The sequence below is a fragment of the Methylobacterium sp. WL8 genome (assembly GCF_008040045.1).
GTDB lineage: Bacteria > Pseudomonadota > Alphaproteobacteria > Rhizobiales > Beijerinckiaceae > Methylobacterium > Methylobacterium cerastii.
Map to the genome: position 1 here is coordinate 1 of NZ_VRVF01000005.1, position 56,526 is coordinate 56,526.

A 56,526-nucleotide genomic window follows, 5' to 3' on the forward strand; every position below is an offset into this window, starting at 1 on the left:
TCCCGCCGCCGGCGGCGCCGCGCGTCCGGCCCCCGCCGCACGGCCGCCGCTGACGGCGCGCCCGACTCCGGCCGAGCCGCGCAAGACCATCACCGCGGACGTGCGCAAGCCGCAGAACCTGAACTTCATGGCCAAGCCCGCTCCGGCGCCGGAGCCGGAGAAGAGCGCGAGCCCGACTACGGCGGCCCGCCCCGCCGGCTCCGCCGCGCGTCCGGCCGGCCGTCCGGCGGCGAACGAGGACGAGAGCGAGACCAAGCGCGTCATCCGCCGTCCCGGCATGCCACTGAAGATCATCACGCCGCCCAAGACCCCGAAGCAGCCCGGCGGCGACCGCAGCCGCGGCCGTCTCACCATCGCGACCGCGACGTCCGGTGAGGACGAGCGCACCCGTTCGATTGCTTCCTTCCGCCGTCGCCAGCAGCGCATGAGCGGCAGCCGGCACGTCGAGCAGAAGGAGAAGCTGTCGCGTGAGGTGACGATCCCGGAGACGATCACGATCCAGGAGCTCGCCAACCGCATGTCCGAGCGTGCGGTGGACGTGATCCGCCTGCTGATGAAGCAGGGCGAGATCCACAAGATCACCGACGTGATCGATTCGGACGCGGCGCAGCTCATCGCCGAGGAGATGGGCCACACCGTGCGCCGCGTCGCCGAGTCGGACGTGGAAGAGGGCCTGACCTCCGACGAGCCGGATCTCGACGAGGATCTCGATCCCCGTCCCCCGGTCGTCACGATCATGGGTCACGTCGATCACGGCAAGACCTCGCTCCTCGACGCGATCCGCAAGGAGCACGTGGTCGACGGCGAGGCCGGCGGCATCACCCAGCACATCGGCGCCTACCAGGTCGCGTCGCCGTCCGGCGACATGGTCACCTTCATCGACACCCCCGGCCACGCGGCCTTCACCTCGATGCGCGCCCGCGGCGCCAAGGTGACGGACATCGTCGTGCTGGTGGTGGCGGCCGACGACGGCGTGATGCCCCAGACCATCGAGGCGATCCAGCACGCCAAGGCGGCGGGCGTTCCGCTCATCCTGGCGATCAACAAGATCGACAAGCCCGAGGCGAACCCGCAGCGGGTCCGCACCGAGCTGCTGCAGCACGACATCCAGGTCGAGTCGATGGGCGGCGAGACCCTGGAGTTCGAGGTCTCGGCCAAGACCGGCGACGGCCTGCCCGACCTGCTCGAGGGCCTGCAGCTGCAGGCCGAGATCATGAACCTGCGCGCCAACGAGAAGCGCGACGGCGAGGGCACGGTCATCGAGGCCAAGCTCGATCGCGGCCGCGGGCCCGTGGCCACCGTGCTGGTGCAGCGCGGCACCCTGTTCACCGGCGACATCGTCGTCGCCGGCGCCGAGTGGGGCCGCGTTCGCGCCCTCATCGACGACCAGGGCGAGAACATCCAGTATGCCGGGCCGTCGGTCCCGGTGGAGGTCCTCGGCTTCAACGGCACGCCCGATGCCGGCGACCGCGTGATCGTGGTGCCGAGCGAGGCCCGCGCCCGCGAGGTCACCGAGTACCGCGCCCGGACCAAGCGCGAGCGCCAGAACGCCCGCACGGGCGGCGCCAACCGCTCGCTCGTCGACATGATGCGCGACCTGAAGGAAGGCGCCGGCCGCAAGGAGCTGCCGGTCATCATCAAGGGCGACGTGCAGGGCTCGGTCGAGGCGATCTCCGGCGCGCTGGAGAAGCTCGGCAACGACGAGGTCTCGGCGCGCATCCTGCTCGCCGGCGTCGGCGGCATCACCGAGTCGGACGTGACGCTGGCGACCGCCTCCAAGGCGGTCGTGATCGGCTTCAACATCCGCGCCCACAAGGAGGCGCGGGAGCTCGCCGAGCGCAACGACGTCGAGATCCGCTACTACAACATCATCTACGACCTTGTGGACGACATCAAAGCGACCCTGTCGGGCATGCTGCCTCCGACGCTCCGCGAGGAGCGCCTGGGCGAAGCCTTCATCCAGGAGATCTTCGAGGTCTCGAAGGTCGGCAAGGTCGCCGGTTGCCGCGTCTCCGACGGCGTCGTCCAGCGCGGCGCCCATGTCCGCCTGATCCGCGACAGCGTGGTGATTCACGAGGGCAAGCTCTCGACGCTGAAGCGCTTCAAGGACGACGCGAAGGAAGTCACGTCGGGCCAGGATTGCGGCATGGCGTTCGAGAACTTCGAGAACATGCGCGCTGGCGACACCATCGAGTGCTACCGGGTCGAAGAGATCCGCCGCACGCTCTAATCGCGTTCGACAGCGCATCGACACGGCGGCCGCGGCTCCTGCCGCGGCCGTCTTTTTTCGTATTCCCGTCCCGCCCCGTCCGCCCGCCGGACGGCCTTGCGCGAGACCGAAGAGACCATGGCCCAGAAACCCAACCCGACCGGCCCGACCCTGCGGCAGCAGCGCATCGCCGAACTCGTGCGCCACGCGCTCGCCGAAGTGCTCCAGCGCGGCGACATCCAGGATCCGGTGCTCGGCAGCCACGTGGTGACCGTGCCCGAGGTTCGGATGTCGCCCGATCTGAAGCTCGCCACAGCCTACGTCATGCCGCTCGGCGGCATGGACGAGGCGCCGGTGATCGCCGCGCTCGATCGCAACCGCAAGGCGCTCCGCCAGGAGGTCGCCCGGCGGGTGAACCTCAAATTCGCCCCGGAGTTGCGCTTTCAACGCGACGACACGTTCGATGAGGCCGCCCGGATCGACGCGCTGCTGCGCAACGAGCGCGTCCAGCGCGACCTCGACAAGGGTTCGCCGGACGAGGACGACGCGGACGGCGACGACCGACGCACCTGACGCGGCCCCGGAGGTCAGGCGCACCCGCCTGGACCCCGTTTCGCCGACCCACGTAAAAAGCATGACGCCGACCGAGGTTTCCATGAACGACGTCCCGACCTCAGAGCATCCGGCATCGACCCCCGAAATCCCGTCATCGGGCGAGCGCCGCGGTGACGAAGGCCGTCGCCCGCCCCGTGGTGGTCCGCGCTCCGACCGGCCGAAGAAGCGCGACGTGTCGGGCTGGGTCATCCTCGACAAGGGCGTCGGCATGACCTCGACGCACGCGGTCGCAGTGGTGAAGCGCGCCTTCAACGCCAAGAAGGCGGGGCATGCCGGCACCCTCGATCCGCTGGCCTCCGGCATCCTGCCGATCGCGCTGGGCGAGGCCACCAAGACCGTTCCCTTCGTGATGGACGGCCGCAAGGCCTACCGCTTCACCGTGAGTTGGGGCATCGAGACCGACACGGACGACGCCGAGGGGCGCCCGGTGGCGACGAGCGACGACCGCCCGAGCCGCGAGGCGGTCGAGGCCGCGCTGCCGAGCTTCGTCGGCGCGATCGAGCAGGTGCCGCCGCGCTATTCGGCGATCAAGATTCAGGGCGAACGCGCCTACGACCTCGCTCGCGACGGCGAGGTGGTCGAGCTGGTGGCCCGCCCGGTGCAGATCGACCGCCTCGCGGTCGTCGAGCACGATGGCGACCGCACGGTGATCGAGGCTGAATGCGGCAAGGGCACCTATGTGCGGGCGCTGGCGCGCGATCTCGGCCGCATGCTCGGCTGCCGCGGCCACGTCTCGGCCCTGCGCCGAACCCGGGTCGGGCCGTTCACGGAGGCCGATTCCTGCAACGTCGCCGGCCTCGACGCGGCCGGCCCCGAGGGCAGCCTCGCGCACCTGATGCCGGTGGAGACCGCGCTCGATGCGATCACCTCCGTCTCGGTCTCGCGCGACATGGCGATGCGCCTGATGCGCGGCCAGTCGGTGATCCTGCGCGGCCGCGACGCGCCGGTCGAGGGCAAGATCTTCGCGACCTGCGGAGGCATCCTGGTCGCGGTGGGCGACGTCGAGCGCGGCGAGCTCGTGCCCCACCGGGTGTTCCACCTCGGCGGCACCGCGGCGGGTCGGGCCTCCTGACGTAGAAGGGATGATCGCGACGCCCTTCCTACTCCGTAGGGGGGAGCGGAAGAAGCGCGCGCTACTCCTCGCGGTCGGTCCGCGTCGCTTCGGCCGCGCGGTCCCGCCGCATGCCGCGCCGGAGCGACACGAGCTGCCAGATCGCCAGCCCGAGGGCGAGGGCGAAGACGAGCCCGATGTCGAAGACCGCGAAGAGCGGGTCGGTCATGCCGTCTCGCGGCCCGTCCCCTCACGCTCGCGCAGCGCCTCGATCATCTCGAGCACCCGCACCGCCTGGCCCGGGATGTCCCACCAGGGGCGGCCCAGCGGCATGCGCGCCGGCACGGCTTCGATGAGGTAGGCGGTCTCGGGCAGGCTCGGCGCGTCGCGGTCGGCGCCGCCGCCCAGCGGCAGCGCGGCGCGGGTGAGCAGCTTCAGCTTGCGCCCCGCCCCGACGCGGGCGCGGCGGGTGACGCTGTCGAACCCGTTCCGGGCGATCTCCGCGCCGATCTCGGCGTAGATCAGGCGCGCGGCCCGGATCGCCGGGCGGCAGGCGAGCGGCAGGCCGCCGACGCCGGCCTCCGAGCGGGCGTAGAGCACGTCCGCGGCAGCCAGCAACCGGGCGACCACGTCGCGCAGGGCATCCGTCGCCGTCGGCTCGGCCAGGAACGCGTCCGGATCGATGCCGGCCTCTTCGAGCCAGTCGAGGGGCAGGTAGAGGCGGCCCATGCGCGCATCCTCGCCGACGTCGCGGGCGATGTTGGTGAGCTGCATCGCGACGCCGAGGTCGCAGGCCCGCGCCAAAACGTCGGCGTCGCGCACGCCCATGATCAGCGTCATCGTCGCGCCCACAGAAGCCGCGACCCGGGCGGCGTAGGCGCAGAGTTCGCCCAAGGTCGCGTAGCGGCGGCCTTCGCAATCCCAGGCGAACCCTTCGATCAGCGCCGCCGGCAGCGCCTGCGGGATCGCGTGGTCGGCGACGACGTCGGCCAGCGCCCGGTCGGCGGCGTGGTCGGCGGGGTGGCCGGCATGGATGCGCGCGAGCCGCGCGTCGAGGCGGAGCACCGCCCCGGGCGCGGCGCCGGATTCCGCCTCGTCGACGAGGTCGTCCGACATCCGGCAGAAGGCGTAGAGCCCGTAGGCCGCGCGCCGGACGCTCGGCGGCAGCAGATGCGAGGCGGCGTAGAAGCTGCGCGACCCCGTGCGGATCGCGGCGCGGCAGGCGGCGTGGTCGGCCTCCGACGCGTGCGACGAGGCCGGGCGCAGGGCGGCCAGGAACTCGGCCGGAAGCGACTCAGGCGAAGACGCGCGCATCGGGAACCACCGTATCGAGGACGCGGGCCGTGGACAGGACGCCGGGCAGGCCGGCGCCGGGATGGGTGCCCGCGCCGACCAGGAACAGGTTGCGCACGTCTTCCGACGCGTTGTGCGGCCGGAACCACGCCGACTGCGTCAGCACCGGCTCGAGTCCGAAACCGGAGCCGCGGAAGCTGAGGAAGTCGTCGCAGAAATCCTGCGGCGTCGTCACCTTCGAGGTGACGATCTCGGACGACAGGCCCGGCAGCACCGTCGCCTCGAGGGAGGCCTCGATGCGCCGTCGGTAGGGTTCGGCGAGCGCGGCCCAATCCTGGCCGCCGGCGAGGTTCGGCACCGGCGAGAGCACGTAGAACGCGTCGCATCCCGGCGGCGCCAGCATCGGGTCGGTCTCGGTCGGCCTGTGGAGATAGAGCGAGAAGTCGTCGGCGAGGCGCTTCTTGCGGAAGATGTCGTCGATCAACGCGCGGTAGCGCGGCCCCATCAGGATGGTGTGGTGGGCGACGTCCGGGTATTTCCGCTTCGTGCCGAAGTACCAGACGAACAGGCCCATGGAGGAATGGGCGCGCTCGACCTTGCGGTCGGTCCAGCGTCGGCGGGCGGAAGCCGGGAGCAGATTGCGGTAGGTGTGGGCGGAATCGGCGTTGGACACGACGATGTCGGCGGGAATGGTCTCGCCGTCGGCGAGGCGCACGCCGGTCGCGGCGCCGCCGGCGACGGTGATTTCGGCGACCTCCGCGTTGCAGCGGAGCGAACCACCCTGCCCCGCGATCAGGCCGATGAGGCCGTCGACGAGGCGACCGGTGCCGCCCATGGCGAAGTGCACGCCCCAGCGTCGCTCGAGGTGGGCGATCAGGCAGTAGATCGCGCTCGCCCGGAACGGGCTGCCGCCGATCAGTAGCGGGTGGAAGCTGAAGATGGTGCGCAGGCGCTCGTCGCGAATGTACTTGGCCACCACGTCGTAGACGCTTCGGTGGCCACCGAGCCGCACCAGGTCGGGGGCGATCCGCAGCATGTCGCGGATCTTTCCGAAGGGCACGTGGCCGAGTTCCTCGAAGCCGACGCGGAAGATCGCCTCGCTCTGCGTCATGAAGCGCTCGTAGCCGGCGACGTCGGCGGGCGAGAACTTCGCGACCTCCGCCCGCATGGCGGGAAGGTCGCCGGAATAGTCGAATGTGGCGCCGTCGTCGAAGCGGATGCGGTAATAGGGCCGCATCGGTACCAAGGTGACGTCGTCCTCCATGCGCCGCCCGCACAGCGCCCAGAGCTCCTCGAACAGGAACGGCGCGGTGACGATGGTCGGGCCGGCGTCGAAGGTGAAGCCGTCCTGCCGGTGGACCCGCGCCCGCCCGCCCGGCTTGTCGAGGCGTTCGAGCACCGTCACGCGATAACCGCGGGCGCCGAGCCGGATCGCGGCGGCGAGCCCGCCGAAGCCGCTGCCGACGATGACGGCGTGGGGCCGGCGGTCGGTGCGTGTCAACGTGTCTGACGCATCGAGTGTCAACATGATTTGACACTAGGGGCGAAAGCCGGCCTCAGGCAAGAGCCATTCTGAGGGGCGAGACTTCAGTTCGGTCGCGACTCGGCGAGCAGGCCGATTGCCTCGACCTCTGCGACGATCGCCGCGGCGACGTGCTCGGGCGCCTCCTCGTGGGCGAGGTGGCCGAGGCCGCGCATCAGCTCGACGCGGGCGTCGGGCAGGCGGTCGCGGACGGCGAAGGCGGTGTCGGGGGCGATCGCCTTGTCGTCGGAGCCGACGACGAGGAGCGTGCGCACCGCGAGCCGCGGCAGTTCGCGATCGAGGGCGTCGAGGTTCCAGTTTGCCATCATGCCGAGCGCCCCGGCCACGTGGGCGGGCTTCTGGAACAGGCGGCGGTAGAGGTCGAGGCCGGCCGGATCGAGGCGCGAACCGGTGCCCTGGATCAGCCGCTGCACCGCGGCGCGGTCCGCCGTCCAGGCGAAGATCTTGGGCGTCATCCGGTTGAGGAACAACATCCGCGCCATGCTCGGGAACAGGATCGACGCGAGGCCCGGGAACGGCTTGAGGGCGCCGTTCAGCGCCACCAGCAGCCGAGGCGCGAGCCGCCCATCGAGGCACGTCCGCGCCAGGATCGCAGCGCCCGCCGAATGGCCGACCGCCACCGCCGGATGCACGCCGAGCTGCGTCGTGAGGTCGGCGAGCGCCGACGCCATGCCGGGAAGCGACAGGCGGCCGGCGGGCAACGGATCGGTGAAGCCGTGGCCGGGCAGGTCCGGCGCGATCACGCGGAAGCGACCGGCCAGCGCCGGCATCAGCCCGCGCCAGGAATGCGTCGCCGCACCCGTCCCGTGGACGAGGAGCAGCACGGGGGCGTCGGCCGGTCCCATCTCCTGCACGTGCCAGCGCAAACCGCAGGCCTCGACGAAGCGGCTCGCGTCACGATGCGGCCAGTCGCGCCCCTCGCGCTCCCAATCCGGGCGGTCCTCGGACATGTGTGTCATCGTTCCCCGAGCTTGCCGACCCGCGCCGTCACGCCGCCTCGCCCGCGGCACGTACCGCGGCACTGAGCTTGCGGGCGTCGGCCTGCGGCAATGGGAGATAGCGGGCGCCCATCGCCTCGGCCAGCGCGCGTGCCGAATCCTGGGGTCGCGGTGCGGTGTCGATGAGGATCGCAGCGTATCCTGCCGCGCGGAAACGCAGGGCTGCCGCGCGCGCGTCCTCGGAGGCGCGCGGCCGGCCCGGAGTCCCAGTGCGGTCGACGTTGGCGCGCCCATCGGTGAGCAGCACGACGACCGGGGTGCCGCCGCCGCGGCGGACGGCCAGCGCCACGTCGGCCGCCGCGTCGAGCCCTGCAGCCAGCGGCGTGCCTCCGCCGCCGGGCAGCCCGGCGAGCCCGCGCTTGGCCCGCACCAGCGACCGCGTCGGCGGCAGCACGAGCTCCGCCGCGCGCCCGCGGAAGGCGACGAGGGCGACCCGGTCGCGCCGGACGTAGGCCTCGGCCAGCAGCAGTTCCACCGCCCCCTTCGCCTCGGCGAGCCGCTCGAGCGCCGCCGAGCCTGAGGCGTCGACCGCGAAGATCGTGGTGCTCTCGGTCCGCTGGCGGTAGCGCGTGATCCGGATGTCCTCCGGCCGCACGATGATCGCCCTCGCCTCGCCCGCTCCGGTCTCCGACCGCCGGAGGGCCTGCCAGGGGGCGGCGGCCCGCAGGGTCGCCAGCAGGCTGAGGCGCCCGCGACGCGGATCGCCGGCGCGCGCGCCGATCGGCCGGCCCTGCCGCGCAGCCGCGGCGGCGGCTCCCGCCTTTCCCACTTTGCCGCCGCGCGCCGGCGCCTGGCCGGCGGCGAGAGCCGCGAGCAGGCCGGGTGGGATCGCCGCGAGCGCCGCTGCGAGCACGACGTCGTCGAGGCTCGGCGGTTCGGCCTGCTGCCGCTCCGAGGCCGCCTCGTCCGCGGACGCGTCGGGCGGCCGCTCGTCCTCGGGGGATGCCTGTGGTGGCGGTGGCTCGGCGTCGTCGCCGGGCTGCTCGGGAGCGGGCATCCGCGTCGCCCGCGGCCCAAGCACGAAGCGCGCCGCCTCGGCGAGATCGGGTTCCGCCAACATGCTCCGTCCGTCGCAGGCGGCGATCAGCCGGGCGATCCGCACGGCGAGCAACGGCCCGCGTAGCGACGCCACGCCGAGAGCCTCGGCGGCGGCGCAGAGCGTGGCCACGGCTTCGGAGGCGTCGTCCGGTTCCATCGCTCGGTCGGGCGTGCGTCGAGCCGGGTCGGACGCGGTCGCGCCGTCGATGTCCCGCAGCGCGAGGTCCCGGAGATCCACGTCGAAGGCGAGGCGTTCGGTGAGCGCGACGGGCGGTGCCTCGTCGTCGAGTCCCTCGTCGAGCAGCACCAGCCCGAACCGTGCCGCCCGCGTCTCGAAGAACCCGTCGCGGGCGACCGCGACCGTGCCCGTGTCGAGGGCGGCCGCAAGGCGCGCCGCCGTGCCGGGCGACAGCCGTTCGGCCATCGGCACGACGACGAGGCCGCCATCGGCCTCGGCGAGCAGTCCCGCCTGCGCCACCGGCCGCCCGGCCGACAGGGTCGCGGCGAGGTCGAGGCCGCCGAGCAGGCGGTCGTCGCCGATCCCGGGCGGGCAGCGGCGAACGGGAGTGCCGGTTGCAAGCCGGTCGGTCAGGTGCCGGAGCCAGGCGTCGCGCACCGGGCCGGCCCCGGCGCGCAGGCGGATGCCGACGCAGGCCTGCGGGTCGGCGGCGAGCAGCGCCGCGACCCGGATCGCGTCGGCCCAGCGCCCCGCGCCGGGCTCAGGGGTCACGCCAGGACCTCGGCGACGGCACGCGCCACGCGGGCGGTGGAGCCGGCCTCGTCGAGCGGGTTGCGGCGCAGGCGATGGCGGAGCGCCGCCGGCGCGATCCGGCGGACGTGATCGATGGTCACGTCGTGCGTGCCGTCGAGCGCGGCGAGCGCGCGGGCGGTGCGCATCAGAGTCAGCTCGCCGCGCAACCCGTCGGTGCCGAGCGCGAGGCAGAGTCGCGCGCAGGCCTCCAGCACCGCGTCGGGGATCGTCACGGCCGGAAGCCGCTCGCGCGCGAGGGTGATCTGCTTGGCCTGCGCCCGCTCCGCCTTGCTGTACGTGGCGCAGAACGCGGCCGGGTCGCGCTCGTAGGCGTCGCGGCGGCGGACCACGTCGATGCGGGTCGCGATGTCCGTCGGCGTCGCCACCTCGACGGCGAGGCCGAACCGGTCGAGGAGTTGGGGCCGCAGCTCCCCCTCCTCAGGGTTGCCGGAGCCGACGAGCACGAAGCGCGCCGGGTGGCGGATCGACAGGCCCTCGCGTTCGACGGTGTTGACCCCGCTCGCGGCCACGTCGAGCAGCAGGTCGACGAGGTGGTCCTCCAGCAGGTTGACCTCGTCGATGTAGAGGAAGCCGCGGTTGGCCCGCGCCAGCAACCCTGGCTCGAACGCCTTCTCGCCGAGCGCCAGCGCCCGCTGCAGGTCGAGCGCGCCGACGACGCGGTCCTCCGTCGCCCCGAGCGGCAAATCGACCACCGGCACCGGCACGAGGGCGCTCTTCCGCTCAAGCTTTCCCGCGCAATGCGGGCACGCCTCGGCGGGCGCTGCCGGGTCGCAGGCATAGGGACAGCCGACGACGGCCCGCATCCGCGGCAGCAGCCCGGCCAGCGCCCGGATCGCGGTGGACTTTCCGGTCCCGCGGTCGCCGAACACCAGCACGCCCCCCACCGACGGGTCGACGGCCGCGATCAGCAGCGCCTGACGCATCTCGTCCTGGGCGACGATCGCGGTGAAGGGGAAGGTGGTCACGCGTTCGGGACTCGACGATTCGAGGGTGTGGTCACGCCGATTCATCACCCGGGAGGGCGGAGGCCGGCGGTGCGATCGAGAATGGCACCCAAGCCTTCGAAACGCACGGGGCGTTCCCATTTGACGCTGCGGGCCGCCGCATCCCCACACCGCTTAAGTCAGTCGCGGGTCCCCTCCCCATGGGAGAGGGGCCGCCCGGAGCTTTCAACGCGCCATCCGGTGCCCGAGCGCGTCCCCTACTCCGCCGCCACCCGCTCCAGCCCGATCCGGCCCCAGATCACGGCCAGCGCTTCGACCAAGTGGTCGATGTCGGCGTCCGTGTGCAGCGGAGACGGGGTGATGCGCAGGCGCTCGGTGCCGCGGGCGACGGTCGGGTAGTTGATCGGCTGCACGTAGATTCCGAACTCGTCCAGCAGGGTGTCGGAGATCGCCTTGCACAGCACCGGGTCGCAGACCATCACCGGGACGATGTGGCTGTCGTTCGGCAGGTAGGGGATGCCGGCCGCGTCCAGGCGCTCGCGCACCCGCTGCACCCGCTCCTGGTGGCGGGCGCGCTCGACGCCGCTCTGCTTGAGGTGGCGGATGCTGGCGGCCGCGCCCGCCGCCACCGCCGGCGGCAGCGAAGTGGTGAAGATGAAGCCCGAGGCGAAGCTGCGGACGAAGTCGCACAGCTTCTCGCTCGCGGTGATGTAGCCGCCATGGACCGCAAAGGCCTTGCCCAGCGTCCCCTCGATTACGTCGAGGCGGTGGGCCAGCCCCATGCGCTCCGACATGCCGCCGCCGCGCGCGCCGTAGAGGCCGACGGCGTGGACCTCGTCGAGGTAGGTGAGCGCACCGTGCGCCTCGGCCACGTCGCAGATCTCGTCGATCGGGGCGATGTCGCCGTCCATCGAGTAGACCGATTCGAAGGCCACGAGCTTGGGCTTGCCCGGCTCGATCATCCGCAGCTTGCGGTCGAGGTCCTCCGGGTCGTTGTGGCGGAAGATCTGGCGCTCGGCGCGGCTCGCGCGGATGCCCTCGATCATCGAGGCGTGGTTCTCGGAATCGGAAAGGATCACGCAACCGGGCAGCTTCGCACCGAGCGTGCCAAGCGCCGCCCAGTTCGAGACGTAGCCGGAGGTGAACAGCAGGGCCGCCTCCTTGCCGTGGAGGTCGGCGAGCTCGCGCTCCAGCAGCACGTGGTAATGGTTGGTACCGGAGATGTTACGGGTGCCTCCGGCGCCCGCGCCGCAGCGGTCGAGCGCTTCGTGCATGGCCGCGAGCACGTCCGGGTGCTGGCCCATGCCGAGGTAGTCGTTCGAGCACCAGACCGTGACGGGCTTCTCGCCCTCCGGGCTGTGGTGGGTCGCGTGCGGGAAGCGCCCGTTCTGACGTTCGAGATCGGTGAAGACGCGGTAGCGGCCTTCCCGGTGCAGGTTCTGAAGCTCGGCGCCGAAGAACGCTTCATAATCCATCGCTCGTCTCCCCGTCCTCGTTACGATCGCGCGGGTTCTCCCGCGTCAGGCCGCGTCACGCCGGCCCGGCTCGGCCGGCACCGGTGTCGTCACGGTCGCGGCGGAGGCCGCGACCTTCGGCGGTAGGCTCCAGTTCCACAGGGCGGCCGCGGGCAGCGGCAGCATCAGGAACCAGTGCTCGAGGGTCGCCAGACCCATCAGCGTGGTGAGGATGGTGAAGCCGACCATCGCGTGCGGCGTGGTCGGCTCGGCGAGCGCCACCTGCCCGAGGAGCACGACGACCACGGTGGCGACGCTGACCGACACCGGGAACAGCAGGTTCATCGGCCGCTTCGTCAGGTAGCAGCCAAGATAGGACAGGTGATCGGGCAGGAACTCGGTGTTGAGGTTGCGCACCCCGAGGAACAGGTTCAGCCGGGCGCTGAGGTTCATTCCCCACAGGACGCAGTAGGTCCACAGGGCGAATTTCTGCGGCGCGTTCCAGGTGAGCGCGAGGATCGCCAGCGCGCCGAGCACGATGGCGAGCTCGTGCCACAGGCTCGTGGCCAACGCCGCCCGGAACTTCTCGAATCCGCGGGCGCCCGGCCGGCACGCCTCGGGGCGCGGGCCGGTGACGAAGCCCATGTAGTAGCTCATCTCCTGCCAGCCCCAGACCAGCAGCGCGCCGGTGAAGGCGGTGTAGGCCCCCCGCTCCGTCGCGTCGCCGGCGCTCGCGCCGATCGCGTAGAGCGCCGCCAGCAGCACCGCGGTGCCGCCGGCCATGCTCCACGGAAAGGTGCGGCGCGGCAGGTGGTCGAGCAGGATGATCACCCCGGTGGAGAACCACCAGATCGCCACCGCATAGAGGGCCGGAACCGCGTAGGGCGACATCGCCGACCCGCTACCACACCGGCTCGAGGCGGATGTCGGCGGGCATCGCGTTGTCCAGCGTCGGCAGCAGGTAGAGCCGCCCGAAGGTGACCGCCGCCCGCGCGACCTGAACGCCGCGCTTGAGCGTGCCGGCGACGCCGCCCTGCGCCCGCGCCTCGGCGATCTTCACCGAGCAGTCGAGCAGAGTGTCGAGCCGCTGCTTGAACTTGGGGTTGTCGAGGTCGAGCGTCAGCGGGAAGGTCTGCTTCGAGATTTCCGAGGTGATGCGGAAGACGGTGAAGTCGTAATCCGACGGGTCGACCCCGAGCGCGGCGTGGAAGGCGGGGCGGCAATGGTCGCGGACGTACATCGTCGCGAACACGGCCAGCAGGAAGAACTTGATCCAGTAGCGGTTCAGCCCCTGCGTCAGCTTCGGGTTGGCGCGCATCAGGAGCGCGAAGGCCTCGCCGTGGCGGAACTCGTCGTTGCACCACTTCTCGAACCACTTGAAGATCGGGTGGATGCGCCGCTCGGGATGCTTCTCCAGCTCCCGGAAGATGGTGATGTAGCGCGCGTAGCCGATCTTCTCCGACAGGTAGGTCGCATAGAAGATGAACTTCGGGCGGAAGAACGTGTACTTCTTCGACTTCGTCAGGAAGCCGAGGTCGACGCCGATGCCGAAGTCCTTCAGCGTGTCGTTGATGAAGCCGGCGTGGCGCGCCTCGTCGCGGCTCATGAAGCCGAACAGCTCCTTGATGTCCTTGTTCTTGGCGCGCTTGCGCATCTCGGCGTAGAGCACGCAGCCCGAGAACTCGGCCGTGATCGAGGAGACCAGGAAGTCGAGAAACTCCTTCCGGAGCTCGGGCTCCATCTGCGACAGGTCGCAGTCGAAGTCGGCGTTGCGGGTGAAGTGCCGCTTGTTCGGGTCGGAGCGCAGCTCCTCGATCAGCACGTCCCACTCGGCCCGGACCGGCTCGACGTTCGTGCGGTCGAGTTCCGCGAAGTCGGTGGTGTAGAAGCGCGGGCTGAGGAAGGTCGTCTCCTGCGCGGACTTGGTCGATTCGTTGACCGGACGGTTGGGCAGCGGATGCCTGACGGGAGCGTTCAAAGCTTCCTCCTCTCGCTGAAGCTGACTTCGTAGAGTTCGGTCAGTTCGAGATGGCCGGCGAGCTTGGTCCAGAGCCGCTCGATCCGTCCGGCCCGCGTCACCGTCGCGGTGCGGCGGACGACGAGGCGCTCGCCGTAGGGCACCGAGGTCGGCGCATCGTGGACTTGGACCTCGTCGCCAGGCTCGATCTCGAAGTCGGCGTCGAGGCTGACGTGGGCGTGCAGGCTCTCGGGCGTCTGCTCGATCTCGACGGTGCAGGGCACCTCGACCGTGCGGCGGCCGTTCAAAAATCCGATCATCGCGGGACGCTCACGTCGGGAAGGGCGTTGCCGGGCAGCAGCTTGGCGAAGGCGAGGGCATTGGTCGGGCCGAAGGCGCCCATGTTGACGCTGCGGCCCGTGACCTCGTCGATCAGGGCGAGGGATCCGTCGTCGTAACGGGTCAGGCGGAACGGCTCGGCCGAGGTCAGGCCGGCGCGCAGGCGCGACTGACCGAAGCTGCGCAGGGTCGCGCGGACGAAGTTGTCCTGGCCGGGCTCGACGGTCTCGATCAGCTGCGCGTTCGCGGCATCCTCGATCCGGATCGATCCGTCCGCGCGGTCCAGCACGCGGAGGGAGACGGAGGCGACCGGCTTGCCGCCGGGATTGCCGCTGAGGCCGATGCCTTCGGTGCGCCCGACCATCACCGCCAGCATGGTGAAGCCGAGCAGCGCACCGGCCCCGATCAGTGCGAGCGCCGGGACCGGCCCGCTCTCCGCAACCACAGCCATCGGCTTCCCTCACCGTCATCCGGACCGATCCTCGCGTCGGCACCGTGTGGTGCCTGGCCACGGGGCCGTCTCGTTGGCGTCAGGTTAACCGGTGTCAAGCGCGCTTGACAATCCTGGTTTTGGATTTTTCGAACTCGTTTTTTGTTCGGATGATCAAGTCGTTGTTCGGGAACGACCTTTTCTGGAAAAACCAACGCCCGCCCTGGCATGTCGGCCGGGACGGGCGTTGAGGGTCTTGCGTCTTCGAAGGCCTGGGAGGCTCGCGTGGTTCAGCGCGCGCCGACGGCGACGAGGCGGGGCTGGCGCGAAGCGGCCTGCGGGCGGGCGACGAGGATCGGCAGCGCCGATTCCTCCTCCGGCGCGCGGGCGGCGACGATCGCCCGGCCCAGGATGGCGGCCACCGCGGCCGCATCGGGCACCGAGCGCAGCATCGGCTGCGGCTCGGTCACGCGCCAGGGGCGCGCATGCGGCCACAGGTGCAGGTAGGCGACGCGGGTGCCCGCGCTCAGCCGGAGCGGCAGGTCGCCGGTGCCGTCGGCGAAGCTGTGCAGCGCGGCGTCCTCCACCTGCGCCAGCGGCAGGTTGAAGGTGACGGGGATCGCGATGCCGATCCGCATCACCACGCGGCGGTTGGTGATGGTGTAGGTGGTGGTCCAGGAGGCGAGCCAGCCGAGCCCGCCGACGACGACGAGCGCCGCGGCGCAGGCGGCGAAGGTCGGCCACGAGGCCTTGAGGCCGGCCAGCACCTCCCCGTCGAGGGCGGCCGGCAGGATGGTCCAGGCGGCGAGCACCGCGAACCACAGCACCACGAACCCGCCGTGCATCGGGCGCGCCGCCATGCCGAAGGCCGTCGGCCGGCCCTGCCAGAGGATGTGCTCGCCCGGCGGCAGCGCCTCGGGCAGGCCTTCCGGGATGCGGTCGTCGACGACCGTGTCGTCTTGGCTGGTGTCGTGGATCCGGCGGTCGCTCATATCAGGGTCTCCGCGCGCTGGGGTGTGGCGTACAGGGTGCCGGCGCCGAAGTAGGCGATGATCTTCTCCTCCTCGAGGAGCGTCACCGCGTCGGGGTCGGCGTGGGGGGGTATGTCGGCGAACTGGCGGGCCAGCAGCGCCTCGGTCTTCACGGTGCGCGAGAACCGGCCGGTGCGGCAGAAGGTGACCGGCATCAGCACCCGGCGCGCCCCGGCGCCGAGCTCGACCTCGTAGTAGCGGGCGAAGCTCTCGCCGCGGTCGATCCAGATGTCCGACACCGTTCCGGCGACTTGGCTGTCGGCGCCGAAGACGCTCATGCCGATCGGGTTCGGGCCGTCCTCGTGGACCATGAAGTGGGTCGCGACCCGCAACGGCACGATCCGCTTCTGGCCGTCGAAGGTGTGGTCGAACGCGTCGTCGCGGCTCACCCAGGAGCCGGGGCCGACATGGGCGAACATCGGGTCGGCGCCGGTCGGCTCCAGCGGGGCGCCCGGCCAGGGCTCGCGCTTGCGGCCCTCGAAGTTGCGGTCGGGCACCATGTCGGCCTGCGGGGCCTGCTTGATCTTGCCGTCGGCGAGGTGGAACAGCTTCGGCGACGGGATCAGGATCGGGTCGGGGCTCTTGAGCCGGCCCGTCACCTCGGCCTCGAGCGGATAGCCCTCGCGCCGGTCCTCGCGGCGGAGCCAGAAGACTAGGCCGAAGAAGAACAGGAAGAAGGCGTAGAGGACGATCTGCGCGACGTCGACGTAGCCGGTCAGTGCGCCCGTGGGCAGTGCTCCAGGTGACATGGCGATCTCCCGACGGTCAGGTTGACGAGGTGGACAGCGCGGACAGGGATCGGACCCTGGACGCCGGTTGCAGACTGCGGTCGCGGACGAGCGGACCGATCGCGACGAGCGTCGCGAACAGCAGCGCGATCTCGATGTGGTAGACGATCAGGTAGCCGATCGAGGGGTCGCTCATCGCCTCGCCGAGCGCCCCCGATGCCGCCAGGCTCGAGCCGGCGTCGCGCACGATTCCGCTCGCGGCGATGGCGAGGCCCGCGGCCGACGCCTGGACCGCGCCCCAGGCGCCGAGCGCCAGCCCGGTATCCTCCGGCCCGGCCTTCGCCATCGAGGCGGTGAGCGTGCCGTGGGCGAACAGGCCGCCGCCGCAGCCGATCAGGCTGACGCCGGCCGCGAAGACCTGCGTGGAGCCGAGCGGCGCGGCGAACACGACGCAGGAGAAGGCGAGGATGCCGATCACGGCACCCGCCGCCGCGACGCGGAACGGGTCTCCGCCGCGATTGAGCCAGCGCGCCGCCACCAGCAGCCCGAGGCCGCCTCCGGCCGCCAGCAGAGCGGTCAAGGCCGTGGTGGCGGCGACCGAGAGGTGCAGGATCTGGCCGCCATAGGGCTCCAGCAGGATGTCCTGCATCGAGAAGGCCGCGGTGCCGAGCCCGGTCGCGACGAGGCGTCGGCGCGCCAGCCCCTGCCCCGCATAGGCGGCCCAGGATTCCGAGAAGTTCGGCTGCGCCGCGTCGCGGGCCCGGTTGGGATCGCGCGCCTCCTGCTTCCACAGGGCGAGGCCGTTGAGCACGATGGTGACGAGCGCCGTGCCCTGGATGACCTGGATCAGCCGCACCTTCGAGAAGTCGGCGAGCAGGAGGCCGAACGCGACCGCGCTGACCATCATGCCCACGAGCAGCATCACGCAGAGCAGCGCGACGACCTTGGGCCGCGCATGGGCCGGGGCGAGGTCGGTGGCGAGCGCCAGGCCCACCGTCTGCGTGGTGTGGAGCCCGGCGCCGACCAGCACGAAGGCGAGCGCGGCGGCGATCTGCCCGGCCCACATCGGGCCGGTGGTGTCGCCCGACAGCAGCAGCAACGCGAACGGCATGATCGCGAGGCCGCCGAACTGCAGCAGCGTGCCGAACCAGATGTAGGGCACCCGGCGCCAGCCGAGCACGGAGCGGTGGGTGTCCGAGCGGAAGCCGATCAACGCCCGCAAGGGCGCGAAGATGAGCGGCAGGGACAGCATCAGCGCGACGACCCAGGCCGGCACTTCCAGCTCGACGATCATGACGCGGTTGAGCGTGCCGATCAGCAGCACCGCGGCCATGCCGACGGTGACCTGGAACAGCGACAGCCGCATCAGCCGGCCGAGCGGCAGCTCCTTCGTCGCCGCGTCGGCGAAAGGGAGGATCGACGGGCCGAGCGCCGCGAGGTGCTGGATCAGGCGGGGGCCGAGCTTCATGCGCGGCTCCGCGACAGCTCGATCGCGTTCGAAAGATAGAAGCCGCTGTTGACGCGATGCGTCCGCGCCAGCGCGAATTCGGCCAGCGCCGGCTCGCGGCCGATGCGCCGATCGAGCGCGCCCAGCGTGATCGGCACGATCGCCGGGGCCCGGTCGCCCTTAGGAAAAAGCTTGCCGGCCGCGTGCATCACGGTGAGGAGCGCGGTGCGGGGCGCCACCGTGAACACGACCGAGCCGTCGGTGCGTTCCCCGAGCACGGCCAGCGCCCGCGCGATGTCGGCGGCGGAGTAGTGGATCAGCGAATCCATCGCGACGACGTGGTCGAAGCGGCCGAGGCTCGGATCGAGCATGTCGCCGACTCGGAAGTCGATCGACCCGCCACCCGCGATCGTCCCCGTCCGCTCGGCGGCGAGGCCGACCAGCGTCGCCGACACGTCGATGGCCACGACCTCGGCGCCGCGGCGCGCGGCCTCCAGGCTGAGCGCGCCGGTGCCGCAGCCGGCATCGAGGATGCGCCGGCCGCTGAGGTCGTCCGGCAGCCAGGACAACAGCGTGCCGCGCATGGCGTCGCGGCCGGCCCTCACCGTCGCGCGGATCTTCGAGACCGGCGCGTCGGAGGTGAGCCGCGCCCAGGCCTCGACCGCGGTGCGGTCGAAGTAGGTGGTGAGCTGGCCGCGGCGTTCGGCGTAGGTGGTGCTGGTCATGGCGCGCGCCCCTAGTCGAACCCGAGGAACTCGAAGAGGTCGCGGTCCTTCATCGGGATCGCGGAGAGCGGCTTGCCGCCGGCATAGAGGTAGGCGGCCAGCCGCATGTACTCGGTGGTCACGGCCTCGAGTTCCGGCGTCGGGTCCATCTCGAACAGGGTCCGCTTCTTGAGCCGGGACCGGCGGACGACGTCGAGGTCGGGGAAGTGGGCGATGCGCTCCAGGCCGACGGCGGCGTTGAAGCGGTCGATCTCGTCGGTCTTGGCCGAGCGGTTGGCGATGACGCCGCCGAGCCGCACGGGGTAGTTCTTCGCCTTGGCGTGGATCGCCGCGACGATGCGGTTCATGGCGAAGATCGAGTCGAAGTCGTTGGCGGTGACGACCAGCGCCTGCTCGGCGTGCTGGAGCGGCGAGGCGAAGCCGCCGCAGACCACGTCGCCGAGCACGTCGAAGATCACCACGTCGGTGTCCTCCAGGAGGTGATGCTCCTTGAGGAGCTTCACCGTCTGGCCGACGACGTAGCCGCCGCAGCCGGTGCCGGCCGGCGGGCCGCCGGCCTCGACGCACATCACGCCGTTGTAGCCTTCGGCCACGAAGTCCTCGACGCGCAGCTCCTCGGAGTGGAACTGCACCGCCTCCAGGGCATCGATCACGGTAGGTGCGAGGCGCTTGGTCAGCGTGAAGGTCGAGTCGTGCTTCGGATCGCAGCCGATCTGCAGCACCCGCTTGCCGAGCTTCGAGAAGGCGACCGACAGGTTCGACGAGGTCGTCGACTTGCCGATGCCGCCCTTGCCGTAGACCGCGAAGACCTTCGCGGTCGTGCCGATGGCGACGTCCAGCGAGACCTGGACGCTGCCTTCCGGCTCGCGGCGGGCGGCGATGGGATTCCTGATGGCGATGTTCATGCCGCAACCTCCGCGGTGATGCCTTCGAGACGGTCCTCGAGTTCCTCCTCGGCGCGGGCGAGCGCGTCGCGCGTCTCCGCGTCGGGAGTCCAGAAGCCGCGTTGATGCGCCTCGATCAGCCGGTGTGCGACTTTGGCCGAGGCGGTCGGGTTGAGGGCGGCCATGCGCTCGCGCATGGCGGGGTCGAGGACGTAGGTCTCGGTGATGCGCTGGTATATCCACGGGGCGACGCCGTCGCTCGTCGCCGACCAGCCCATGGTGTTGGTGAGGTGCGCCTCGATCTGGCGCACGCCCTCGTAGCCGTGCCCGAGCATGCCCTCGGTCCATTTCGGGTTGAGCATGCGGGTGCGGGTCTCGAGCGAGACCTGCTCGGAGAGCGAGCGCACGGTGCCCTCGCCGCGGGTCTGGTCGCTGATGAAGATCGGCACCGCGGCGCCGCGGGCCTCCGCCACCGCCCGGCCCATGCCGCCGAGCCCGTCGAAGTAATGGTCGACGCTCGTGACCCCGACCTCGACCGAATCGAGGTTCTGGTAGGCGAGGTCGACCTTGGCCAGGACGCTGCGCATCAGCGCGCGCTGGGGCGCCGGCTGGCCGGTGCGGCCGTAGGCGAAGCTTTTGCGGCGCGAGAAGGTCTCGGCGATCTCGTCCTCGTCCTCCCAGCGGCCGGATTCGACCAGCCCGTTGACGTTGGCGCCGTAGGTGCCCTCGGCGTTCGAGAACACCCGGAGCGCCGCGGTCTCGATGTCGATGCCGTGCTCGGCCTGGTGCGCCAGGGCGTGCTTGCGCACGAAGTTGCTCTCCACCGGCTCGTCGGCGGTGGCGGCGAGGTAAGAGGCCTCGGCCAGGAGCTTCGTCTGCAAGGGCAGCAGGTCGCGGAAGATGCCGGACAGGGTCACGACCACGTCGATGCGCGGGCGGCCGAGGGTCTCCAGCGGGATCAGGGTGGCGCCGCAGAGCCGGCCGTAGCCGTCGAAGCGGGGCGTCGCGCCGACGAGGGCCAGAGCCTGGGCGATCGGGCCGCCTTCGCTCTTCAGGTTGTCGGTCCCCCACAGCACCAGGGCGACGCTCTCGGGCAGGGCTGCGCCCTCGTCGCGGTGGCGGGCGAGGATCCGGGCAACCTGCCGCGCGCCGTCCGCGACCGCGAAGGCGGACGGCAGGCGGTAGGGATCGAAGCCGTGGAGGTTGCGCCCGGTCGGCAGCACGGCCGGGTTGCGCAAGAGGTCGCCGCCGGCCACAGGCGCGATGAAGCGCCCATCGAGCGCCTTGAGCAGGCCCGCGACCTCGTGGTCCTTCGCCAGCAGCGCGTCGGTCTCGGACAGCGAGCGGAAGGCGGCGCGATGGGTCTCGTCGAGGGGCAGGCCCGCGGCGGCCAGGGCCGCGTCGACCCCCTCGCCGGCCACCAGGGCGACGATCCCGGCCCGCTCCGGCACGAGGCCGGCGGAGGCTTCGGCCAAAGCCAGCAGCAGGTCGACCCGCTCCTTTGCCGGGGTGCCCTTCCCGACCACGTGCATGCCGTGCGGGATCAACGTGTGCTCGAGCTCGTAGACCGCTTGGCCGAGCGCCTGGATGCGGGCGGCGAGGTCGTCCCAGGCCGGCTCGGCCTGGGTGAGGTCGAGGGCGGCGGCCTGGGCCTGGACGAGCTGGCCGAGGTCGCGCAGCTCGGCTTCCGCCTCCGGCTCCAGGGCGCGCCAGCGCTCGATCGACGCCTTGAGGTCGATCAGCCCGCGGTAGAGGCCGGCCTGGGCGAGGCTCGGGGTCAGGTAGCTGACCAGGGTCGCCGCCGAGCGCCGCTTGGCGATCATCCCCTCGGAGGGGTTGTTGGCGGCGTAGAGGTAGACGTTCGGCAGCGGCCCGATCAGCCGCTCCGGCCAACAGGCTTCCGACAGGCCGGTCTGCTTGCCGGGCATGAACTCGAGTGCGCCGTGGGTGCCGAAATGCAGCACCGCGTCGGCGCGGAAGTCGTCGCGGAGGTAGCGGTAGAAGGCCGAGAAGGCGTGGGTCGGCGCGAAGCCCCGCTCGAACAGCAGGCGCATCGGGTCGCCCTCGTAGCCGAAGCCCGGCTGCACGCCGACGAAGACGTTGCCGAACTGCGCCCCGAGGACGAACAGCACCGAGCCGTTGCTGTTCTGGCGGCCCGGGGCGGGACCCCATTGCGCCTCGATCTCGGACAGGTGGCGCTCGCGGCGGACGTGCTCCTCGGCGGGGATGCGGTGGTGGACGTTGGCCGGCGTGCCGTAGCGGGCGGAGTTTCCGGCGAGCACCGCGTTGCGCAGGTCGTCGACGCTGGCTGGGACTTCCACCTCGTAGCCGTCGGCCTTCATCGCGGTCAGGGTGTTGTGCAGGGATTGGTAGACCGAGAGGAACGCCGCCGTGCCGATCGAGCCGGCGTTCGGCGGGAAGCCGAACAGCACGATCGCCACCTTGCGCTCGGCCCGCGCGGTCCGCCGCAGGGTCACCAGGCGCTCGATGCGGGCGGCGAGCATGTCGGCGCGCTCGGGGTGGACGCGCATGTCGCGGGCGTTCTCGCCCATCGACGCGCCGGAGCGGCCGCCGAACACCATCGGCGCGGTGGCGCCGTCGAGCTCGGGGATCGCGACCATCATCGTCGCCTCGACCGGCGAGAGGCCGCGGTCGGAGCCTTCCCACTGCTCCAGGGTCTGGAACTCCAGCGCGTGGGCGGCGAGGTAGGGCACGTCGAGGTCGGCGAGCGCCGTCTCGGCCGCCGCCGCGTCGTTGTAGGCGGGGCCGCCGACCAGCGAGAAGCCGGTGAGCGAGACCAGCGCGTCGATGGCCGGGCGACCGTCGCGGCGGAAGAAGGCGTCCACCGCCGGGCGGTTGTCGAGGCCCGAGGCGAAGGCCGGCACCACCGCGAGGCCGCGGCCTTCGAGCGCCGCGATCACGCCGTCGTAGTGGGCGGTGTTCCCGGCGAGCACGTAGGAGCGCATCACCAGGAGGCCGACGCGGCCCTTGGCGGGCCCTTTGGGAACCGGCAGCGCGGCGAGCGATTCGCCGATGCGGCCCTTCATGCGCGGGTGGTAGAGGCCGGTCTCGGGGTAGCTCAGGGGGCTCGGCGCGGCGGCGATTTCGCGCCAAGCGAGGCGCGGGCCGGCGGCGTAACGCCCGACCAGGAAGCGTACCAGGTTGGCGATGTTCTCGTCCGAGCCCGAGAGCCAGTATTGCAGGGTAAGGAAGTAGGCGCGCACGTCCTGCGCCGAGCCGGGGATGAAGCGCAGGATCTTCGGCAGCTTGCGGATCATCGCCATCTGGCGGGCGCCGTTGCCCTGGGCGCCGGGCTTGCCGCGCAGCTTCTTCAGGAAGTCGAGGGCGCCGCGCTTGGTGCCGTCCATGTCGAAGCGGTTGAGGCGGGTGGTCTTCACCACCTCGCCGGCCGAGAGGCAGCCGATCATCGCATCGCAATGCGGGCGCCGGGCCAGCAAAGCTGGCAGCACGGCGCGGACGTGCTCGTCCATGAACAGCATCGTCGAGAGCACGATGTCGGCCCGGCCGATGTCGGCCTTGCAGTCGGCGAGGCTCGCGGGCGAGGTGTCCCACTCGGCGGCGGCGTGGAAGTCGAGGGTGAGCCCCGGCATCTCGCTGCGCAGGCGCAGGCGGGCGCGCTCAAGGGCGCTCGCCATGTGGTTGTCCATCGTCACGATGACGATGCGGAGTTCGGGCCGTTCAGCGGCCGAAATGCGCTTTTGCATCGTACAAGGTCTCGACGGTGATGAGCGGCAGCGCCCGCTCCCTGGCGAAGGTTTCCGTGTTGGTTCGGGCTTTTCCTCGGACGAAGAACGGGATCTTCTTCAGCTCCTTCTCGGCCTCCGTGGCCCAGGTCGGAGTCGTCGGAGCGGACGGCGGAGCGAGCGTCGCCGCGGTGACGGGGGCGGTGGCGATGGCGGGCGGCGCGGATGCCTTGGCGGGCGCCTTGCCGCCGAGATGCGAGGGCGCGCGGTCGTTGAATTCGGGGTCCTCGCGGAACATCCCGAGCAGGTGCTCCTCCAGGCCCATCATCAGCGGGTGGACCCAGGTGTCGAACAGGACGTTCGCGCCCTCGAAGCCCATCTGCGGCGAGTAGCGCGCCGGGAAGTCCTGGACGTGGATCGGCGCCGAAATCACCGCGCAGGGCAGCCCGAGCCGCTTGGCGATGTGGCGTTCCATCTGGGTGCCGAGCACCAGCTCGGGGCCGGCCGCCTGGATCGCCGCCTCGACGTCGAGGTAGTCGTCGCAGATCAGCGCCTCGATCCCGTGGAGCGCCGCCTCGGCGCGGACCTCGCGGGCGAACTCCCGGCCGTAGGTGCCGAGGCCCACGACCTGGAAGCCGAGCTCGGCCTTGGCGACGCGGGCGGCGGCGATCGCATGGGTCGCGTCGCCGAAGATGAAGACCCGCTTGCCGGTGAGGTAGGTCGAATCGACCGAGCGCGAATACCAGGGCGCCCGCGACGGCGCCCCGGCGAGCACCGGGCCGGGATCGACGCCGGCCAAGGCCGCGACCTCCTCGACGAACCGGATCGTCGCGCCGACGCCGATCGGCACCGTCTCGACCATCGGCTGGCCGAAGGTCTTCTGCAGGTGAAGCGCAGCGGCCTTGGCGATTTCCGGGTAGAGCACGACGTTGAAGTCGGCGTCCTTCAGGCGTCCGAGGTCGGCGGGGCTCGCGCCCATCGGCGCCACCACGTTGACGGCGACGCCGAGCCGTCCGAGCAGGCCGGTGATCTCGGTGAGGTCGTCGCGGTGGCGGAAGCCCAGCGCCGTCGGCCCGAGGATGTTGCAGGACGGGCGCCGGCCCTCCGGCTTCGGCTCCGTGGACGGCGAGCCGGACAGCCCGCGCACCAGCCGGTAGAAGGTCTCGGAGGCGCCCCAGTTCTCTTTCTTCTGGTAGGCCGGCAGCTCCAGCGCGATCACCGGGATCGGCAGGTTCAGCGCCTTGGCGAGGCCGCCCGGATCGTCCTGGATCAGCTCCGCCGTGCACGAGGCGCCGACGATCATCGCCTGCGGCTTGAAGCGCTCGTAGGCGGCGGACGCCGCGTTCTTAAAGATCTCGGCGGTGTCGGAGCCGAGGTCGCGGGCCTGGAAGGTGGTGTAGGTGACCGGCGGGCGGGCGTCGCGCCGCTCGATCATCGTGAACAGCAGGTCGGCATAGGTGTCGCCCTGCGGCGCGTGCAGGACGTAGTGCAGCCCCTCCATCGCGGTGGCGACCCGCATGGCGCCGATATGCGGTGGTCCTTCGTAGGTCCAGAGGGTGAGCTGCATCGCCTCAGACCTCCAGCCGGGTGCGGCGCACGAGCGGGCGCGCGAACAGCTCGGCGAGGTCGCCGGCCTGGTCGTACCCCTGGATCGGCGTGAACAGCAGCTCGATCGACCACTTGGTGGCGAGCCCTTCCGCCTCCAGCGGGTTGGCGAGGCCGAGGCCGCAGACCGTCAGGTCGGGCTTCGCGACGCGGGCCCGGTCCATCTGCTCGTCGAGGCTCTGGCCCTCGACGATCTGCGTGCCGTCCGGCAGCAGGGCGAGGTCTTCGGCCAGATGCCCGCGGTGCAGGTAGGGCGTGCCGACCTCGCACAGGCCCATCCCCATCTCGCGCGATAGGAACCGCGCGAGCGGCACCTCGAGCTGCGAATCGGGAAAGAAGAACACGCGCTTGCCCGCAAGCTTCTCGCGGTGGTGCTCCAGGGCGCGCCCGGCGCGGGCCCGGCCCGGCGCGGTCGCCGCCTCGAAGCGGGCCTCCGGCACGTCGAACGCGTCGGCGGCAGCCTTGAGCCAACGCGTCGTGCCCTCGACCCCGAGCGGGAACGGCGCCGGCAGGCGCGTCGCGCCGCGGGCCTCGAGCGCCTTGGCCGTGTCGGTGAGGAAGGGTTGGGCGAGCAGGTAGCGGGTGTTCGGCCCGACGCCCGGCAGCTGGCCCGCGCGCCGCGCCGGCAGGAACGCGACCGGTCCGATCCCGAGCTCGGAGAAGATGCGGAGGAACTGGTCCTCGACCACGTCGGCGAGGGCGCCCGCCACCAGCAGCGCCGGGGCGGCGTCGGCTTCCGCCCGCGGCATCTCGGGGACGAGGGCCGCCAGGCACGCATCCTCGCCCTGCGTGAACGTGGTCTCGATGCCGCTGCCGGAATAGCTCAGCACCCGCACGTCAGGCGAGAAGGTGGTGGAGAGGCGCTGCGCCGCGCGGCCGAGGTCGAGCTTGATCACCTCGGAGGGGCACGAGCCCACGAGGAACAGCAGCCGGATGTCGGGCCGGCGCTCGATCAGGCGGCGCACCACCCGGTCGAGCTCCTCGTTCATGTCGGCGATGCCGGCGAGGTCGCGCTCGTCGATGATCGCGGTGGCGAAGCGCGGCTCGGCGAAGATCATCACGCCGGCGGCCGACTGGATCAGGTGGGCGCAGGTGCGCGAGCCGACCACGAGGAAGAACGCGTCCTGAATCTTGCGATGCAGCCAGACGATACCGGTCAGCCCGCAGAACACTGCGCGCTGGCCGCGCTCTTGCCGGATCGTGACGTCGCCGCAGCCGGCCTCGACGGGCGCCGTCGCGGCCCTCGGCGGGAGGAAGGGCGCGTTCATCGCGCCACCATCGCGGTGCCGCCGACGGGGCGCGGATACGGCCGGGCCTGGAGCCGCGCGGCCCGGAGCTTGAGCAGGAATTGCGTCGCGTTGACCGCGTAGGAGGCGTAGGCCGCGAGCGCCAGCCACATCAGCCCGGTGGTGCCCATGAGGCCCAGCGTGAGGGCGGCGAGGTAGGCGGTGTGCAGGGCCAGCACCAGCATGCTGACCACGTCCTCCCAGTAGAAGGCCGGGGCGAACAGGTAGCGGCCGAACACGGCCTTCTCCCAGATCGAGCCGGTGACCATGATCGCGTAGAGCAGCCCCGTCTTGGCCAGCACCGAGAGGTTGGCGGCGACCGCGCCCTCGCCGGTGGCCAGCGTCCGCAGGACGAGCCCGAGGCTGATGAGGAACACGAGGAATTGAAGCGGGGCGAGAAGGCCCTGGACCAGGGTCCAGCGGCTGGCGTCGCGCCGGGCGCGCTCGGCCGGCGTGTAGAGTGGTGGTCGTGTCGTCCGGTCCGTCGGACCCATCGCCTCACCCCATCCCTGCTGCGGCCGGCCGCCTCTCGAAGGAGCGGCTTGGGGTGAAGCCTAGAAACCGTGCCCAAATGTGTCAAGCGCGCTTTACGTCAAATCCAAATGACAATGACATCGAAGCATTCTGGTTCGAATTGACCATTGCCAAGTCGGCTCGAAAGGGTATCGTCTAGGTCAAGTCGTCCCGAAGAGGGCGACAGCGCGGGGATTTCCAGGCCCGGCCATGCTGAGTTGTAAAGACAATTAAGCCGTCAGCGACATTGGAGAGGGCCAATGGATGACTTGAGGCGCTCCGAGGGGCGAAACGCCATCCTGGCCCTCGCACGCGAGATGGCTTCGGCCTGCGAGATCGACGAACGGGCGCCGCCTCGCCGGCAGCAGCTCTCCGATCGCTGGCACGGTCACCTGTCCCGCGTCGTCGAGGCCGAGATCATTCCCCGCCTGATGCTTGCCCACCGGATGGAGGCGTCGACCCGCGGCCCCGGGCCGCGGAAGCCGACGGCCGAGGACATCGAGGCGTTCGCCTCCCTCGTGCTGGCGCCGGCCGGCGAAGTGGTGGAGGCGCGGATCGCCGCCCTCGTCGACGACGGGCTCGCCCTCGACAGCCTCCTCCTCGACCTGCTGGCGCCGACGGCGCGGCATCTCGGCGTGTTGTGGGAGGAGGATCTCTGCGATTTCGCGGAACTGACGATCGCGATGGGCCGCCTGCAGCGGATCATGCACGACCTCTCGCGCCGCTACGGCGGCGAAACCGGAGGGCACCGGGACGGGCACAGCATCCTGCTGAGCCTCTGCCCCGGCGAGACCCACATGTTCGGCCTTTCGATGATCGAGCAGTTCTTCCGCGACGCGGGCTGGGACGTGACGAGCACGGCGCTGGCGCCGGTGGGCGAGATCCTGAACCAGGCGCGGACCGCATGGTTCGACGTGATCGGCCTCTCGCTCGGCTGTGAGGTCCTTCTGCCGACCTTGACCAAGACCGTCCTCGAACTTCGGCGCGTCTCGTTCAATCCCGGCGTCCGGATCCTCGTCGGCGGCCCGATCTTCATCGACAATCCCGGCCATATCGAGCAAGTCGGCGCGGATGCGACGGCGTCGGATGCACGCCGAGCTGTGGCTGCAGCCGAGTTCATGCTTGATATGAGGGCGGGAGCCTGCTGAAAGACCTGATCGGCGACTTCACGAAGCGGTGAGACTTGACCAGCTTGGCCACCCACGCTGCGCAGAACCCCTCCGCAGCCCTGAGCAAGACCCTGGCGGCCCTCGGCGGAGAGGCGGCGGGTCTTCTCGTTGCGGCTGCGACGGACCTGTCGTTGGTCGTCGACGCGGATGGCATCATCCGCGACGCGGCCTTCGCTGCGCCGGATCTTGCGGGCCAGGGCTGTGACACCTGGCTCGGACGGCGGTGGATCGACACCGTCACCGTCGAGAGCCGGCCGAAGATCGACGCGCTGATGCGCGATGCGGCGCCGGACGGCGTGACCCGCTGGCGCCAGGTCAACCACCCTTCCGTCTCCGGCGAGGATCTGCCGATTCGCTACGCCGCGATGCGGTTGGGCTCGGACGGCTCGATCATCGCCATCGGCCGCAACCTCCTCGCCATGGCCTCGCTGCAGCGCAAGCTCGTCGAGACCCAGCAGGCGCTGGAGCGCGACTACCTCCGCCTGCGCGGCGCCGAGACCCGCTACCGCATGCTGTTCCAGCTCGGCAGCGAGCCGGTGCTCGTGGTCGACGCGGCCACCCGCCGGGTCACCGAGATCAATCCCGCCGCCGTCCGGCTCGTCGGCCGCCCCGAGAAGCGGATCCTCGGGCAGGACGTGGTCGAGCTGTTCGAGGCGGCGAGCGCGCGTGAGATCGAGCTGCTGTTCGCCGGCCTGCGCGCCACCGGCAAGGCCGAGGACCTCGAGGCCCGGCTTGGCGGCAGCCGTGGGCCGGCGCGGATCTCGGCCTCTTTGTTCCGACAGGGCAGCTCGGCGAGCGTGCTGCTTCGCGTTAGCGACGCCGCCATCGTCGGCGCCGATTCGGCGCGCGTCCGCGGCCCGCTCCTCGACGTGATCGAGGGCATTCCCGAAGGGTTCGTCGTCACCGATCTGTCGCGGCGCATCCTCACCGCCAACGGCGCCTTCCTCGACCTCGCCCAGATCGCGACCGTGGAGCAGGCGCGCGGCGAGCTGATCGACCGCTGGATCGGCCGCGAGGAGACTGAAGCCGCCACCCTGTTCGCGACGCTGGCCGAGCACGGCTCGGTCCGGCACTTCGCCACCGGCCTGCGCGGCGTGCTCGGCTCCATCGAGGAGGTCGAGGTCGCCGCCGTCGCCGTGCCGAACGCGCGGCCGCCCTGCCTCGGCTTCACCATCCGCGGCACCCCGCGCCGCGCCGTGGCCGCCGCGGCGCCGGGCTCGCACGAGCTGCCGCGCTCGGTCGAGCAGATGACCGAGCTCGTCGGCCGCGTCTCGATGAAGAATCTCGTGCGCGAGACCACCGATTTGATCGAGCGCCTGTGCATCGAGGCCGCCCTGCGGATCACCCGCGACAACCGCGCCTCGGCCGCGGAGATGCTCGGGCTCAGCCGCCAGGGACTCTACGCCAAGCTGCGCCGCTACGGCATCGGCGACCTCGACGGACCGGACTTTCCCGACGCCTGACCCTCGCATGCGGGACGACGACCGTGTTGCCCGCGCGCACGTCACCGTCCTCCCGCAGCATGCCTTCGGCGACCAAAGCCGGCGTCGATCGAATCCCTCGACCCACACCGCCAGGCACGGACGAGATGTCCGGCGGAACGTTTCGCAGCCGGGTGTGTCAAAAACTTTGACCGTTCGATCTGTCATCTTCGCTTGACACCTTGGGTGCCGAAAACCTAGCCTCCGGACATGGCGACACCGGCTCCCAGTGCACTCGTCGAACTGCTCAAGCCGATCACGTGGTTCGCGCCGATGTGGGCCTTCGCCTGCGGCGTGGTCTCGTCGGGGCAGCCGACCCATGGGCAATGGCCGGTGATCATGGCCGGCGTCGTCCTCGCCGGGCCGTTGGTCTGCGCCACGAGCCAGGCGGTCAACGACTGGTACGACCGCCACGTCGACGCCATCAACGAACCGAACCGCCCGATTCCCTCCGGCCGCATGCCGGGGCGCTGGGGGCTCTACGTCGCCGCGGCCTGGACCGGCCTGTCGCTCCTCGTCGCCGCCGCGCTCGGGCCCTGGATCCTCGGCGCTGCGATCTTCGGCCTCGTCCTGGCCTGGCTCTACAGCGCGCCGCCGATGCGCCTGAAGAGCAACGGCTGGTGGGGCAACTCGGCGGTGGCGATCTGCTACGAGGGGCTGCCCTGGTTCACGGGCGCCGCCATCATGGCTGCCACCGTCCCCGACCACCGCGTCCTGATCGTCGCCGCCCTGTACTCGATCGGCGCCCACGGCATCATGACCCTGAACGACTTTAAGTCGGTGGAGGGCGACACCCTCACCGGCATCCGCTCGCTTCCGGTCCAGCTCGGCATCCCCGGGGCCGCCCGCTTCGCCTGTCTGGTGATGGCGGTGCCGCAGGCAGCGGTGATCGCGTTCCTCTTCGCCTGGAGCCGCGGGTGGCACGCGGCGATCGTCGCGATGCTGCTCCTTGGGCAGATCGCACTGATGCGCCGCCTGCTCGCGGCGCCGTGCGAGAAGGCCGCCTGGTACAACGGCACCGGCACCACCCTCTACGTGCTTGGCATGCTGGTCGCCGCCTTCGCGCTCCGTCCGCTCGTGGGAGTGCCGTGATGGCCGCCTTGTCCTCGTCCACGGTGTCATCCGGGTTCTCCTGGATGCAGATCGTCCGCCTAGGGCTGGTCCAAACCGCGCTCGGCGCGGTCGTGGTGCTGATGACCTCGACCATCAACCGGGTGATGGTGGTGGAACTGGCGCTGCCTGCGATCGTGCCGGGCGCCCTTGTCGCCCTCCACTACGCGGTCCAAGTGCTGCGCCCGCGCTGGGGCTACGGCTCCGACTTCGGCGGCCGCCGCACCCCCTGGATCGTCGGCGGCATGGCCGCGCTGGCGCTCGGCGGCTTCCTCGCCGCGGTGGCGACCGCGCTGGCCGAGACCAACCTTTTCGCCGGCCTCGCCCTCGCGGTGCTGGCCTTCTTCTCCGTCGGCATCGGCGCGGGCGCGGCCGGCACCTCGCTCCTGGTTCTTCTCGCCACCGGCGTCGAGGACCGGCGCCGGGGCGCGGCGGCGACGATCGTCTGGGTGATGATGATCGCCGGTTTCGCGGTCACGGCGCCGCTCGCCGGGCACTTCCTCGATCCGTTCTCCGGGGCGCGGCTGGTGGCGGTCTCCGGCACTGTCTCCCTCGCGGCGTTCGTCCTCGCGTGCCTGGCTGTGCGCGGCGTCGAGCCCGCCGCCGCGCCGGCGCGCGCGGAGCCCGCCGGCCCGGCCAAGGCGCCGTTCCGGACGGTGCTCGCCAAGGTCTGGGCCGAACCGGCCTCGCGCCGCTTCACCGTGTTCATCTTCGTGGCGATGCTGGCCTACAGCGCCCAGGAGCTGATCCTCGAACCCTTCGCCGGCCTCGTCTTCGCGATGACGCCGGGCACGACCACCAAGCTCGCCGGTCTGCAGCACGGCGGTGTGCTCGCCGGCATGCTGATGGTCGCCGGGCTGACCATGGGCGTCGGCGGCCCCTGGCTCGGCTCGCTCAAGCTCTGGACGGCTTTGGGCTGCGCCGGCTCCGGCGCGATGCTCGCCGGGATCGCCGCCGGCGGCCTCGTGGGGCCGGACTTCCCGTTGCGCGCTGCGGTGTTCGGCCTCGGCCTGTTCAACGGCGTCTTCGCGGTCGCCGCGATCGGATCGATGATGGCGCTCGCGGGCGCCGGCGGCGAGGCCGAGCGCGGCACCCGCATGGGCGTCTGGGGCGCGGCGCAGGGCGTGGCCTTCGGCGCGGGCGGCTTCCTCGGCACGGTCGCGGTGGACCTCGCGCGCCTCGTCACGCCCGAGGCGGTGCAGGCCTACGCCGCGGTCTTCCTCGCCGAGGCGCTGCTCTTCGTGCTCGCCACCGTGATCGCCCTGCGGATCGAGCATGCGGGCGCGACGCGCGTGCCGCGTGGGCAGCGCGAGCGAACGCTGAAGCTTCAGCTGGAACCCCGTTTCTAAGCCGATGTCGGACCTGACCTCTTCGGGCGCCGTCGCGCCGGATCCATCAGAAAAACGCGCCAGGGAGCACAGCATGTCCGAGGCCGCCGAATTCTTCGATTGCGTCGTGGTTGGCGGTGGCCCTGCGGGCGCCACCACCGCCACGGACCTCGCCCGGATGGGGCGCAGCGTGCTGCTCCTCGACAAGCCCGGGCGGATCAAGCCCTGCGGCGGCGCGATCCCGCTGCGCGCGATTCGCGACTTCGCCATCCCCGACGCGCAGATCGTCGCCCGCATCAAGCTCGCACGGATGATCGCGCCCTCCGACACGGCCGTCGACATGCCGGTCGGCGACGGCTTCGTCGGGATGGTCGATCGCGAGCATTTCGATCCGTGGCTGCGCGACCGGGCCTCGCTCGCCGGCGCCGACTACCGTGCCGGCACCTACGAGCGCATCGATCGCGACGCCGACGGGACCACGGTCCACTACCGCGTCGGCGACGCGGCGCACGCGGTCCGGACCAAGCTGGTGATCGGCGCCGACGGCGCCTCCTCGCCGGTGGGTCGGGCCGAGATCCCGGGCCATGCCGGGATGAAACAGGTCTTCGCCTATCACGAGATCGTCCGCCCGCCCGCGGACGGCAGCGGGAGCTTCGCGGCCACGCGCTGCGACGTGTTCTACCAGGGCAAGCACTCGCCCGACTTCTACGCCTGGATCTTCCCGCACGGCGACACGATCAGCATCGGGACCGGCTCGGCCAAGAAGGGCTTCTCGCTCCGCACCGCGATCCGGAACCTGCGCGAGTCGACCGGGCTCGCGGCCGGCGAGACGGTCCGGCGCGAGGGCGCGCCGCTGCCGCTGAAGCCGCTCAAGAAGTGGGATAACGGGCGCGACGTGCTGCTGACCGGGGACGCCGCCGGCATCGTCGCTCCGGCGTCGGGCGAGGGCATCTACTACGCGATGCTCGGCGGACGTCTCGCGGCCGAGGCGGCCGAGGCGTTCCTCACCACGGGCGACGTCCGCGCCCTCACCCAGGCGCGCCGCCGCTTCATGAAGCTGCACGGGCGCGTGTTCCTGATCCTGCGGATCATGCAGGCCGTCTGGTACCGCAACGACGCCCTGAGGGAGCGCTTCGTCTCGATCTGCCGCGACAAGGACGTGCAGCAGCTCACCTGGGAAAGCTACATGAACAAGGAGCTGGTGCGAAAGAAGCCGATGGCCCACGTGAAGATCTTCTTCAAGGACATGGCGCACCTGTTCCGCTGGGTCTCGCCTTGAGCGAGGTCTGGATGCCGGCCACGGTCGCCACCCTGTCCGCGCTCGTGGTGGCGCTGGCCGGCGGCGTGCTGACCACCACCGGCCCCTGGTACCGCGCCCTGCGCAACCCGGCCTGGAAGCCGCCGGACTGGGCCTTCGGGCCGGTCTGGGCGACGATCTTCACCCTGTGCGTCGTCTCCGCCGTCATCGCCTGGAACGAGGCCGACGAGCCGCAGCGCGTCGCGCTGCTCGCGGCCTACGCCGTCAACAGCGTCCTCAACATCGCGTGGAGCGCCCTGTTCTTCCGTGCGGAGCGGCCGGACTGGGCGTTCTTCGAGCTGGTCCTGCTCTGGCTTTCCGTGGTCGCCCTGATCGCCGTGACGCTGCCGGTCTCGGGGCTCGCGGCCCTGCTGCTCGCGCCCTATCTCGCCTGGGTGGCGGTGGCTGGCGTCCTCAACCGCGCGATCGTCCGGCTCAACGGCCCGTTCGGAGCCGCATGATGGCGGCGTGGTTCGCGAGCGGACGGATCGTCGATGCGATCCTCGTCCTCGTGGCGATCGAAGCGATCGTTCTGATCGCGCTGCGGCATCGGACCGGCCGTGGGCCGGCTCCGCTTGCGCTTCTGTGCAACCTCGGTTCGGGTGTGGCGCTGATGCTCGCCGTGCGGGCGGCCCTGGTCCAGGGCCCGTGGCCGGTCGTCGCGGGCTGGATGCTCGCATCGCTGGTCGCACATCTCGGGGACCTCGTGCCGCGCCTGCGCAGCCGCGAGCACCTGACGCTTGGTCGCACCGCACAGGCCAGCGCGACAGGAACTTCTGTCTCGGCGGGTGCGTTCAACGCGCGACCGCCAAGCTGAATTATTATGCTTCTCAATTGCGGCTATCGGAGATTGGGCATCATGCGTCGCATCCTCGCTGTGGCCGCAACCTCCGGTTTCCTGCTCGGTTCCGCCGTACCGATCGACGCCTTCGCCCAGGGTGCGGACCAGGACCTGGTCAAGCGCGGCGAGTACCTCGTCACCGCCGGCGATTGCGTCGCCTGTCACACGGGGCCGAGCGGCAAGCGATTGGCCGGCAACTACATTCTCAACACGCCGATCGGGAAGATCCGCACCCCCAACCTGACGCCGGACGACGAGACCGGCCTCGGCAAGTGGACGGAGGCGGACTTCGTGAAGGCGATGCACGAGGGCATCGACAACGAGGGGCACTACCTCTACCCGGCCTTCCCCTTTGCTTGGTACACGAAGGTCACGACCGACGACGTGAAAGCGATCTGGGCGTACCTGCGCTCGCTCGAGCCGGTGAAGGAGCCGCGCAAGGACAACGAGATCCCGTTCCCCTTCAACATCCGCACCGCGCTGATCACCTGGCGGACCGCCTTCTTCACGCCGGGCGAGTGGAAGCCCGACCCGAAGGCCACCGCCGAGGTCAACCGCGGCGGCTACCTCGTCGAGGGGCTCGGCCACTGCGGCATGTGTCACAACGAAAATAAGATCGTCGGCAACAGCAGCCTGGCCGGCAAGCTCGGCGGCGGCGTCATCGATGGCTGGTACGCCCCGAACATCACCCCCGACGACCACCAAGGCATCGGCTCCTGGAGCGAGGAGCAGGTGGTGACCTACCTCAAGACCGGCACGGCGCCGGGCAACCAGCCCGGCGTCGCGGCCGGCCCGATGCGCCAGACCATCGAGGAATCGCTCTCGAAGATGACCGACGCCGACCTGAAGGCGATGGTCGCGTACCTGCGGACCTACCAGGCCAAGCAGACGTACAAGTCCAAGGACCTCCAGGCCTTCGACACCAAGGGCGCACCCGGTGCCGGCGTCTACTTGAGCTACTGCTCGTCTTGCCACCAGCCCGACGGCAAGGGTGTCGAGGGCGCGATTCCGGCGCTCGCCGGCAACACCTCGGTCCAGTCGGCCGGCCCGGAGACGGTACTGCGCGTGATCTACGGCGGGCTCGGCGCCCAGAGCGGCTACGCGCCGATGACGGCGATCGGCCAGGGCATGACCGACCAGCAGGTCGCCGACGTGACCGATTACATCCGCAACTCCTGGGGCAACAGTGCGCCCGTCCTGAAGTCCGGCGTGGCGGCCGACGCTCGCAAGGCGACGAGCACCATGCTCGCCGGCAACGCGCCCTGCGCCGAGATCGAACAGCCGGATGTGGCGATGGCCGTGGCCGACGCCGACGCCATCGGGCAGTTGAAGGGCCTCAAGCAGGAGGACTTCATCCCGCGGATCGATGCGCTCCTGCCGAAGATCAAGTCCGCGCTCCCCGCCGGGCGGGACGACGACATCGTCAACGGCCTGACGACCGCGTTCTGCAAGGCTGCGAAGCCTGATACCGACGACGTGAAGCTGCCTTGGCACACCACCATCGGCAGCTTCAGCAACCTCGTCTACAGTCAGCTGAAGAACCCCGAGAAGCAGGCCAGCACCATGCCGGCCCCGGCGATGCCGAAGCCGAACTGAGCGGCGGGCAACCGGTCGCGGGCCGGCCCTCGAACCCACGCAGGGTTCGAGGCGTGGGCCGCCCGCGCCGACGAGGGGAGGTCCGAGGGGATTTCGACCCGTCGCCCGGACCCGCGATCCCGCCCGTTGGACGATCATGACCCACCAGAGCTGTGACGTCGCGGTGATCGGAGCCGGCACCGCGGGGCTCGCCGCGTTCCGAGCCGCCGAGGCGGCGGGCGCCCACGCCGTCCTGATCGAGCGCGGGCCGGGCGGCACTACTTGCGCGCGGGTCGGCTGCATGCCCTCGAAGCTGCTCGTCGCCGCGGCCGCGGCGGCCCACGACGCCCGGCACGCGAGCCTGTTCGGCGTCGCGGTTGCGGGTGTGTCGATCGATGGTCTCGCGGTGATGGCGCGGGTGCGGGCCGAGCGCGACCGCTTCGTCGCCGCGGTGCTCGATGGGGTCGACGCCATCCCGAAGGCAAAGCGGCTGGCCGGCGAGGCTCGCTTCCTCGATGCCCGGACGCTCGCGGTCGGCGAAGGCCACCGGGTCGCCTTCCGTTCCGCGGTGATCGCGACGGGGTCGAGCCCGCGCGTGCCGAAACCGCTCCGGGGCCTCGGCGACGCGGTCCTGACCACCGACACGGTGTTCGAGCTTCCCGACCTTGCGGAATCCCTGGCGGTGGTCGGCGGCGGCCCGGTCGGCATCGAGATCGCCCAGGCGATGGCGCGGCTCGGCGTGGCCGTCAGCGTGTTCGACACCGGGTTCGGCCTCGCCGGCCTGAGCGAGCCGAGCCTCCAGCAGCGGGCCGCCGCGATCTTCGCTGAGGAGATGACCCTGCATCTCGGTTCGGAACTCGTCGCGGCCGAGCCCGTCGCCGGCGGCGCAGAGCTGACGTGGACGGAGGCGGACGGCGCCCGGCGCACGCAGACCTTCGCGCGGGTGCTTTCCGCCGCCGGCCGGCCGCCCAACCTGCAAGGCCTCGGGCTCGCGAAGGTCGGCCTTCGCCTCGACGAATCGGGCATGCCGGACTTCGACGCACGAACCCTCCTCTGCGCGGGCGCGCCGATCCTGATCGCGGGCGACGCCAACGCGGTGCGGCCGGTCCTGCACGAGGCCAGTCGCCAGGGCGGCATCGCCGGCCGGAACGCCGCTGCGCTCGCCGCAGGCTCGAGCCTCGAAGCGCCGGAACCCTGGCCGGCGCTCGCCATGGTGTTCACCCATCCGCAGGCGGCGAGCGTCGGGGCGGCGTTCGATGCCGATGCGGACTGCGTCGTCGGCGGGATGCGGTTCGACGACCAGGGCCGGGCGCGGGTCGAAGGCGTCAACCGCGGCGGCATCCGGCTCTGGGCGGATCGGAGCGGGCGCCTGCTTGGCGGCGAGATGTTCGGGCCGTCCTGCGAGCACCTCGCGCACCTCCTCGTCCACGCGATCGGCGATGGCCTGACCGCCCAGGCGATGCGGGCGCGGCCGATCTACCATCCCACGGTCGAAGAGGGGCTTGCGAGCGCATTGTCTGATCTCATACAAAGACATGAGCGCTGATCGCATCGCGCGGCGTCGTCGTGCTCGAACGTGTCGCGCGGCGTAGTGCGGACGCCATTGCGCCCGCCCGTCCCACGGGTCATACCGGGCCGCAGATGAGCCGGTCCCATTCCTGATGACGACGATCGTTGCCGACGGCGATGCGATCGACATGGACGCCCTGACGGCCGAACAGCGCGACGGCCTCGACATCGGGGTGATCGGGCTCGACGCCGCCGGGACGATCGTGTCGTTCAGCGAGGGCGCGAGCGCGCTCACCGGGCTGTCGAGCGACGCCGTGGTCGGCCGCAACTACTTCCGCGAGGTGGTGCCCAGCACCAACGTGCCGAGCTTCTTCGGTCGCTTCCTCTCGGGCACGCGCCGCGGGCAGCTCGACGAGAGCTTCGACTTCGTGTTCGGGCGCATGCCGCAGCCGCTTCGCGCCCGGGTGCGGATGCGGCGCGGGGACGCCGTCACCTGGCTGACGATCAGCCCGGTCGAAACCCTCGGCGCCGGCCAGCCTCGCGAGGCGGTGATGGCCGCCATCGGCCGCCGGGTCCGAGCCGAGCCGGTCGATCCGCAGCTGTGCGAGCGCGAGCCGATCCACATTCCCGGCTCGATCCAGCCGAACGCTGTGATGCTGGCGGCCGACGCCGGCACGCTGGAGATCCTGGCCCACAGCACCAACGTCCGCGACGTACTGAGCCGTGCGCCCGAGCGGATCGCCGGCCTGCCGCTCTCCGATGTGCTGCCGAGCGCCTTCGTCGAGACGATCCGCCAGCGGCTCGCCAGCGCCACCCTCGACGACGGGCGCTCGATCCGCCGCACGCTCAAGCTCGCCGGCGACGACCGCGCCAGCTACTACGCCATCGTCCACGCCCATTCCGGCCGGGTCATCGTCGAGCTCGAACTCGAACCCGAGCATCCGGAGGATTTCCGGGTCGCGACCCAGACCGATTCGGAACTCGCCGTCACTCGGCTCCGCGCCGCCGAGACTCTGAACGGCGCCGCCCGCATCGCCGCCCTCGAAGTCCGCGCGCTCACCGGCTTCGAATGCGTGCTGGTCTACCGCTTCGATGGCGACTGGAACGGCGAAGCCATCGCCGAGGACAAGGTGCCGGACTGGTCGCGCGCCCTGCTTGGCCTGCGGTTTCCAGCCTCCGACATCCCGGCCCAGGCGCGCGCGCTCTACACCAAGGCCAAGAGCCGCTTCGTGATCGACCGCGATTCGGTGCCGGTGCCGCTGGTCGCGGCACCTGCGGCCGGCAACGGGCCGATCGACCTCACCTTCGCGCAGCATCGCACGCTCTCGCCGATCCACCTGGAGTACCAGCGCAACCTCGGCGTCAACGGCTCGATGTCGATCTCGATCATGGTCGAGGGAAGGCTTTGGGGTTTGATGATCGGCCATCACCGCCATCCGCACTATGTCGCCCCCGAGACCCGTGCCGCCGCGACGGTGCTGACCGACGCCTTCGCCATGCGGGTGCAGGAGATCGAGGCACGCCGGCTCTGGACCGAGCGGCAGGCGCATCTCGACACCGAGGGACGCCTGGTCCGCGGCCTGACCCGCTCGGACGACTTCGTCGCCGCGCTCACCGCCGGCTCGACCACCCTCCTCCACCTGTTCGGCTCGACGGGCGCGGCCATCGTCTCGGGCACCCGCGCGACGCTGATCGGCGCGACGCCCCCCGAAGAGGCCGTCCGGGCCATCGGAGACTGGCTGAAGCAGACGCTGGCGCCGGCCGAGACGACCTATGCCGACGCCAACTTTCCCACGCAGTGTCCCGCCGCCGCCGCGCACCGCGAGATCGCCAGCGGGCTGCTCGCCGCCTTCGTCGACGAGTCGCGCGAGCACCTGCTGTTGTGGTTCCGGCCGGAGGTGTCGAGCACGGTGACGTGGAGCGGCGATCCCCGGAAGCCTGTGCTCGCCGGCAGCGGCCCCGTCGCGGTGCTGCCGCGGCGCTCGTTCGAGCGCTGGGTCGAGGAGCGCACGGGCTTCGCCACCCCCTGGGCCGACTGGCAGGTCTCGCTGGCCGGCTCGCTGGCCCACGCGGTCGAGGGCGTCGTGTTGCGCCAGCGCCGAAAGATCGACGAGCTCACCGGCCTCCTCGCCGAGAAGGAGCGCCTGCTCGCCCAGAAGGATCTGCTGACCCGCGAGATCGACCACCGGGTGAAGAACTCGCTCCAGATCGTCTCGGCCTTCCTGCAGATGCAGCGGCGCCAGGTCACCGATCCGGCCGCCCGGCAGGCCTTCGCCGACACCTCCGCCCGGGTGATGAGCGTCGCCCGCGTCCACGACAGCCTCTACCAGGCGGAGAACGTCGAGGAGGTCGACCTCGGCCAGACCATCGAGGCTCTGTGCGCCGACCTCGCCGGCATGGCCGGCGGCGGACACGCCGTCGACCTCACCGCCGAGCCCGGCCTGATGGTGCCCTACCGCAAGGCGGTGGCGCTCTCGCTGATCGCGACCGAGCTCGTGACCAACGCCTTCAAGTACGCCGCCAAGCCGGAGGGCGTCGGCCGCGTCGCGGTCACCGTCTCGGGTCACGGCGCAGGCACCGTGCGGCTGCGCGTCTGCGACGACGGCGAGGGCCTGCCCGAGGGCTGGTCGGAGACCAAGCCCCGCGCCAACGGCACCGGGGTCGGCCTCGGGATGAAGCTGATCCGGGCGATGCTCGACCAGATCAACGCCCGCCTCGACGTCGACAACGCGCCCGGCGCCTGCTTCACGATCACCGCGTGAGCCTGCACCAGCGGCTGCGCGCCGCGACCGCCTCGGCGCACCAGGGCCTCGAAGACGCGCTCGACTGGCGCGCGCGCGTCGCCACCCGGGACGGGTATCGCGACCTCCTTGCCCGCTTCCACGGCTTCCATGCGGCCTACGAGCCGGCGATCGGCGACGCCCTCGCCGACGCGGCGTTCTGGGGTCCGCGGCGGCGGCTGGCCGCGCTGGAGGCGGACCTCGCCCATCTCGGCATGCTTGAACCCGACATCGCCGCCCTGCCCCAGCCCTCGGGCGTCACGTTCGCGGACGCCGCGGCGGCGATGGGCGCGCTCTACGTGCTCGAAGGCTCGACGCTCGGCGGCCAGGTCATCGGCCGGCACATCGGCGCGCTCTACGGGTTCGCGGATGCGGGCCTCGTCTATTACCGCGCACATGGACGGCAGACGGGCCTGATGTGGAACGCGTTCCGAGCGCGGCTCGACCGCCTGTCGAGCGACGCGGAGGCGGAGGCGGCGCTCGCCTCCGGCACCGCGACGTTCGACGCGCTCAAGGTCTGGCTCTGCGCGCCGGACCCGTCCGCCTCGCATCGGGTGGGATGAGGGGCGGCCCGCCTCAGCCCTCGCGGTCCTTTCCGAGCAGCCCGTCGACGAAGGTTTCGAGGCCGGTCCGGCGCGTCCGCTTCAGGCGCTCGGCGGCCAGGATGCCGCGCAAGGCGTCGAAGGCGTTCTGCAAGTCGTCGTTGACGATGACGTAGTCGTACTCGCTCCAGCGCTGGATCTCGACGCGGGCGTTGGCGAGGCGCTTCTCGATCGTCTCCGGGCTGTCCTCGGCGCGGCGTTCCAGGCGGTGGCGCAGCTCCTCCAGGCTCGGCGGCAGGATGAACACCGTCACCACGTCGTCGGCGAGCTTGCCGCGCACCTGGCGGGTGCCCTGGTAGTCGATGTCGAAGATCATGTCCCGGCCGGCGCTGAGCACCTTCTCCACTGGGCGCCGCGGCGTCCCGTAGAAGTTGCCGTGGACCTCGGCCCATTCGAGCAGGTCGTCGCGGGCGCGCAGGTCCTCGAAGGCCTCGCGCTCGATGAAGTGGTAGTGGCGCCCGGCGATCTCGGAGGGGCGCCGGGCCCGGGTCGTCACCGAGATCGACAGGTCGAGGCCCCAGCCGCCGTCGTCGGCGATGGCGCGCGTGAGCGTGGTCTTGCCGGCGCCGGAGGGCGAGGACAGGATCAGGATCAGCCCGCGGCGGGCGATGGAATCCGAGACCGACTGCAAGGGGGCGTCCGTCATCCGCATGCCCCGGCCGTGTTCCGTGCGCCCATCGCCCCGCCCCGTCACTCGACGTTCTGAACCTGCTCGCGGAATTGCTCCACCACGGCCTTCAAGTCGAGTCCGATTCGCGAGAGTGCCACGTCGTTGGCCTTGGCGCAGAGCGTGTTGGCCTCACGCCCGAGCTCCTGGGCCAGGAAGTCGAGGCGCCGCCCGATCGCGCCGCCCGCCGCCAGCAGCTCGGACACCGAGGCGAGGTGGGCGCTGAGGCGGTCGAGTTCTTCGCGGACGTCGGCCTTGGCCGCCATCATCACCGCCTCCTGGTGCAGGCGCTCGGGATCGAGGCCGCCGGGCTCCAGCAGGCCCGCGACGGAGGCCGCGAGCCGCGCGCGGATCGCCTCGGGCCTGCGCGCCGGGCAGCTCTCGGCGTCCTGCGTCAGCGCACCCATCCGCGCGACCTGCGCCGCCACGATCTCCTCGAGCTGTCGGCCCTCGGCGCGGCGCGCATCGACGAGGTCGGCGACCAGCCGGACGACGCCCTCCGCGAGGTCGCGGGCCAGCGCATCGGGATCGGTGGCGGCCTCGTCCTCGGACTCGATCACACCGCGGATCGACAGCAGCCCGTCCATCGTCGCGGGCGCGATCCCCTCCGGCACCGGCACGCGGGCGACGGCCTCGGCGAGCCGGGCCAGCAGCGCCTCGTCGATCCGCACCCGGGCCTTGCTCTCGGGCCGCGTGAGGTTCAGCGACAGCTGGCACTGGCCGCGGGACAGCGTCTTCTGCAGGGCGGTGCGCGCGACCTCGCCAACCGCGTCGTAACCGTTCGGCACCCGCAGCCGGACGTCGAGCCCGCGCCCGTTGACGCTGCGGACCTCCCAGGCCCACTGCACCGGCCCGGTGGTGCCGGCGGCCCGGGCGAACCCGGTCATGCTCGCGATCATGGTCGTGCGATGCCCTGCGTTGCGACGGGGTAAGTTTTGCTGTGACGAGGAGCCTACAGGAACGCGTTCACTTCCACCGTGAACCCGCCCGGCGCCTGGAAGTAGAAGGTCACGCGCCCGTGCTCCTCGCGCGGCGCCTCCGGTGCGAAGCCGCCATCGGTGAGCTGGGCGTGGATCGCGTGGACCTGCTCCACACGCTCCTGGATGAAGCCGATGTGGAAGATCTTGGGGTAGGTCGCATCCTTCACGCGGAACAGGCTGAGGATGCCGCCGCCGTCGTCGGTGAGGAAGGCCATCTTGTCGTTGACCGGCATCCCGGTGCGGCGAAGCCCGAAATAGGTCTCGAACATCAAAACGGTGGCCGGGACCTCGGTGACGCCGAGGTTGACGTGGTTCAGGTGCATCGGCTCGTCCTGGATGGCGCGTGCGGACGGCGCCGCGGCGTCGGGTACGATCAAGGCTGCTTCAGCGCCGGCACGGTCTTGGGCGAGCCGAGGTCGTAGGTCTTGTTCTTCAGCGGGTCGAGCTTCGTGCCCTCCGAGGCGTCGAAGGCCTTCGGCCGCGGGGCGCCGGGCGCCATGGTCGCGCCGTCGAGCGCGTAGGCGTTCGTCGGCGGCGCGAAGGCCGAGGCGCGGGGCGCCACCGCGTCGGCGGGCGGCTCGGCCTTGTCGACGCTGTCCGGCGCCGTGGTCTGGCGGCTCTTCTCGACCTGGCGCCAGCGCGCGACGTTCTTCTGGTGGCCGTCCAGGCTCTCGGCGAAGGCGTGGCCGCCGGTGCCGTCGGCCACGAAGAACAGGTCCTTGGTGCGCGAGGGGTTGGCCACCGCCTCGAGCGCGGCGCGGCCGGGGTTGGCGATCGGGCCGGGCGGCAGGCCCTCGATCACGTAGGTGTTGTAGGGCGTCGCGCGCTCGATCTCGGAGCGCTGGATGCCGCGCCCGAGGGTGCCGCGCCCGCCGACCAGCCCGTAGACGATGGTCGGGTCCGATTGCAGCTTCATTCGCTTGTTCAGGCGGTTGACGAACACGCCGGCGACCCGCGGGCGCTCGTCGGCGCGGCCGGTCTCCTTCTCGACGATGGAGGCGAGCGTCACCATTTCGGCGGGCGTCCGCACTGGCACGTCGGCGCTGCGGCGCAGCCAGATGTCGTTGAGGACCCGGCGCTGCTTCTCGCGCATCAGGTTGACGATCTGCTGGCGGGTGGCGCCGCGCTCGAACTTGTAGGTGTCGGGCAGGAGCGAGCCCTCGGGCGGGATCTCGCCGACCTCGCCGGTGAGCACGTCGTTCTCGTTCAAGCGTACGACGATCTGCTCGGAGGTCAGCCCCTCGGGGAAGGTGATCGCGTGCTGGACCTGCCGGCCCGTGGTCACGGTGTCGATCGCTTCGCCGATGCTGGCATGGGCCTTGAAAGTGTACTCGCCGGCCTTCAGCGGCGGGCGCCCGCCGAAGCGGGCGGCGAACTCGAACAGCCCGACATGGTCGATCACGCCCTCGCGCTTAAGGATCTCCGCGATCTCCCCGGTGCCGCTCCGCGACGGGATCACGACGACCTTGTCGGCGGGCAGCGGGCCGGGCTCCTGCACCTGCCGCTGGAACAGGGTCAGCCCCAGCATCGCGGCGATCGCGACCGCGACGGCGAAGGTCAGGAGCCCGCTGATGGTGGCGAGCAGGCCGCCGCGGCGGCGCTCGGGCCGCTCGGGCGGCGGCGGGGCGGCGGTCGGCTTGATCGCCTCGTTGGGCGAGCGGGGGGAAAGGCGCTGAGGCTGGGCCGGCTCATCGTAGGCGAGCGGCTGCGGCGGCACGTGCGTCTGGCGTCGACGGAAGAACATCGGGATCCTGCTCGGGCTCGCGCCGGCGACGGGGAGTTCGGCCGGGCGCGCATGCGCGACGGGACGGCGACCGCGAGGGATCGCCGCAAGCTACCGGAAACTACGCCGGTTTGTGGCGAAATTGCCATTGCGCGCCGCACCCGGCCGGCTGCGACGAGGCGGGTCGCCCCCGTCAGCGCGGAATCGCCCGCGCCGACGCCGGCTGGCACGTCGCGCAGAAGAAGGTCGAGCGGCCGGATTGCACGATCCGGCCGACCGTCCCGCCGCAGCCCTTGGTGCGGCAGGCCTCGCCGACGCGGTCGTAGACCCGGAACGCCTGCTGGAAGGCACCCGACGTGCCGTCGGTGTGAGCGTAGTCGCGAAGGGTCGAGCCGCCCGCCGCGACCGCCTCGGTCAGCACCTCGCCGATCACCTTGGCCAGCAGCCGCGCCTTCGGCGTCGGCCCGCCGTCGGCCTTGGCGAGCGTACCCGCGGCGGCCTCGGGGTGGAGGCCGGCCCGGTGCAGAGCCTCGCAGACATAGATGTTGCCCAAGCCCGCGATCAGGCGCTGGTCGAGGAGCGCGGCTTTCAGCGGCGTGATCTTGTGGCGGAACAGGCGCGCGATGGTCGCCCCGGTCAGCTCGGCGCTCAGGGGCTCGATGCCCATGGCCGCGAAGTGCCGGCACGCGGCGAGCGTGTCGGTGGGCACGAGGTCCATGAAGCCGAAGCGGCGGGCGTCGTTGTAGGTCACGGTGGCGCCGTTCCCCATCGCCATCACGACGTGGTCGTGCTTGGGCGTACCCAGCGCCCCGTCGAGGTAGAAGTCGCCGGGCGAGGTGTTGCTGCCGTCGGGCATCGCCACGTCGAAGCGCCCGCTCATGCCGAGGTGCATGATCAGCGTCTCGCCCGAGTCGAGTCCGGCGGTGAGGTACTTCGCCCGCCGCGCGAGGCTGGTGACCCGGCGGCCCTCCAGGCGGGCGGAGAAGTCATCGGGGAACGGGAAGCGTAGGTTCGGCCGGCGCAGGGTGACGCGGCTGAAGGTGGCCCCGACCATCGCCGGCGCGAGGCCGCGCCGCACCGTCTCGACTTCTGGAAGCTCCGGCATGGTCCTGTGGATGTCCCTCGGCGCATCGGATCGCGAAAGCTGGATATCGGCCCGGGGCGCTGCCATCGCAATCCCGGGCGCCCGGCCTCTGGGAGCGCGCCCTGCGACCGTTCACTGCTCCGCGTCTTACGACGCATGGCGGATCGCGTCCGGCTTCGCTATGAGGCGCGAGGGCGCAGACGGGCAGGACTTCATGACGGTGGCGGACGGGAAGACGGGCGCGCAGGAAACCGATTTCGGCTTCGAGCGGGTGGCTTTGGCCGAGAAGCAGGCGCGCGTCGACGACGTGTTCCGCTCGGTCGCCAAGCGCTACGACCTGATGAACGACCTGATGTCCGGCGGCCTGCACCGGGCTTGGAAGGCGCAGGCCATCGCGATGCTGCGCCCCTCGCGCACGCGGCCCTTCCGCCATCTCGACGTGGCCGGCGGCACCGGCGACGTGGCCTTCCGCGTCCTGGAGGCCGGCGGCCCGCAGACCTCGGTCACCGTGCTCGACATCAACGAGGCGATGCTGCGGGTCGGCGCCGAGCGCGCCGGTGCGCGCTTCGACGGCCGCATCGACTTCGTCACCGGCAACGCCGAGACGCTGCCCCTGCCCGACGCGACCTTCGACGCCTACACCATCGCCTTCGGCATCCGGAACGTGCCGCGGATCGAGCTGGCCCTGCAGGAAGCCCGCCGCGTGCTGAAGCCCGGCGGCCGCTTCCTGTGCCTGGAATTCTCCAAGGTCGACCTGCCGGTGCTCGACAAGATCTACGACGCCTACTCCTTCCACGTCATTCCGCGCCTCGGCGCGCGGGTCGCGGGCGACGCGGAATCCTACCGCTACCTCGTGGAATCGATCCGTAAGTTTCCCTCCCCTGGGCTGTTTGCCGGGATGATCGAGCAGGCCGGCTTCCGCCACGTCACCCACCGGCCGCTCTCGGGCGGCATCGTCGCGATCCATTCCGGCTGGAAGGTCTCGTGACCGATCCGAGCCGCCGGACGGCGCGATGATCGGCGCCGCCGTCAACCTCGCCCGCGGGGCCCGCGTCGGCTTCGTGCTGGCCCGCGAGGGCGCGCTGGCACTCGTCGACGCCTCCGAGCTGCCGCCGCTCCCGCGCCTCGGCCTCCGGCTGGTCCGGATGCTGGAGCGGCCGGGCCTCGGCTCCGGGGCGGCGCGGCTCTCGGCCGGGCTGACCCGGCTCGGGCCGTCCTACGTCAAGTTCGGGCAGTTCCTCGCCACCCGCCCCGACATCGTCGGGATGGCGGCGGCGCGCGACCTCGAGATGCTCCAGGACCGGGTGCCGCCGTTCCCGCAGGCGGTGGCCGTCAAGGTGGTCGAGGCGGCCTTCGGCCGGCCGATCTCCACCCTGTTCGTCGCCTTCGGCGAGCCGGTGGCCGCGGCCTCGATCGCGCAGGTCCACAAGGCGGTGGTGCAGGATGCCGACGGCACCCAGCGCAACCTCGCCGTCAAGATCATGCGGCCGGGCGTGCGCGAGCGCTTCCAGCGCGACGTCGAGGTGATGCGGCTTCTCGCCCGCATCGTCCACGTGCTTTCGCCCGAGGCCGAGCGCCTGCGCCCGCGCGACGTGGTCGAGATCCTCGCCCGCTCCGTGACCATGGAGATGGACTTCCGGCTCGAGGCCGCCGCCGCCTCCGAGCTGGCGCAGAACACGGCCGACGATGAAGACTTCCGGGTTCCGCTGCCCGAATGGGAGCTGATCGCCCGCGACGTGCTGACCTGCGAGTGGATCGAGGGCACTCGCCTGCACAGCGCCGCCGCGCTCCAGGCCGCCGGCCACGACCCGCACGCGATCGGCCGGACCGTGATCCAGAGCTTCCTGCGCCAGGCGATCCGCGACGGGTTCTTCCACGCCGACATGCACCAGGGGAACCTGTTCGTGGACGCCGCCGGCAAGCTCGTGGCGGTGGATTTCGGCATCATGGGCCGGCTTGGGCGCAAGGAGCGGCGGTTCCTCGCCGAGATCCTGCTCGGCTTCATCATGCGCGACTACACGCGCGTCGCGCAGGTGCATTTCGAGGCGGGCTACGTGCCGGCCCACCACTCGGTCGACGACTTCGCGCAGGCGATCCGCGCCATCGGCGAGCCGATCCACCAGCGCCGCGCCGACGAGATCTCGATGGCGAAGGTGCTGACACTTCTGTTCGACATCACCGCCCTGTTCGACATGAGCACCCGGACCGAGCTGGTGATGCTGCAGAAGACCATGGTCGTGGTCGAGGGCGTCGCCCGCAGCCTCGATCCCAAGCTCGACATGTGGACCTCCGCCGAGCCGGTGGTCCGCAGCTGGATCACCCGCAACCTCGGCCCGGTCGGGCGTCTCGAAGGGGCGGCTCACGCCGCGCGCACCCTCGCCGACGTCGTCGCCGACGTGCCCGAGCTCGCCCTGCGGCTCCGGCGCCTGCTCGTCCGCGCCGACGAGGCGGGCACGGGGGACGCCCACCGCCTGGAACGCATCGCCCGCACCGAGCGCCGCACCGCGTTGTGGCAGACGCTGGCCCTGTGGGCGATCGCGGCCGGCGTGCTGGTCGCGGCCTTGCGATAGCGCGTCCCGCCGGACGATCCGTCAGGCCGCGGCCCAGCCGGGCCCGGCCGCCTGATCCGGGCGTGGGTCCGCCTTGGGGACGATGCCGGTCTCGTGCGGGTTCAGGGGGGCGGGTCGGCCGAACAGGTAGCCCTGCACCTCGGCGCAGCCGGCGGCCTTGAGGAACGCCAGCTCCTCGGGCGTCTCGACGCCCTCCGCCACCACCGGCAGGCCCAGGCCGGAGCCGAGGCCGAGGACGGCGCGCACGATCGCCGCGGTCTGGGCGTTCGTGTCGACGTTGCGCACGAACGACTGGTCGATCTTGATCCGGTCGAACGGGAACGCCCTGAGGTTCGCCAGCGACGAGTAGCCCGTCCCGAAATCGTCCATCGCGATCCCGACGCCCAGCGTCTTGAGCTGCCGCAGCGTCGCCACCGCGCGATCGAAGTTGCGGATGAGCGCGGTCTCGGTGATCTCCAGTTCGAGCCGCGCGGCCGGTAGTCCGGTCTCGAGCAGCACCGCGAGCACCTGCGCGGCGAAGGCCGGATCGTGCACCTGGACCGCGGAGACGTTCACCGCCACCCGCAGGGGCGCCTCCCAGCCCGCCGCCTCGCGGCACGCGGTGCGAAGCACCCACATCCCGATCGCCGAGATCGTCCCGCGCTCCTCCGCCACCGGGATGAAGAGGTCGGGCGGCACCCGGCCGCGCTCCGGGTGGGTCCAGCGCAGCAGGGCCTCGAAGCCGAGCAGCGCCCCGCCATCGGCGGCGACCTGCTTCTGGTAGACGAGGTGGAACTCGTCGCGAGCGAGCGCGCATTCGAGGTCGCGCTCCACGCCGTGCCGCTCGCGCACGGCGATGCCCATCTCCGGCTCGAAGACGCCGTAGGTGCCCCGGCCGTCGGCCTTGGCGCGGTAGAGCGCCGTGTCGGCGTGGACCATCAGGTCCTGGCGTTCCATGGCGTCCTGCGGACACAGGGCGATGCCGATGCTGACCCCGACCATGGCGTCGGCGGTCCGGTCCGAAGCCTGCGCCGCAAGTGCGGCGATGATGGTCTTCGCCAGATCCTCGGCCGCGTCAGGCCCGGCCTGGCCGTCCATGAGGATCGCGAACTCGTCCCCGCCGAGGCGCGCCATGCACTGGTCTGGGCCGAGCAGGCCCGTCACGCAGCGGGCGACCCGGGCGAGCATCGCGTCGCCCGCCGCGTGGCCGAACAGGTCGTTGACGGCCTTGAAGCGGTCGAGGTCGAGGCACAGCACCGCGATCGAAGCGCCGGTCTCGACGGCCGCGGCCACCGCCCGGTCGAGCACCGCGTTGAAGGCGGTGCGGTTGAGCAGGCCCGTCAGCGCGTCGTGGTGGGCGAGGTACTGGATGTGCCGCTCGGCCTGCTTGCGCTCGCGGATGTCGCGGACCGCCAGCGCCTGGTGCGACTTGCCCGCGAAGTCGATCCGCCGGAGGATCGCCTCGACCGCGATGATCTCGCCGGCGGCGTGGCGCAGGCCGAGCTCGACCGGCTGCCCCATGGCGCAGGCGAGCCGCTGCCAGGCGTTGGCCTCGGTGAGGAAGGTGCTCACCGGCAGGCCCGCCACCGCCGCGTCGGCGAGGCCGACGAGGCGGCCGAAGCTGACGTTGGCCGTGACGACGCGGTGGCCGTCCACGACGATGAGCCCCTCCACCGCTGCGTTGGCGAGGCCGCGCATGCGCTCGGTCTCGCCATGCACGCGGCGCTGCTCGCGCAGGCTGAGCGCGTGAGCCGTCGCGGTGAGGACGAAAATGGCGAGGCTGGCAAGCGCCACCGCGCCGGCGAGCCACGTCGGCGACATCGCATGCGGCGACAGGGTGGCCAGCGGATTTTCCGTGATCGTCACCGCAGCCATCCCGATCGTGTGGTGCGCGCCGATCGCCAGCGTCAGGATTGCCGCGCTGGCCAGCAGGGAGGTGAGCGATCGGGACCGGATCGCGGTCGAGAGCGCGACGGCGGAAAAAAGCTCGCCGACCACGATCGAGGCGGCGACGACGGCTGGGTTCCAGCGCAGGTGCCCCGTCACCTCGAAGGCCGCCATGCCGGTGTAGTGCATCGCGGCGATGCCGAGCCCGACGACGAGCCCCCCGAGCCAGGATGCCCCCTGCGTCCCGAGCAGGGCGACGCGCAGCCCGAGGCCGGTGAGGCAGATCGCGATGACGAGCGAGAGGAGGGTCAGGCCGTGGTCGTAGGCGCTCGGGATGCTCGGCTGGAAGGCCAGCATCGCGATGAAATGGGTCGCGAAGATACCCGTGCCGCTGGAGATCGCCGCGACGACGAGCCAGGTCAGACGGGTGCGGCCGGCGCTGCCGGCGTGGCGGAGCAGGCGGATCGCAGTCAGCGCCGCGATCGCGCAGATCGCGGCTGCCAGGCCGACGAGGCGGAGATCGTGCTGGTCCGTGAAGCAACCGATGACGGTCAACATGCCGACGGATCCGACATCGCGCCAGGCTTGCCCCATGCCGGAATGCTGCGATGCTCGGTCATCCTCGAAAGAATTTCGATCTCAAGATGAAAGTAGATATTCAAGGCACAACCGTAAGGATATATTTAATATCATTTTCCGGCAGGCCGATTAAAGATACCTTTCATGCAAGATCCTCCCAAAAGGCTCTGACATCATCGTTGCCGCATAACGGCGCTCTTTGGGGCGATTACGTATCGATCGAATCATCTTTCGATTGCAGCCGCTCAAGCAAAGTTGCTGTGCCGCCTTCCCCGCCTCCAGGGCGGGCGCTCACCGAGCCGCGGTGCGGAAGCCCGCGTAGATGTCGCGCCGGTCCGGCGTGAAGAAGTTGCGGTAGGCGTTGTCGACCATGCGGCCGCGGGTGATCCAGGCGCCGCCGCGCAGCACCTTGCGCGTGCCGAAGGCCGGCTCGGAATACTCGCGGTACACGTCGGGCGAGAAACCCGGATAGGGCAGGAAGTCGCTCGCGGTCCATTCCCAGACGTTGCCGAGCATCTGCCGGCAGCCCCAGGCGCTGTCGCCGTCCGCGTGGGCGGCGACGTCGACGCAGCCGAGGCGGCCACCGTCGAGGTTGGCTAGGCGGGCGTCCGGTGCAGTCTCGCCCCAGGGATAGCGCGACTTCGTGACGCCGATCGCGCCGTCCGGCGCCGGCGCCGTCGAGGCTGCGACCTCCCATTCGGCCTCCGTCGGCAGGCGCCGCCCGGCGAAGGCGCAGTAGGCTGCGGCCTCGTACCAGCTGACGTGGACCACCGGCTGGTGTGGGGCGAGGTCGGCGACGCCACCGAACCGGCTAACGCGCCAGCCCGCTCCGTCCCGCTGCCAATGCGCGGGATGCTCGGCTCCGGTCCGGCAGCGCCAGCGCCATCCCTCCGCGTCCCAGAACGACGGCTCGCGATAGCCACCGGCCTCGACGAAGGCGGCGAATTCGGCGTTGGTCACCGGCGCCCGCGCGATCTTGAACGGTGCGACCGCGATCGAGTGCGCCCACTTCTCGTTGTCGAAGACGAAGTCCGCGTCCGGCTCGGCGCCGAGCCGGAAGGTCCCGCCCGGGATCGCCGCGTCGCCCGGCCAGGGCCCTTCGGCGACGGGGGCGAGGCCGGCCGAGGCGGCGAAGGACGGCGCCGGATAGCCCAGCGTCTGGCGCGAATAGGTGAAGGCCTCCCCGTGCATGTCCTCGTGGTAGGTGGTCAGCCGGTAGCGGTAGGCCTCCTCGCGCGTCGGCGTGCCGTCGAGCCGGCGGACCAGCGCGTCGTGGACGCGGCCCATGTAGCCGAGCGTGTCCGCGAGCGGGGGTAGCGCGCGCACCCAGCGGTCGTCGTGGGCCAGCACCGCAGAGTTGTAGACCGCGTCGGCGTCCGCGATCGCCGGCGCGGCGCCGTCGAGGGCGCGCAGGATGAAGTGCTCGTGGAACCAGGCGAGGTGGCCGATCTCCCAGAGCAGCGGGTTGACGATGTCGAGGCGCGGCCCGATCAGCTGGTCGGGCACGAGACCGGCCACCAGCTCGAGGGTCCGGGCGCGGCTGTCCTGCAGCATCGCGATGAGTTGTGTGGCGTCGGTCATGGCGTGCGTCCGATAAGCGATCGACCCATGAACGTCATCCTGATCACGCCCGCACCCCGCCACTCGCGGACCGGCAACCGCACGACGGCCCTGCGTTGGGCCGGCCTCCTCCGGGGGGCCGGCCACCGCGTCGTGGTGGCGACCGCGTATGACAGCGAGCCCTGCGACCTGATGATCGCCCTCCACGCCTGGAAGAGCGCCCCGGCGATCCAACGGTTCCGTCGCGCGTACCCGGAGCGCCCCCTCGTCGTCGCGCTGACCGGCACCGACATCAACCACGATCTCGCCGCCGACCCGGCCAAGACCCAGCGCTCGCTCGATCTCGCCGACGCGCTCGTCGGCCTGCACGAACTCGTCGGCGAGGCGATCCCGGCGCGCCACCGCGAAAAGCTCGCGGTGATCGTGCAATCCGTGCCGGCGGGCGGGGACCGCCTGCCGGCGCTGAAGCGCGCCTTCGAAATCCTGGTCGTCGGGCACCTGCGCGACGAGAAGGACCCGCTGCGCGCCGCGATCGCCGCCCGCGCCCTGCCCACTTCCTCCCGCATCCGCGTCGTCCACCTCGGCGGCGCCCCCGACCCCGCCTGGGCGGCGCGCGCCCGGGACGAGATGCAGGCCAATCCGCGCTACGACTGGCGCGGCGAGGTCTCCGGTGCGCGCGTCAGGCGGTTCCTGCGGCGCGGGCGGCTGATGGTGCTGAGCTCGCTCAGCGAGGGCGGCGCCAACGTGGTCTCGGAGGCGGTCGTCGCCGGCCTGCCGATCCTCGCCTCTGCGATCCCCGGCAATGTCGGCCTGCTCGGGGGCGACCATCCGGGCTACTTCCCGCCCGGCGACCACGGCGCGCTTGCTGGCCTGATGCTGCGGGCGGAGCGGGAGCCCGACTTCCTCGAAGGCTTGCGCGCGCACGGGGCGGCGCGCGCCGACGCGTTCGACCCGGCCCGCGAGCGCTTGGCCTGGTCCGCCCTCGTTGAGCGCGCTTCCGCCGCGGCGCGGGCACGGGTGGCGTCCGGCATTGACGCGGCCCGTCCCGCACCGGCACTCCTGCAGCCATGAGTGAAGCCCCCGCGTCGCCGCTTGCGAACCGTCGCATTCTCCTCGTCGTCGGCGGGGGGATCGCGGCCTACAAGGCCCTCGACCTGATCCGCCGCCTGCGCGAGCGCGGCGCCACCGTCCGCCCGCTCCTGACGAAGGGCGCGCAGGAATTCGTCACGCCGCTCGCGGCCGCGGCGCTCGCCGGCCAGCCGGCCCATACCGACCTGTTCGACCGGGCCGACGAGGCCGAGATCGGCCACATCAAGCTCGCGCGCGACGCCGACGCGGTGGTGGTGGCGCCGGCCACCGCCAACCTGATGGCGCGGATGGCCACCGGCCACGCCCCCGACCTCGCCTCCACCGTGCTGCTCGCCACCACCCTGCCGATCCTGATCGCTCCGGCGATGAACGTGGCGATGTGGGCCCACCCTGCGACCCGGCGCAACCTCGCGACCCTGCTCGCCGACGGCGTCCGCGTCGTCGGCCCCAACGCGGGCAAGATGGCCGAGCCCGAGACCGGGCCGGGCCGCATGGCCGAGCCGGTCGAGATCGCCGACGCGGTGGCTGCGATGCTGGCCGAGGCGCCGCGCGAGACGGAGGGCTTCGGCTTCCTCGCCGGGCGCGCCAAGCCGCCGATACCCACGCCGACGCCGACGCAGCTTGCCGGGCTGCGGGTCCTCGTCACGTCGGGGCCGACGCACGAGCCGATCGACCCGGTGCGGTTCATCGCCAACCGCTCGTCCGGCCGCCAGGGCCACGCGATCGCCGCCGCAGCCGCGGCGGCCGGCGCCACGGTGACTCTGGTCTCCGGGCCGGTGGCGATTCCCGACCCGGCGGGCGTCACCGTGGTGCGCGTCGAGACCGCGCGCGAGATGCTCGCCGCGGTCGAGGCGGCCCTGCCCGCCAGCATCGCCGTGTTCACGGCGGCCGTCGCGGACTGGCGGCCCGCCACCGAGACCGGCTCCAAGATCAAGAAGGACGGCTCGGGGCCCGCCCCGCTGGCGCTGGTCGAGAACCCCGACATCCTCGCCACCATCGCCGCGCGGACGACGGGCCGCCCCGACCTCGTCGTGGGCTTCGCCGCCGAGACCGACACGGTGATCGCGCATGCGCAGGCCAAGATCGCCCGGAAGGGCTGCGACCTGATCGTCGCCAACGACGTCTCGGAGGCCGGCGGGGTGATGGGCGGGGGGACGAACACCGTGCACCTGATCGCCCGCGACGGCTCGGTCGAGACCTGGCCGACGCTCGACAAGGACGAGGTCGGCCGGCGCTTGGTCGTGCGATTCACGGAGCTGCTGCAGCGATAGGGACGGTCGCGCCGCCCCTGCCGCCCTGCCCTGCCGCCTAGCCCGGCGCGCTCTCCTGCTGCGCGGCCGCGAGGCGGGCGTCGTCGGCCGAGATCGCTTGGTAGGCCGGCCGCGCCCGGTAGCGCGCGAGGTAGGCCATGATCGCCGGCTCCTCAGGCACGAGCTTGAACGCGGTGGTCCAGCCGAGCGCCGAGCCCCACAGCACGTCCGTTGCGGAGAAGCGCTCGCCGAGGATCCAGGGGCCGGGGGTCAGCATGGCGATGACCTGGGACAGCACCGTGTCGTAGTCGCCGTAGGCCGACATCATCCGAGGCGGCGGGTCGCGCTCCATCGCCCGGTCGATCACGGCGGGCTCGAAGCACGAGCCGTAGAAGACCATCCAGCGCAGGTACGCGCCGCGAGCCGGATCGGTCAGGGCGGGCGCGAGGCCGGCCTCGGGAAACAGGTCGGCGAGGTAGAGGTAGCAGGCCGCCTGCTCCGCCACCGTCGCGGCGCCGTGGCGGATCGCCGGAACCTTGCCCATCGGGTTGACGGCGAGATGCGCGCTGCCCTGCTGCTCGCCCGCCTTCAGGTTGATGACGTGCAGATCGTGCGGCGCGCCGAGCTCCTCCAGCAGCACCCGCACGCCCGTCGAGCGGGTGTTCGGCGCGTGGTGAAGGACGATCGCGTCGGTCGTGGTCGGCATCGCGGTCTCCGAAGGGTGGACGTTTCGGGCGCACGCTATGCCGGTGCCCCGCTCCGGTCGAGCCGCAGCGTTCAGATCCGGTGCGTGCTCAGACCCGATACTTGCCGTTGCGTTTGATCAGCACCTGCGTTCCGACGGGGACGCGCTCGTAGAGGTCGACGATGTCCTCGTTGAGCATGCGGACGCAGCCGGACGACATCTGCTCGCCGATGCTCCAGGGCTCGTTGGTGCCGTGGATGCGGAACAGGATGTCGCGGTTACCCTGGTAGAGGTAGAGCGCGCGGGCGCCGAGCGGGTTGTCGACGCCGCCCTTGCGCTGGCGGTCGATCTCCGGGTGCAGGGCGACCATGGTCGTGGTCGGGCTCCAGTCGGGCCAGACGCCCTTGCGGCCGACGCGAGCCTCGCCCTTCCAGGAGAAGCCGAGCTTGCCCACGCCGACGCCGTACTGCATCGCCGTGCCGTCGGCCTGGACGAGGGCGAGCTGGCGCTTGTCGATGTCGACGACGATGGTGCCGGGCCGCTCGGGGCCGTTGTAGCTCACGACCTGCCGGCGGTACTTCGGATCGAGGCGGTTGGTGTCGACCAGCGGCACGTCGAACGGCTTGTCGGGCTTCGTGCCGATGTACCACGCCGCCTCCTCGTCGTTGGCGGCGACGTTCACCGGTCCGCGCTGGTTGCAGGCGGCGAGCGGCGCGATCAGGACCGCGGCGAGCAGGATCCGGCGGATTGGCATGGGGCCTCACGAGGCGAGGGAGCGTTCGGATCATGCCTACCGCCTCGCGTTCCCCCACGATGTGACTTTTGCGTCTCAGGTCGGTCGAAGCGCCCGGTACGATTGCCCGGATTTCGCCTCGTTCGGCCGTGGCTTGCGCCCTAACTTTCCCGGATCGGTTTCGACACGAGGCGCATCATGGCCGACACGCTCACCCTTCCCGAGATGCAAGGCGCGCTGCCCGAGACGCCCCTGCGCCCGGCGATCCATCTCGACCATTGCGTGATCCACGTCAGCGACTGGACGCGAGCGAACGCCTTCTACGGCGACGTCGTCGGGGCCGAGGTTGTCCCGGTCGGGGCGGGCTTCGCCTACCGGCTCGGCGGGGTCCAGTTGAACTGCCACGGCCCGGGCCTGTCGCCGGAGCCCCTGGCGGAGAAGCCTGTGATGCCGGGCGGCAGCGACCTGTGCTTCCGCTGGTCCGGCACGATCGAGGAGGCGATGGCGCACCTGGCCGCCTGCGGCGTCCCCGTCGAGCGCGGTCCGGTCGAACGCCATGGCGCGGCCGGGCCCGGGACCAGCGTCTACTTCCGCGATCCCGACGGGTCGCTGATGGAGTTCATCACCTACCCGACGCCATAATCCGCCCGCGGCTTCAGCCGCGGCTCTGCGCCAGCGCCTGGTTCGTTTGCTCTAGGCGCAGTGCGAGTTCGCGCATCAGCGCGATGCTGATCTGAGGAAACTGCGCCAACAGCTCGAGGAACACGCCGCGGTCGATGCGCAGGGCCGTCGCCGCCGTCTCGGCGGTGACGGTGGCCGAGCGCGGCTGGTCGGCCAGGATGCCCATTTCTCCGACCAGCGCGTTTGCGCCGAGTAGGGCGAGCCGCACCGGCCCGGCGGCGCCGTCGATGGTCACCGCGGCGCTGCCCTCCAGGATCAGGTAGGCGGCGTCCGCCACGTCGCCGCGGGTGAAGAACTGTTGGCCGGGCTCGAAGTGCACCCGCTCGCTGGTGAAGGCGAGGAGCTTCAGCCGCGACGGCTCGACCTCGCGGAACAGCGGCACCTGCCGAAGGGAGGTAACCTCCGTATCGAGGGTCATGGGTGGGACTCCGGACCGCGCCGGATCTCGTGATGGGGCCGGCCGCGTCATCCATGCGGCTTGCGGCGATCTTGTCCAGCCCTCACGTTGCCGGGGCATGCTGCGACGGCTTGCCCCGGATGCCGCGCCGCATGGGATCGGGCATGCGGAGGCCCACAGGAGGTGCCATGAGCCGCGCCCGCCGTCTTCGCCTTGCTGCGTCCCTGCTCGCGCTGCTCGTGCTCGGCCTGCCGCTCGCCGTCGCGCCGGCGGCCGCCCGCCTGAACCGGATCGAACTCGCCCGCGTCGCGGTCGCGCCACCCTCGAGTGCCCGTGTCCCCCTCGACCTCGCGTTCACCGACGCGTCGGGCGACCGGCCGACCACCCTGGGTGCGGCTTTGGGC

At 71.4% G+C, this 56,526-nt stretch carries 50 protein-coding genes (1 of these 50 only partly in view); 20 read left to right on the plus strand and 30 right to left on the minus strand.

What is annotated here, in order from left to right; all coding sequences use genetic code 11:
• From infB to truB, 3 genes are all read left to right on the plus strand, one after another.
• Positions 1-2,230 (plus strand): translation initiation factor IF-2 (infB, locus tag FV234_RS03045; RefSeq protein ID WP_147828042.1); only part of this gene is annotated, 2,230 nt, incomplete at its 5' end.
• A 117-nt stretch (positions 2,231-2,347) separates the two neighbouring features.
• Positions 2,348-2,782: a 30S ribosome-binding factor RbfA gene (gene rbfA / locus FV234_RS03050; RefSeq protein WP_147828043.1), complete on the plus strand. Its 435-nt coding sequence runs from the start codon at positions 2,348-2,350 to the stop codon at positions 2,780-2,782.
• 82 nt (positions 2,783-2,864) lie between these two features.
• Positions 2,865-3,896 (plus strand): tRNA pseudouridine(55) synthase TruB, encoded by a 1,032-nt coding sequence (gene truB, locus FV234_RS03055; protein ID WP_147828044.1) that lies wholly within the window; start codon positions 2,865-2,867, stop codon positions 3,894-3,896.
• A gap of 61 nt (positions 3,897-3,957) precedes the next feature.
• Here the strand turns inward: truB and FV234_RS26035 are convergent, their stop codons facing one another.
• From FV234_RS26035 to bchF, 20 genes are all read right to left on the minus strand, one after another.
• Entirely contained in the window at positions 3,958-4,104 is a 147-nt protein-coding gene (locus tag FV234_RS26035) for a hypothetical protein (RefSeq protein WP_187273561.1), read from the minus strand.
• On the minus strand, positions 4,101-5,189 hold the full coding sequence (locus FV234_RS03060; protein WP_147828045.1) for a phytoene/squalene synthase family protein: 1,089 nt from the start codon (positions 5,187-5,189) through the stop codon (positions 4,101-4,103). Before FV234_RS03060 ends, FV234_RS26035 begins: the two co-directional genes overlap by 4 nt.
• The gene (locus FV234_RS03065; protein WP_238272185.1) at positions 5,170-6,669 is read right to left on the minus strand and encodes a phytoene desaturase; all 1,500 of its coding nucleotides are present in this window, start codon (positions 6,667-6,669) and stop codon (positions 5,170-5,172) included. Before FV234_RS03065 ends, FV234_RS03060 begins: the two co-directional genes overlap by 20 nt.
• Before the next feature lie 86 nt (positions 6,670-6,755).
• The gene (gene bchO, locus FV234_RS03070; protein WP_238272186.1) at positions 6,756-7,661 is read right to left on the minus strand and encodes an alpha/beta fold hydrolase BchO; all 906 of its coding nucleotides are present in this window, start codon (positions 7,659-7,661) and stop codon (positions 6,756-6,758) included.
• Between the two features lie 37 nt (positions 7,662-7,698).
• Positions 7,699-9,477, minus strand: a complete 1,779-nt coding sequence (locus tag FV234_RS03075; protein WP_147828048.1) for a magnesium chelatase subunit D — start codon at positions 9,475-9,477, stop codon at positions 7,699-7,701.
• Positions 9,474-10,484, minus strand: coding sequence for a magnesium chelatase ATPase subunit I (bchI, locus tag FV234_RS03080; protein WP_147752950.1), 1,011 nt, complete (start codon positions 10,482-10,484; stop codon positions 9,474-9,476). Before bchI ends, FV234_RS03075 begins: the two co-directional genes overlap by 4 nt.
• A gap of 236 nt (positions 10,485-10,720) precedes the next feature.
• The gene (hemA, locus tag FV234_RS03085) at positions 10,721-11,938 is read right to left on the minus strand and encodes a 5-aminolevulinate synthase (protein WP_147828049.1); all 1,218 of its coding nucleotides are present in this window, start codon (positions 11,936-11,938) and stop codon (positions 10,721-10,723) included.
• 45 nt (positions 11,939-11,983) lie between these two features.
• Positions 11,984-12,808 carry a putative photosynthetic complex assembly protein PuhE gene (gene puhE, locus FV234_RS03090; protein ID WP_147828050.1) on the minus strand — a complete coding sequence of 275 codons (825 nt, stop codon included), beginning with the start codon at positions 12,806-12,808 and terminating at the stop codon, positions 11,984-11,986.
• Positions 12,809-12,818: 10 nt separating this feature from the next.
• On the minus strand, positions 12,819-13,871 hold the full coding sequence (gene acsF / locus FV234_RS03095; protein WP_187273570.1) for a magnesium-protoporphyrin IX monomethyl ester (oxidative) cyclase: 1,053 nt from the start codon (positions 13,869-13,871) through the stop codon (positions 12,819-12,821).
• A gap of 20 nt (positions 13,872-13,891) precedes the next feature.
• A complete protein-coding gene (locus FV234_RS03100; RefSeq protein WP_187273562.1) occupies positions 13,892-14,194 on the minus strand; it encodes a hypothetical protein in 303 nt (100 codons plus the stop codon).
• Positions 14,191-14,664 carry a photosynthetic complex assembly protein PuhC gene (gene puhC, locus FV234_RS03105; protein ID WP_147828051.1) on the minus strand — a complete coding sequence of 158 codons (474 nt, stop codon included), beginning with the start codon at positions 14,662-14,664 and terminating at the stop codon, positions 14,191-14,193. Before puhC ends, FV234_RS03100 begins: the two co-directional genes overlap by 4 nt.
• Before the next feature lie 269 nt (positions 14,665-14,933).
• Positions 14,934-15,635 carry a photosynthetic complex putative assembly protein PuhB gene (puhB, locus tag FV234_RS03110; RefSeq protein ID WP_147828052.1) on the minus strand — a complete coding sequence of 234 codons (702 nt, stop codon included), beginning with the start codon at positions 15,633-15,635 and terminating at the stop codon, positions 14,934-14,936.
• Entirely contained in the window at positions 15,632-16,408 is a 777-nt protein-coding gene (gene puhA / locus FV234_RS03115) for a photosynthetic reaction center subunit H (RefSeq protein WP_147752952.1), read from the minus strand. The genes puhB and puhA overlap by 4 nt, the downstream gene beginning before the upstream one ends.
• 31 nt (positions 16,409-16,439) lie before the next feature.
• Positions 16,440-17,870 (minus strand): BCD family MFS transporter, encoded by a 1,431-nt coding sequence (locus FV234_RS03120; protein ID WP_147763702.1) that lies wholly within the window; start codon positions 17,868-17,870, stop codon positions 16,440-16,442.
• Positions 17,867-18,574: a magnesium protoporphyrin IX methyltransferase gene (gene bchM / locus FV234_RS03125; RefSeq protein ID WP_147828053.1), complete on the minus strand. Its 708-nt coding sequence runs from the start codon at positions 18,572-18,574 to the stop codon at positions 17,867-17,869. The genes FV234_RS03120 and bchM overlap by 4 nt, the downstream gene beginning before the upstream one ends.
• Positions 18,575-18,585: 11 nt before the next feature.
• Complete coding sequence (gene bchL / locus FV234_RS03130) at positions 18,586-19,479, minus strand: ferredoxin:protochlorophyllide reductase (ATP-dependent) iron-sulfur ATP-binding protein (RefSeq protein ID WP_147752942.1); 894 nt, start codon at positions 19,477-19,479, stop codon at positions 18,586-18,588.
• A complete protein-coding gene (locus FV234_RS03135) occupies positions 19,476-23,183 on the minus strand; it encodes a magnesium chelatase subunit H (protein ID WP_147828054.1) in 3,708 nt (1,235 codons plus the stop codon). The genes bchL and FV234_RS03135 overlap by 4 nt, the downstream gene beginning before the upstream one ends.
• Positions 23,158-24,729 carry a ferredoxin:protochlorophyllide reductase (ATP-dependent) subunit B gene (bchB, locus tag FV234_RS03140; RefSeq protein ID WP_147828055.1) on the minus strand — a complete coding sequence of 524 codons (1,572 nt, stop codon included), beginning with the start codon at positions 24,727-24,729 and terminating at the stop codon, positions 23,158-23,160. The genes FV234_RS03135 and bchB overlap by 26 nt, the downstream gene beginning before the upstream one ends.
• A 4-nt stretch (positions 24,730-24,733) precedes the next feature.
• Positions 24,734-26,035 carry a ferredoxin:protochlorophyllide reductase (ATP-dependent) subunit N gene (locus FV234_RS03145; protein ID WP_147763698.1) on the minus strand — a complete coding sequence of 434 codons (1,302 nt, stop codon included), beginning with the start codon at positions 26,033-26,035 and terminating at the stop codon, positions 24,734-24,736.
• A complete protein-coding gene (bchF, locus tag FV234_RS03150) occupies positions 26,032-26,547 on the minus strand; it encodes a 2-vinyl bacteriochlorophyllide hydratase (RefSeq protein ID WP_147828056.1) in 516 nt (171 codons plus the stop codon). Before bchF ends, FV234_RS03145 begins: the two co-directional genes overlap by 4 nt.
• Before the next feature lie 279 nt (positions 26,548-26,826).
• Here bchF and FV234_RS03155 point away from each other — a divergent pair, with 279 nt between their 5' ends.
• The 11 genes from FV234_RS03155 to FV234_RS03205 all read left to right on the plus strand — a co-directional run bounded on the left by FV234_RS03155 (position 26,827) and on the right by FV234_RS03205 (position 40,219).
• Positions 26,827-27,714: a cobalamin B12-binding domain-containing protein gene (locus FV234_RS03155; RefSeq protein ID WP_238272190.1), complete on the plus strand. Its 888-nt coding sequence runs from the start codon at positions 26,827-26,829 to the stop codon at positions 27,712-27,714.
• A 44-nt stretch (positions 27,715-27,758) separates the two neighbouring features.
• Positions 27,759-29,198, plus strand: coding sequence for a transcriptional regulator PpsR (gene ppsR, locus FV234_RS03160; RefSeq protein ID WP_187273571.1), 1,440 nt, complete (start codon positions 27,759-27,761; stop codon positions 29,196-29,198).
• A 228-nt stretch (positions 29,199-29,426) separates the two neighbouring features.
• Positions 29,427-30,308 carry a chlorophyll synthase ChlG gene (gene chlG / locus FV234_RS03165; RefSeq protein ID WP_147828057.1) on the plus strand — a complete coding sequence of 294 codons (882 nt, stop codon included), beginning with the start codon at positions 29,427-29,429 and terminating at the stop codon, positions 30,306-30,308.
• A complete protein-coding gene (locus FV234_RS03170; RefSeq protein ID WP_147828058.1) occupies positions 30,308-31,675 on the plus strand; it encodes a BCD family MFS transporter in 1,368 nt (455 codons plus the stop codon). The genes chlG and FV234_RS03170 overlap by 1 nt, the downstream gene beginning before the upstream one ends.
• 73 nt (positions 31,676-31,748) lie before the next feature.
• Positions 31,749-32,933, plus strand: a complete 1,185-nt coding sequence (locus tag FV234_RS03175) for a geranylgeranyl diphosphate reductase (RefSeq protein ID WP_147828059.1) — start codon at positions 31,749-31,751, stop codon at positions 32,931-32,933.
• 11 nt (positions 32,934-32,944) lie between these two features.
• Positions 32,945-33,412, plus strand: coding sequence for a TspO/MBR family protein (locus FV234_RS03180; protein WP_147828060.1), 468 nt, complete (start codon positions 32,945-32,947; stop codon positions 33,410-33,412).
• Positions 33,412-33,768, plus strand: coding sequence for a hypothetical protein (locus FV234_RS03185; RefSeq protein ID WP_147828123.1), 357 nt, complete (start codon positions 33,412-33,414; stop codon positions 33,766-33,768). The genes FV234_RS03180 and FV234_RS03185 overlap by 1 nt, the downstream gene beginning before the upstream one ends.
• A gap of 42 nt (positions 33,769-33,810) precedes the next feature.
• Positions 33,811-35,388: a c-type cytochrome gene (locus tag FV234_RS03190; protein WP_147828061.1), complete on the plus strand. Its 1,578-nt coding sequence runs from the start codon at positions 33,811-33,813 to the stop codon at positions 35,386-35,388.
• 136 nt (positions 35,389-35,524) lie between these two features.
• A complete protein-coding gene (locus tag FV234_RS03195) occupies positions 35,525-36,913 on the plus strand; it encodes a dihydrolipoyl dehydrogenase (RefSeq protein ID WP_147828062.1) in 1,389 nt (462 codons plus the stop codon).
• Between the two features lie 115 nt (positions 36,914-37,028).
• Positions 37,029-39,638, plus strand: coding sequence for a histidine kinase dimerization/phosphoacceptor domain -containing protein (locus FV234_RS03200; protein WP_147753823.1), 2,610 nt, complete (start codon positions 37,029-37,031; stop codon positions 39,636-39,638).
• Positions 39,635-40,219: a biliverdin-producing heme oxygenase gene (locus FV234_RS03205; protein ID WP_147753822.1), complete on the plus strand. Its 585-nt coding sequence runs from the start codon at positions 39,635-39,637 to the stop codon at positions 40,217-40,219. The genes FV234_RS03200 and FV234_RS03205 overlap by 4 nt, the downstream gene beginning before the upstream one ends.
• Before the next feature lie 13 nt (positions 40,220-40,232).
• On the opposite strand, the gene gmk is transcribed toward FV234_RS03205, so the two are convergent.
• The 5 genes from gmk to mutM all read right to left on the minus strand — a co-directional run bounded on the left by gmk (position 40,233) and on the right by mutM (position 44,733).
• Positions 40,233-40,904 (minus strand): guanylate kinase, encoded by a 672-nt coding sequence (gene gmk / locus FV234_RS03210; protein ID WP_147828124.1) that lies wholly within the window; start codon positions 40,902-40,904, stop codon positions 40,233-40,235.
• Between the two features lie 44 nt (positions 40,905-40,948).
• A complete protein-coding gene (locus tag FV234_RS03215; RefSeq protein ID WP_147828063.1) occupies positions 40,949-41,824 on the minus strand; it encodes a YicC/YloC family endoribonuclease in 876 nt (291 codons plus the stop codon).
• Positions 41,825-41,877: 53 nt separating this feature from the next.
• Positions 41,878-42,282, minus strand: coding sequence for a VOC family protein (locus FV234_RS03220; RefSeq protein WP_210250841.1), 405 nt, complete (start codon positions 42,280-42,282; stop codon positions 41,878-41,880).
• A complete protein-coding gene (gene mltG, locus FV234_RS03225) occupies positions 42,279-43,649 on the minus strand; it encodes an endolytic transglycosylase MltG (protein WP_147828064.1) in 1,371 nt (456 codons plus the stop codon). Before mltG ends, FV234_RS03220 begins: the two co-directional genes overlap by 4 nt.
• Before the next feature lie 172 nt (positions 43,650-43,821).
• Positions 43,822-44,733 (minus strand): bifunctional DNA-formamidopyrimidine glycosylase/DNA-(apurinic or apyrimidinic site) lyase, encoded by a 912-nt coding sequence (mutM, locus tag FV234_RS03230; RefSeq protein WP_147828065.1) that lies wholly within the window; start codon positions 44,731-44,733, stop codon positions 43,822-43,824.
• Positions 44,734-44,926: 193 nt separating this feature from the next.
• On the opposite strand from mutM, the gene ubiE reads away from it, so the two are divergent.
• Positions 44,927-45,700 (plus strand): bifunctional demethylmenaquinone methyltransferase/2-methoxy-6-polyprenyl-1,4-benzoquinol methylase UbiE, encoded by a 774-nt coding sequence (ubiE, locus tag FV234_RS03235; protein WP_147753134.1) that lies wholly within the window; start codon positions 44,927-44,929, stop codon positions 45,698-45,700.
• A 25-nt stretch (positions 45,701-45,725) separates the two neighbouring features.
• Positions 45,726-47,282 carry a 2-polyprenylphenol 6-hydroxylase gene (gene ubiB / locus FV234_RS03240; RefSeq protein ID WP_147762038.1) on the plus strand — a complete coding sequence of 519 codons (1,557 nt, stop codon included), beginning with the start codon at positions 45,726-45,728 and terminating at the stop codon, positions 47,280-47,282.
• A gap of 21 nt (positions 47,283-47,303) precedes the next feature.
• On the opposite strand, the gene FV234_RS03245 is transcribed toward ubiB, so the two are convergent.
• Together FV234_RS03245 and senA are read right to left on the minus strand one after the other, a co-directional pair.
• Positions 47,304-49,706, minus strand: a complete 2,403-nt coding sequence (locus tag FV234_RS03245; protein WP_187273563.1) for an EAL domain-containing protein — start codon at positions 49,704-49,706, stop codon at positions 47,304-47,306.
• 312 nt (positions 49,707-50,018) lie between these two features.
• Positions 50,019-51,308 (minus strand): selenoneine synthase SenA, encoded by a 1,290-nt coding sequence (gene senA, locus FV234_RS03250; protein ID WP_147828067.1) that lies wholly within the window; start codon positions 51,306-51,308, stop codon positions 50,019-50,021.
• 27 nt (positions 51,309-51,335) lie between these two features.
• Here senA and senB point away from each other — a divergent pair, with 27 nt between their 5' ends.
• Entirely contained in the window at positions 51,336-52,358 is a 1,023-nt protein-coding gene (gene senB, locus FV234_RS03255) for a selenoneine biosynthesis selenosugar synthase SenB (RefSeq protein ID WP_147828068.1), read from the plus strand.
• Complete coding sequence (locus FV234_RS03260) at positions 52,355-53,647, plus strand: phosphopantothenoylcysteine decarboxylase (protein ID WP_147828069.1); 1,293 nt, start codon at positions 52,355-52,357, stop codon at positions 53,645-53,647. The genes senB and FV234_RS03260 overlap by 4 nt, the downstream gene beginning before the upstream one ends.
• Positions 53,648-53,684: 37 nt before the next feature.
• Here FV234_RS03260 and FV234_RS03265 read toward each other — a convergent pair whose 3' ends face one another.
• Positions 53,685-54,332: a glutathione S-transferase N-terminal domain-containing protein gene (locus tag FV234_RS03265; protein WP_147828070.1), complete on the minus strand. Its 648-nt coding sequence runs from the start codon at positions 54,330-54,332 to the stop codon at positions 53,685-53,687.
• An 88-nt stretch (positions 54,333-54,420) separates the two neighbouring features.
• Positions 54,421-55,065, minus strand: coding sequence for a L,D-transpeptidase (locus tag FV234_RS03270; RefSeq protein ID WP_147753124.1), 645 nt, complete (start codon positions 55,063-55,065; stop codon positions 54,421-54,423).
• A 177-nt stretch (positions 55,066-55,242) separates the two neighbouring features.
• Here FV234_RS03270 and FV234_RS03275 point away from each other — a divergent pair, with 177 nt between their 5' ends.
• Positions 55,243-55,686 (plus strand): VOC family protein, encoded by a 444-nt coding sequence (locus tag FV234_RS03275; RefSeq protein ID WP_147828071.1) that lies wholly within the window; start codon positions 55,243-55,245, stop codon positions 55,684-55,686.
• Positions 55,687-55,699: 13 nt separating this feature from the next.
• Here the strand turns inward: FV234_RS03275 and FV234_RS03280 are convergent, their stop codons facing one another.
• The gene (locus FV234_RS03280) at positions 55,700-56,143 is read right to left on the minus strand and encodes a Crp/Fnr family transcriptional regulator (RefSeq protein WP_147753122.1); all 444 of its coding nucleotides are present in this window, start codon (positions 56,141-56,143) and stop codon (positions 55,700-55,702) included.
• Positions 56,144-56,310: 167 nt separating this feature from the next.
• Between FV234_RS03280 and FV234_RS03285 the strand changes: the two genes are divergently transcribed.
• Positions 56,311-56,526, plus strand: the beginning of a protein-coding gene (locus FV234_RS03285) for an electron transporter (RefSeq protein ID WP_147828072.1). It continues 594 nt past the right edge of the window; 216 of the gene's 810 nt are visible here — the first part of the coding sequence; it begins with the start codon at positions 56,311-56,313; its stop codon lies beyond the right edge, outside the window.

What these genes read in the sequence shown, in the direction of transcription:
- bchB (WP_147828055.1), bottom strand. Translation starts at nt 24,729, where the DNA reads ATGCAGCTCACCCTCTGGACCTACGAAGGACCACCGCATATCGGCGCC.
- rbfA (WP_147828043.1), top strand. Translation starts at nt 2,348, where the DNA reads ATGGCCCAGAAACCCAACCCGACCGGCCCGACCCTGCGGCAGCAGCGC.
- FV234_RS03060 (WP_147828045.1), bottom strand. Translation starts at nt 5,189, where the DNA reads ATGCGCGCGTCTTCGCCTGAGTCGCTTCCGGCCGAGTTCCTGGCCGCC.
- bchF (WP_147828056.1), bottom strand. Translation starts at nt 26,547, where the DNA reads ATGGGTCCGACGGACCGGACGACACGACCACCACTCTACACGCCGGCC.
- FV234_RS03215 (WP_147828063.1), bottom strand. Translation starts at nt 41,824, where the DNA reads ATGATCGCGAGCATGACCGGGTTCGCCCGGGCCGCCGGCACCACCGGG.
- FV234_RS03180 (WP_147828060.1), top strand. Translation starts at nt 32,945, where the DNA reads ATGCCGGCCACGGTCGCCACCCTGTCCGCGCTCGTGGTGGCGCTGGCC.
- FV234_RS26035 (WP_187273561.1), bottom strand. Translation starts at nt 4,104, where the DNA reads ATGACCGACCCGCTCTTCGCGGTCTTCGACATCGGGCTCGTCTTCGCC.
- mutM (WP_147828065.1), bottom strand. Translation starts at nt 44,733, where the DNA reads ATGCCGGAGCTTCCAGAAGTCGAGACGGTGCGGCGCGGCCTCGCGCCG.
- bchM (WP_147828053.1), bottom strand. Translation starts at nt 18,574, where the DNA reads ATGACCAGCACCACCTACGCCGAACGCCGCGGCCAGCTCACCACCTAC.
- FV234_RS03135 (WP_147828054.1), bottom strand. Translation starts at nt 23,183, where the DNA reads ATGCAAAAGCGCATTTCGGCCGCTGAACGGCCCGAACTCCGCATCGTC.
- FV234_RS03190 (WP_147828061.1), top strand. Translation starts at nt 33,811, where the DNA reads ATGCGTCGCATCCTCGCTGTGGCCGCAACCTCCGGTTTCCTGCTCGGT.
- chlG (WP_147828057.1), top strand. Translation starts at nt 29,427, where the DNA reads ATGGCGACACCGGCTCCCAGTGCACTCGTCGAACTGCTCAAGCCGATC.
- FV234_RS03185 (WP_147828123.1), top strand. Translation starts at nt 33,412, where the DNA reads ATGGCGGCGTGGTTCGCGAGCGGACGGATCGTCGATGCGATCCTCGTC.
- ubiB (WP_147762038.1), top strand. Translation starts at nt 45,726, where the DNA reads ATGATCGGCGCCGCCGTCAACCTCGCCCGCGGGGCCCGCGTCGGCTTC.
- FV234_RS03280 (WP_147753122.1), bottom strand. Translation starts at nt 56,143, where the DNA reads ATGACCCTCGATACGGAGGTTACCTCCCTTCGGCAGGTGCCGCTGTTC.
- FV234_RS03120 (WP_147763702.1), bottom strand. Translation starts at nt 17,870, where the DNA reads ATGAAGCTCGGCCCCCGCCTGATCCAGCACCTCGCGGCGCTCGGCCCG.
- puhC (WP_147828051.1), bottom strand. Translation starts at nt 14,664, where the DNA reads ATGGCTGTGGTTGCGGAGAGCGGGCCGGTCCCGGCGCTCGCACTGATC.
- FV234_RS03155 (WP_238272190.1), top strand. Translation starts at nt 26,827, where the DNA reads ATGGATGACTTGAGGCGCTCCGAGGGGCGAAACGCCATCCTGGCCCTC.
- hemA (WP_147828049.1), bottom strand. Translation starts at nt 11,938, where the DNA reads ATGGATTATGAAGCGTTCTTCGGCGCCGAGCTTCAGAACCTGCACCGG.
- FV234_RS03275 (WP_147828071.1), top strand. Translation starts at nt 55,243, where the DNA reads ATGGCCGACACGCTCACCCTTCCCGAGATGCAAGGCGCGCTGCCCGAG.
- FV234_RS03145 (WP_147763698.1), bottom strand. Translation starts at nt 26,035, where the DNA reads ATGAACGCGCCCTTCCTCCCGCCGAGGGCCGCGACGGCGCCCGTCGAG.
- senA (WP_147828067.1), bottom strand. Translation starts at nt 51,308, where the DNA reads ATGACCGACGCCACACAACTCATCGCGATGCTGCAGGACAGCCGCGCC.
- FV234_RS03260 (WP_147828069.1), top strand. Translation starts at nt 52,355, where the DNA reads ATGAGTGAAGCCCCCGCGTCGCCGCTTGCGAACCGTCGCATTCTCCTC.
- bchO (WP_238272186.1), bottom strand. Translation starts at nt 7,661, where the DNA reads ATGTCCGAGGACCGCCCGGATTGGGAGCGCGAGGGGCGCGACTGGCCG.
- gmk (WP_147828124.1), bottom strand. Translation starts at nt 40,904, where the DNA reads ATGACGGACGCCCCCTTGCAGTCGGTCTCGGATTCCATCGCCCGCCGC.
- FV234_RS03195 (WP_147828062.1), top strand. Translation starts at nt 35,525, where the DNA reads ATGACCCACCAGAGCTGTGACGTCGCGGTGATCGGAGCCGGCACCGCG.
- FV234_RS03170 (WP_147828058.1), top strand. Translation starts at nt 30,308, where the DNA reads ATGGCCGCCTTGTCCTCGTCCACGGTGTCATCCGGGTTCTCCTGGATG.
- bchL (WP_147752942.1), bottom strand. Translation starts at nt 19,479, where the DNA reads ATGAACATCGCCATCAGGAATCCCATCGCCGCCCGCCGCGAGCCGGAA.
- FV234_RS03200 (WP_147753823.1), top strand. Translation starts at nt 37,029, where the DNA reads ATGACGACGATCGTTGCCGACGGCGATGCGATCGACATGGACGCCCTG.
- puhE (WP_147828050.1), bottom strand. Translation starts at nt 12,808, where the DNA reads ATGTCGCCCTACGCGGTTCCGGCCCTCTATGCGGTGGCGATCTGGTGG.
- FV234_RS03175 (WP_147828059.1), top strand. Translation starts at nt 31,749, where the DNA reads ATGTCCGAGGCCGCCGAATTCTTCGATTGCGTCGTGGTTGGCGGTGGC.
- truB (WP_147828044.1), top strand. Translation starts at nt 2,865, where the DNA reads ATGAACGACGTCCCGACCTCAGAGCATCCGGCATCGACCCCCGAAATC.
- puhB (WP_147828052.1), bottom strand. Translation starts at nt 15,635, where the DNA reads ATGAGCGACCGCCGGATCCACGACACCAGCCAAGACGACACGGTCGTC.
- FV234_RS03100 (WP_187273562.1), bottom strand. Translation starts at nt 14,194, where the DNA reads ATGATCGGATTTTTGAACGGCCGCCGCACGGTCGAGGTGCCCTGCACC.
- FV234_RS03270 (WP_147753124.1), bottom strand. Translation starts at nt 55,065, where the DNA reads ATGCCAATCCGCCGGATCCTGCTCGCCGCGGTCCTGATCGCGCCGCTC.
- senB (WP_147828068.1), top strand. Translation starts at nt 51,336, where the DNA reads ATGAACGTCATCCTGATCACGCCCGCACCCCGCCACTCGCGGACCGGC.
- FV234_RS03245 (WP_187273563.1), bottom strand. Translation starts at nt 49,706, where the DNA reads ATGTTGACCGTCATCGGTTGCTTCACGGACCAGCACGATCTCCGCCTC.
- ubiE (WP_147753134.1), top strand. Translation starts at nt 44,927, where the DNA reads ATGACGGTGGCGGACGGGAAGACGGGCGCGCAGGAAACCGATTTCGGC.
- mltG (WP_147828064.1), bottom strand. Translation starts at nt 43,649, where the DNA reads ATGTTCTTCCGTCGACGCCAGACGCACGTGCCGCCGCAGCCGCTCGCC.
- FV234_RS03265 (WP_147828070.1), bottom strand. Translation starts at nt 54,332, where the DNA reads ATGCCGACCACGACCGACGCGATCGTCCTTCACCACGCGCCGAACACC.